Source organism: Bacillus sp. AR8-1 (assembly GCF_008042345.1).
GTDB lineage: Bacteria > Bacillota > Bacilli > Bacillales > Bacillaceae_G > Bacillus_A > Bacillus_A cereus.
This window is the reverse complement of sequence record NZ_QNUB01000015.1, coordinates 1-56420: the sequence shown is the minus strand read 5'-3', so window position 1 is coordinate 56420 and position 56420 is coordinate 1. Positions and strand designations below refer to the sequence as shown.

Below are 56420 nucleotides of genomic sequence, written 5' to 3'. Positions count from 1 at the left end.
CCTATAGGGGATAATACCAAATAGCCTCCTCTTTTTATTATGTCACTTTTTGTCGGTAAATCGATATTTCGTACAAAATCGTTGATATATTCTGAGTTATGATAGATATATTTGAAAAATCGTTGATATATTGCAAGTTATGATAGATATATTGAAAAAATCGTTAATATAATTTCACTCACCGAGAACGATGCATCATTTACTGAGCGAAAGTTACGATTTACCTCGCATCATAGTCAACCTCTTTCAATTGACATCGCTTATTAAAGAACGTTTTATATCCAAGCTGTAAAAAGATAATGACAGCAAAGGCAGTACTTCCTGAAATACCGAGTATGATAGCGATTTGATATTGAATGGCTGTGAATGGTGATACACCGGATAATATTTGACCAGTCATCATGCCTGGTAAGCTTATAATCCCCATTCCGACCATAGAATTAATTGTTGGTAAAATAGCAGAATCAAAAGCGTCTCGAATGAGCGGAGCAGCTGCTTCTTTCGGTGTTGCTCCGAGCATAAGTGCACCTTCAATTTGACCTCTTTGCGACTTCATATTGTTTAAGAACGTATTTGCGCCGAGAGAAACACCAGTCATGGCATTCCCAACTAACATTCCTGTAATAGGGACGATATATTGCGGAGCATACCAAGGGTCATGACCGATAATAACGAAGATAAATAGTAGAAGTGGCCCAATTGATCCGGCGACCATGGAAAGGGCGGCTACTCGTTTTAATTCTTTAGACATCGGGATGTTAACTCGTTTATAAATATTAAAAATTGCAAAGGTAGTAATAGAAGTAATAAGAGCAATTGTATAAAATGGATTACTGTTTTCAAATACGTATGTAAGGACATATGCAACAAGTACGAGCTGAATGGTCATACGGAATGTTGCGAGCGCGATTTGTTTTTCGCGAGGTATTCCTTTTAATTTTACAAGTCCAATTAAAATAAGAATAAAAATATAGGCAGCTGCAAGTTGCCAAATTTGGAGTTCAATAACGCCCTTCAACAGAGAGCACTTCCTTTCTAGTTGCACCGTTTGCTTTACTAATCTCAATAATGTCGTCTGCAATTTCTTGTGGAAGTTGTTGTGAGTGTGTGATGAAGATAATTGTTTTTTTCTTTTTTCGTGCTAGTTCAGTAAATTGTTTCATAACGCGGCGTTCTGTATCACTGTCTAATGCTGAAGTTGGTTCATCTAATAAATAGACAGGCGGATCCATAAGTACGATACGTGCAAAGGCAAGTCTTTGTTTTTCACCGCCGGATAATGAGGAGGCGCTATCTTCTAATTGCTTGTCTAAGCTAACGGTTTGTAGTGCGCTCCGCAGGGCATCATCATTTGGAAATGGTTTTTCAGAAAGACGAAGTCCCATTAATAGATTTTCTTTAACGGTTCCATCAAAAAGAGGTGGAGTTTGCCCAAGCATAACTACGTCACGACGTAATTGAATAGGCGGATAATCAGAAATTAACTTTCCGTTATATTCAATTGTGCCGGATGTTGGAGATTGTAAATCGTTTAACATGCGAAGCAATGTGCTTTTGCCGCTTCCGCTTTCACCGATAATGCAAGTGATCTTTTCTTTTTGAATCTGTAAATAAGGAATGTGTAGTATATCTTTATATATAACGTCTTTTAATATAAACATAAATCGCTCCTTTCTGATTCTAGTTATATCGTATCAAAAAAGAGGGGAAAATGGTTATAACGAACAACGTTTTTTCTGCGTCTTGAGTTTTATTAATAAGTTAAGTAAACGATCTAATTCTTGGCTGAAAGAAATCACTTTATCATGAGTGAATCCGTATCGTTCAACGAGATAGATTAACTCTTTCTTTTTCGCTTCTATTCGATTGTTTAGTTTCGATAAGTTCATAAGTGGAATGTAATGCCTCCTACAAAAGTATTTATAACATAAAAAATAAGACCGAATGAATTCGGTCTTCAAGGAAATAATAAAACAACTTACAAATAGCATACACTGTTTATCAATAGTTTTTAATATAAAAATGAAAAATAAATCATTATACATATTGAGAAAGATGTGTCTGATAATTTTTAAAAACTGATGCAAAGAAGCTGCCTACATAGTAGACAGCCTGTAAAGTATTAACCTTTATGATATTTGTACATCCAAAGAAGGCCGGATTTTAATAATCTTGGTACACGTCCCATTAACGGTTGATTTGCGAGTAAACCGAATCCATGCTTCTTACCAAGAGATCCTAGAACACCTTTTAATTTAATAACAGGTAGTTCATCAGGGAGTGGTTCATTATTCCAACGTTTTAATAATATTTGGACAATTTGTTCTCCTTGACCTTCAGCAAGTTGGGCAGATGGTGCATGTGGAAGTGCTGCGCAATCTCCTACAACGTAAACGTGCTCGTTGTTTGGAATATTGTGATATTTCGTTAAGACAACCCGTCCGCTACCATCTTGTTCAACTGGAAGGTTTCGAACAACTTCATTTGCTTGAATACCAGCTGTCCAGACAATTGCATCACATTCAAGTGGTTCATCGTGATTATACACAATATTTGGTTCCACTTTTGTAATGTTAGAGTTTCTTATAATATTAACTTTATGTTTTACGAACCATTCTTCTACGTATCTACTTAATTTCTCTGGATACGGGAATAAAATTCTATCTTTTCGATCAAATAAATAGATTTTTAAATCAGAACGGCTTTCGCGAAGTTCACTTGCAACTTCCACACCACTTAAGCCAGCACCAACGACAGCTACTGTGGCATTTGGTTCTAGACTATTTAATTGTTCATATGTTTTACGTGTTTGTTCAATTGATTGTAGACTATGTGTATATTCCTTCGCCCCAGGAACGTTATGATATTTATCTTCACAGCCAAGTCCGATAATTAAATCATCATATTGGATTGCTTCGCCGCCATCGAGATGAACCGCTTTTTCCTCGAGGTCAATATTTGTTATTGTGCCGTATTGAATATTGAGGCGTGGGTGCTCAGGAAACGGTATACGAATATGCGTTTCTGAAATAGTACCCGCAACTAATGCATAATATTCAGTTTTGAAGCAATGATATGGTACTTTGTCGATTAATGTCACTTGTACATCATCTGGAAGTTGGTTGCTTGGAAGTAGCCTTTGTAGAATTCTCATTCCACCGTAGCCGCCACCTAGTATTACGAGGTGTTTCATGATGGATTACCCCTTTTCTGTTGAAATATCCCCTAATCATAAAATTTTATATTAATAAAATATTTTGACTTTACTCAATCAAATTATATCGAATTTGTGAACAAATAACAATGCATGAATGAATACTCTGTTGTACAATAAGAAGAAAAGTAAAGTAAACTGTTTTGCCTTTTTAGTTACTATTTCATTGCAAGTAGCATGTTATATAAAATAAAATCATCTACTTTGAAGTGAAATAGTGAAGTAACTAAATAGTTTAGGATGTATAACGAAAACAACAAGAGACAGCTTAGTTTTCTTCTTATAGATGAAGTCAGAAGGTAATTTGTTTTGTAGTACAGGGGGGAGAATTTTGATTAAACCATTAATTGAATTTTGTGTAGGTAACCTTGCAAGTGGTTCACAAGCAGCTCTAGAAAAATTAGAAAAAGATCCAAATTTAGATGTAATGGAGTATGGTTGTCTAGGGTATTGTGGTATTTGTTTTGAAGGACCGTTTGCACTTGTAAATGGTGAAGTTGTACAAGGTGCAACAGTAGAAGAGCTTGTTAATAATGTATATGAGTATTTGGATGAAAATCCAATGTTTTAAGGTGTTGCGAATGAGCAACGCCTTTTTCATTTTATTTTAGATAAAACGTTATTTTGGAGGGTAGTTTAATACTATAGATAAATAAAAAAAGGCCCTTTTTAGAAGGGCTTTTTTCTTACACAATGTGTGTAAGAGTGGCTCATCGCCAAACGTTGTCAAATATGAGAAACGGGGGACATTCATATTGTGTTCTAAAAGCATGCATTCTATACTTAAAATAACAAATTATTTTTGGAGTGAATACAAATGAGCCAATTTTCTTTTACAAAAATGCATGGTCTTGGCAATAGTTATATATATGTAAATATGTTTGAAGAGCAAATTCCTGAAGAAGATTTAGCTCTTGTGGCGGAAAAGGTTTCAAATATTAATACTGGTATTGGAGCAGACGGAATGATTTTAATTTGTCCGTCTGATGTAGCTCCGGTGAAAATGCGTATGTTTAATAATGATGGATCAGAAGGAAAGAGCTGTGGTAATGGTTTGCGCTGCGTAGCGAAATATGCGTATGAGCATAAACTAGTAGAGGAAACAGTTTTCACAATTGAAACGTTAGCTGGCATTGTAACGGCAGAAGTAACGGTAGAAGATGGAAAAGTTATATTAGCGAAAATTGATATGGGTGCACCACGCTTAACACGCGAAGAGATACCGATGCTCGGTGAAGGTGAAACACCATTTATTCGTGAAAACTTCTTATACAATAATCATCGTTATGCATTTACGGCTGTTTCAATGGGGAACCCGCACGCGGTTATTTTTGTTGAGGATGTAGAGAAGGCACCTCTTACAACACTTGGTCCAGTTCTTGAGACACATGAAATGTTCCCAGAGCGAGTGAATGTTGAATTTATCGAGATTTTAAACGATGAAGAAATGAATTTCCGCGTTTGGGAACGTGGTTCTGGTGTAACGCAAGCTTGCGGAACAGGGGCATGTGCTGCCGTTGTAGCTGCTATTTTGAATGGCAAGATGGAACGTGGTAAAGAAATTACAGTCCATTTAGCTGGCGGCGATTTAATGATTGCGTGGACAGAAGAAGGAAACGTGTTAATGAAAGGACCTGCGGAAGTAATTTGCCGCGGAGTGTATGAGTACAAGATAGAAGCGTAAAGATGTATAATAGAATGAGAACAGAAAGGATGGTGTATTTCATGATTGAAGTAACAGAACAAGCAGCTTTTCAAATTAAAGATATGTTAAAAGATGCTGAAGATGGAGAGAAGTACGTGCGCCTTGCTGTACATGGCGGCGGATGTACTGGCCTTTCTTACGGCTTAGGATTTGAAGTAGAACCAAAAGAAGACGACACAGTTCTTGAGTTTTTCGGTGTTGAATTTGTTATCGATACAGAAAGTGCTCCAATTGTTAAAGGAGTAAAAATTGATTATAAACAATCTATGCTTGGCGGCGGATTCACAATCGACAATCCAAACGCAATCGCATCATGCGGATGCGGATCATCTTTCCGTACAGCGACGAATGCTGGTAAGCCAGAAGAGTGCTAAGTTTTTAGCCGAAATAGAAAAAGACCTTTTTAGCGATGGAATAAAATCGTTAAGGAGGTCTTTTCTTTTGCCGTAAAAGCCCGATTACCAAGGCTAATCAATATTTCACTTTATTTTTGCATAGATGCAAGTATCAGTTAGTTGTTTGCCGTCAGCTGAAAAATCTTCATTACGTAATATCCCTTCAAGTTCAAAGCCTAGTTTTTCAGGGAGTGCACGACTTTTCGTGTTATTACATTCACATCGTATTTCAATCCTTCTAAATTTGAATAACTGAAATCCAAGGTTTGTTAACGCACTTACTGTTTCTGTCATATATCCACTGCCACTAAATTGCGTGTTAATCCAGTATCCAATTTCACATTTAGAAACCTTCCAATCAATTCGATGAAGGCTAGCTGTTCCAACAAAATCATTCGTCTCTTTATGATAGATAAGATAGCGAAAGCTTTCTCTTTTCAAAAAATCTATATGTGCATTTCTCAGAAGAATTTCCGTTTCTTCAACAGTAGGAATGGACTGAAATAAAGACAACCATTGCTTTAATTCATTAATGGAATCTTTAATAGCTTGTTGTACTATATCCCCTTCACCAGCTTGAAGTGGTGCTCGAAGAATGAGTCTGTCTGTTTCTATTTGTAACGGAACATCTAATAAAATAGGGTTCATATCATTTCTCCTCTCGAAACCTTTAAATTAGGACAGAATGAAACTTATATCATAAAAAAACTTTCACCCAAAAGAAATAATTCTGGAGGACGAGAGTTGCAATTTATAATAAATGAATTGAAAAATACTTTATCTCACTAATAGAAAATCACGTCACAGCATCACTATTAGTTATTATAGAACTGTGCGAAGTACAGGAATATAGTAAAGCTTATATCCCATAAAGGAACCTCTCAAAAACGAGTAAACAATAAATATATATTCAATTCATCATTTAGAAATCCCTTTTCACATATTGAAAACTAAACTATCAGTTGGTACAGCAGCATTAGGTTGTTAAACTAATGCATATGTTAATTGAATAAGGAGTTATTATTTTTTAACCTGCTTTAAATTGAACGCATAATTCACGATTGATTATCTAAACGCAATCGCATCATGCAGATTTGGATCATTTTTCCGTACAGCGACGAATGCTGGTAAGCCAGAAGAGTGCTAAGTTTTTAGCCAAAATAGAAAAGACCTTTTTAGCGATAGAATAAAATCGTTAGAAAGGTCTTTTCTTTTGGCGTTAAAACAGAAAATGCATGTAAAGTTACTTTAGAATTTAATTTGAATGTTATTATATATAGAATATATGATAATTATTGTGAATTCGACTTTCATATTGTTAGTTTAAGACAAGATTATGCAACAGAAATGTAAATGAATAGCAGAAATATACTATTTATTAGTTATATTTAATGTTAATATTTGTAACGAAGATGATTGGTGAGGGCTGATTAAAGTTTCATTTTATATAAAAAAGGTGCATGAGGGAGAAGGCTATAGCAAATTGTATAGAACTGAATAGTTCCGTATTAATTTAAATACGTTGATTACTAAATATTAAAAAATACCGGGGGGATTAGAGTGAAGTCATTTAAGAAAGTACTTATAGTAGGGATGGCGTTGACCACAGTATCGATTTTGGGAGCTTGTTCTAGCGATACAGACGTATTAACAAAAGTAGGAGCAAAGCAACCAGCGAAGGCGGAAGGTGACGTACTAAAAGATCAGAAGAAAACACCTATGACTACGAGTAAACGTGAAAGTATTAAAAATGAGGACGCTTCATCATCACAGAAGCGTTATATTTCTCATGATGAATCTCAAAAAATTGAGGAAGGTATGACGTATACGGATATTCTTAATACGATTGACTACGGTGGTGAGAACATAAAATATTATAATAACAATGAAAAACGCGTATTTTATACTGAAAAAGATACGGATGGTACATATGAAATTATGGTTGAATTAAATACATATGGTTACGTTGTGAATATTGAACGTACTGCTATAAAGGATACAGATAAAGATAAAGGTAAGGAGAATCGGGTATCTACGAAACGTATTGAAGAGCCTGTAAAGGAATATGAAGAAAAAAACGATCGTGTACCGTGGTATAAAGATGTAAATAACAATTCGGCAGCAGTAAGTTACAATCACTATTTGAAAATCAAAAAAGGTATGCCTGCGAATCAAGTAAAAGCTGCAATTGGACAGCCACATGTGATTGAGAAATATAAATCTTATTCAGTATATGACTATACTGGTTATGGTGGAGAAGGATCATTACGTGTAATCTTTGAACCGAATGGAACTGTTACGGATGTAGTGGAAGACGGTTTACCACGATAATAAATTAGTTACGGGAAGAGTTGTAGTAAAGTTGTCTTTGATTTTATAAAGTTTTTGGAGCATCCCCGAATATAGGTGGAAAAATAATTCTATTAGCCATGTTGATTATAGTATTAGTATTTAACGAAGTTTCTTCCCAATTCAATAGCGTTATTGTGCATGTTGTTGTCGTATTATTCTTGTTGGTATATACCGCAGTATGGCAGCAATTGTAACTGGACGTAAAAGGAAGCGGAGGAGTAGCAGCTTCCTTTTAAAAGAAGGAGGAAAATATGATGGAGGATATTCTTGAATTCATAGGGAGATACGTAATTAAACCTATTATTAGTTTAGTGAGATATCTTGTAATAGAGATTATAATTGAGGGGATAATAGAAGGCGTAATAAACGGTATAAGGAAATTACGTGATAAGTGGCGAAATTGGCGTGAAAGACGTTATTGGCGGTAGTGTAGCTGATGAGAGTGCAAAACAAAAACGTTATACAGAAGTTATGAAGAAGTTTAATGAAATGATAGCAAACCACCCGCATTTAGAATCTGTACTCGTTCCAATTGGTGATGGAATGACAATTTCTAAAGTGAAGAAATAATTATTATCTTACAAAAGTGTAATGTTCATGTCATGTTTTTGAATTTCTTCTTTAAGCTCCGGGCTTTAAGATAAGAATATAAGAAAAAACATATGAGGTGAAGGAAATGAAAAGATACATTGCACTATTTAGTATTTTAGTTGTATTTGCAAGTTTGTTAGTTGGTTGTGATTTAAACCGTATGGGTAAAGATGAGTATTATGTTCAAATTACAGTAGATGGAAAAGAATTTGATAGTAAAGCTAGTGATGGGCAGAAATTTAAAGATTATGAATATAAGCTGACTGGCTTTGATAAAGACGGTAAAGAGAAAGAATTAGAATTCATAGCTCAAAAAAATCTTCGTAAAGAAGCATTCCTACGCGTATACCACTCAGATAAAAAAGGTGTAACAGCTTGGGAAGAAGTGAAGAAAGACGAGCTTCCAGCGAAAGTGAAAGAAAAATTAGGCGTGAAATAAGACAGATAGAAAAGGAATTGACGAACAGGGTCAATTCCTTTTTTTGCTTTCAAATTCTTCTTCTGAAATGACTTTAAATCCGTGTCTTTTAAATAAAGCAGTAGTTACCCCGTAACCAGTTTGCTTATTGCCATTAAATTCACCAGTGTAAATCGTAGAACTGCCACAAGATGGACTACGTTCCTTTAAAATAATATATTCTGGGTGTAAATTTTTAATTTGTTCTAATGCTTTATAAGCACCATTTACGAAAGCTTCTGTGACATCTTCACCATCTTTTGTCATCACTTTCGCTTTTCCGTCCAAAACGTCGTCGCCATTCCCGCCAATAATTTCAGCAGAAGGACGAGGTGTTGGCAGTCCTCCTAATACTTCAGGACAAATGAGGACTGTATCTTCTTTTTGTAGTAGCTTCTCTATTTTTGAAACGAGATTGTCATTTCCGTCATATCGACAAGCTATACCACCTAAACAAGCGCTAATTACGATCATATTTTCATCTCCATTAAAAAAATATTAAATTCCACGCCAAATTCTCTTCCTGCCTCTTACTTATAAATGAGGTGATATAAATGGGAAGCTTATATAATTTAATGAAACCATACAGTGAATTTCGAAGTAAAGAAGAGTTTAATGCATATCAAAAACAAGTTTTGAAGTGCTATCGATTTCAATTGAATAAAACGGATGCTACCATTATTCATTTTTTAGGAAAGTATGCGGTGAATGAGAAACAAAAAACAGTAGGAGTCGCCTGTCCGTTAATGGAGACGATTGCGAAGAATGTTGGAAAGAGTATTCGTACAGTACGCCGTTCAATTGCAAAGTTAGAGGAACTAGGAATTATAAAGCGTGTTGCAACAAAAGAAAGACATAAGCGCGGCGGGTATAGTGCGAACTTATATATTTTTCTTATATCTGCAATTGACCGCATGGATGACCGTATGAAAATGTCCGCATGTGAAAGTGAGGATTATACAGCTGGCTGTAGCGGAAAGGAGCAAAAAAGCGAGAGGGAAACAACTCTTTCTAAAAACATTCCACAAATAAAAGAGAAAAGAAAAATAACGTACGAGCTTGATGAGACGTATTGCCGTCATGATATACCGAAGCCTTTTATATACGCACTGGTACCGATGACGAGTAATCCGAAGAAAATTAATATATTTTGGAGTAAGGTCGAGCTTGCGTATAAAAAGAGCGGGTTACTAGAGCAAGGTGTTTTACTAGAGCAGATATTAGCTGATGAAGAAGTGTATGGAAATTTCATTTGGCGAGTGAAGAGTGTTGTGAGAGCTTATAAATATGGGGAAATCCGTAAAAATGTGAAGGCACTTTTATATAGTACAGTGCGAGATTTATTTTTAGAGGTTGGATTAGAATGGGGAGCAGCTGTGAGAAGAAGTAAGGGGATAGCGTTATTTGATCCATTTAAAAAGGAGCCATGCGTATAATACATGACTCCAAGTAGCTAGTCGAACTTTCTTACAACTGGAACACGAATCGCTACAAATAGTACGAAGACGATAACAGCAATTGCACCGCTTTTCATAACGGTTACGATTGGAATTCCCATTGCAAGTGCGATTGATGTGAATGCATAAGAGAGCGGGATAAAGCCCATTGATGATAGCATAAGTAAGCTCATTACGCGTCCCATCATTTCCTCTTTTACTGTCGATTGAATCATCGCCATAAGCGGAACGATAGCCATTGCAATTGTAATACCATAAAACATGCCGGCTAATAATGCTTGCCAAAGTACGGTGCTAAAGTTGATGGATAAGAAGAATACACCAGACAGTAGCATCATGATAATGCAAAATAGTCCGCGTCTACGATTAATATTTTTTAAACCGACAATGACAGCGCCTATTGCCATTCCGCCGCCTACAGATGCTTCTAAGTAACTGAAATGGAGCGAGTCACCGTGCAGAACATTTTTAACGAAAAGCGGGAAACCGACTTGCATCGGACCAATTAAAAATAAATTTAAAAAGGCGCTACAAAGAAGGAAAGTTGAAAGGAATGGCGATTCCTTTACATATAAGATTCCTTCTTTAATGGAAGTGAACATACCTTTATCTGTATCTTTTAGTTCTGGCATCGTAAATTGTATTTTTTGAACGAGTATGGCTGCGACAATCAGTAATAAAATTGTAATAGAAAATATTGTCTCGTAGTTTGTAAATTTGATCAGAATTCCGCCAAGTACAGGGCCTAAGATGACCGATGCTTGGTTCGTCATTTGTGTAAGTGAATTCGCTTGTGTTAACCGGCTTTTTTCTACCAATTCAGGTAAGATAGATCCATCTGCTGACCAGAAGAAAGCATCAGCAAGTCCAAAGAATAAAGCGAATAAAGCAAATGTATATAGTGTTACATCACCAACGATAAACCATGTGAGAATGGTTGCGACAAGAATCGCTCGAATAATATTGGAGTAAAACATAATGTTTTTTTTCGGGAATTTATCAGCTACAGCGCCGCCGATAATCATAAAAATAAGCCTTGGAACACTAAGAGCTACGAAAACAACACCGAGTGAAGCTTCAAGGTTTAATGTTTTTGCTATGTACCACGTTTGTGAAAAAGTAAAAAAGGCTAAAGCAAAGCTTGAAAAAAGAGTAGCTGCCCAAAGAAAAAGGAAATTCGTATTTTTTAATAACGGTTTTCCGCTTCCTTCTAAAGCAGTTTTATTTTGTTGTAGTTCCTCCATATTGCTTCCTTTCTATGTGACAAATTTAAACTAAAAAACCAGTAAACGCCCGATTGGTGAGGGCTAATACTCAATGGGAGATGCCCTCCGCTGAGTATAGTTTCACTTTATACAGTTTCTAATATTTCTATACTGCACTTTCTCATTGTAGACAATAATAATGGATTTGCCCAGTAGCTATTTAACGACAAAAAAAGATGCCGAATGGGCATCTTTTTTTAGGCTAACGCAATATAAATATCCAATTGTGCATGATTTGGGTCTAATGCTCTTTCGGCGTAAAGTTCAAAGTCTGTTGTGAAGGCACGTTTATTTTCTTTCGACCATTTCCAAATATATTCCCAAGCTTCGCAAACGACTTCAGCAACTGGTCCCTTTCTCGTTGTAAATACCGCATACGTAGCGGCAGGTATTGTTAAAGTTGTCATATTTTCAGGAACATCTTCTAATGAAGAAACGGGCATACCGATTGTAAATGTATATGTACCAGTTTCATCTGATTCGTATTTGGAGTAGAAAGCGAATGTTTCTTTCGTTTGTTGATTTGGGATGTGATGCATCATTTGTTCTTGAAAGTATTTGTTCCAAAGCCCGGGGATTTTTCCTTCAGGAGATGCCTCTATTTCATTAGTTGTCGTAACCGAAACGCCGATTGCTTGGAAAGCTTCTTTTTTTACGATAATGGGTTCGTTTATCATTACAAATTCCTCCTTTAAAATAAGAACATACGTTCTTTAATAATATAACATATTTTTACATGTAACGGTTATTATTTTTTGAAAATTTTAATCATAAACAACAAACTGAAATAACTAAAAAATGGTAAAAATTCTATTGTATGTATGAATAGGTTAGGGAGTATGTTAAGATTTTTATGTATCCTTTAACTGTTATATAAGCCTATGCAGTAGAACGTTTTTACTATATTAAAAATGGTAAAGGTTTGTATAAGTGTCCGATATATATGCTATTTTTGATAAATTAAAATAGTAATATTCTATGAGATTTATATTGTTGACATTGGGATTTCAACGATACATTTTCGTAGGACGGATTGTTGCGAGTGGATATATATTGCTATGTATACGGCTACGAAATTAAGTAGACGGATAGCAAGTATATAGAAAGGAGAAAGGTAGAAAATATGAAGCAAGTATTGAAGTGTTTTAATGTCGTAACGATGATCACACTTCTCCTATCCATCATATTGCCTTCACCCAGTGCTTTTGCTACAGAGATAAATAAAAAAAGCTGGGATGAGTTACAAGGAAATGATGTGAAAATTAAGGCAGAGCAAGTAAATGCTGAAATATATAAGGGAGAAGTAGCGGAGAGGGAGCACGTATTTCAATATACGATTGAAAATACGGGAGCTACACCAATTCAAGAATTGGTGCTTAAACAAAATAATGAAAATGAAATTACGTTCCCTTCGCAATCTGTGAAAGTAAACGGAGAGAAGTTACCTGAAAATAAGGTAGCGGATTTCTATGTAGAGGAAAAAGATAAGGGAGGAAAGGTTCTTTCTTCTAATCTTAAAATTAAAGATTTAAAATCACATGAAAAAATGACTGTGTTAATAAAAGCTCGTCGTGCACAACATTTTAATAAAGAGTATAAGCAAAAAATTAGTGTGCAAAAGGATCAACTACAAATAGGAAACATGTCTGTAGATGTTGAAGGGATTCCTTCTGAAGACAAGGTTGAAGCTAATACCGATGATGAGGCTGACAGTAGTAAGAAAGAAATCGGATCACCAGCTGATGCTAAATCAAAAGAAGTGGATGCTAAATCAAAAGAAGTGGATGGAAAATTAAAAGTATCTGCAGGAGATAAAAATAAACCTACAGCGAACACGGAACTAGTGAAGCAGCCAGTAGATAAAGATGAGAAGAAACTAGAAAAAGAAGCGGAAAATCAGAGCGATGCAAAAGTACAAGCTGCATCAGAGAATGCTTCGAAGGTTCAAATGCAAACAGGGGATAAGCAAGGATTTGGAGATCCACTGTATTCTACAATTACTGCTGGTAATTTAGTACAGACTGGTAATGTAACACTTGGTTTGACGACTGATCATTATGGCAGACAAAGTATGGGTTATAAAACGAATAAAATGACTGTGGACGTTGATAACGATGATAGTACTTTTAATTCGTCAACAGGTGCATTTCCTAATATTCCTGCCGGAAGTAAAGTGAAAAAGGCTTACTTATTCTGGACAGCAGCAATGGGGTTACCAGGAAATATTGCTGATAGAAAGGTTACCGAGGATCAAGTAAGGCAACCAGTCAAAATGAAAATGGGAAATAAAGAATATGCAGATGTAACTGCTGATAGCATACGAAAAGCGGATTACCTACCTTATATTTCTAATTACTCAGGTAGTGGCGCAGGATATGTTGCGTATGCAGATGTAACAAATGTAATTGCACAGCAAGGGATTTCACAAACGTTGACAGTTGCAAATGTGCCACAAATTAAAGATGTAACAGGTGGCGGCTATTACTGGGGTAACTGGAATCTTATATTAGTTTATGAAAACTATAAAGAAACAGTAAAAGACATGAAGATTTGGGAAGGGCTAGTCTCTCAAAAAAGTACAGCCTGGACAGATATTAGTGTTAATAAAATAAACACACCAAAAGAAGGTGCTTTTAAGGCGAAATTTAGTTATTTTTCATCGCAAGGTGACCCAGCTGAGAAAGATGGATATGCATATGATTATGGAGAATATGATTTTGGTGCTGGATATATAAAGATAAAAAATATTAACGGTAAAGACAATGATGCGAATGATTCGTCTATGACAGAAGTACAAGTAGATGGTACTAACGAGTTTGTTACAAAAAAATATCCAGGATATAACCCGGATTGGACAAATTCATTCAGTACTGACATTCATACGTATCATCTTGAAGGACCTACTCAAGTAAAAAATGATTTAAAAGAAGCAAAAATGCGTTTTAGAGCAAATGGTGGCGGTGGTGATATTTACGTATTAAATAACGCTACATTCGTTACAGAACATAATGCTCCAAACTTACAAGTTGATAAAAAGGCATTAGATAGTGCCGGTAAAGAAGTTAAGGAAATTAAAGCTGGTGAAGAGTTTACGTATCAAATTGAAGTGAAGAATGATACGAAAAATAACCAAGCACCTGTATCTAATGTAAAAGGTTTTGATAAATTAGATGATCGTTTAGAGTATGTTCCGGGATCTATACAATATATTTCTGGAAGTAATAAAGGAAATAAAACAGATAATGCAAGCGATGATGAAGCGGAGTTTGTAAATAATCAAATTGATTTCCGTGTTGGTGAAGGTGCTAATGCTAAAGACGGCGGTGTTTTAAAGCCTGGTGAAAGTGCCATTATTACATTCAAAGTAAAAGTGAAAGCTTCTGTACAATCAGATACAACAATAAAAAATATCGTTGCTGTAAAGGGAAAAGATAGTACCGAGGTAAATTATGAAACTACAGATGATGCAAATGTTACGGTTACGCTTCCGAAAGAAGTTCCGGGAGAAATAGAAGCAAGAAAAATAGCTTCTAATAAAACACCGAAGCTAGGTGACGAGGTAGAGTATCGTATTACATTTAAAAATAAGACAAAAGATGGACGTCTAGATGTATTGACAATTGAAGACGAATTACCAAGTAATCTTGAATACGTGAAAGATAGCTTGAAAGCAGAAGGTGCAAAACCAGAGCCAGTAGAGCTGAAGTTTGAAAATGGCAAAGTAATGGCAAAGTATCCAGAAATTATGGATATGGAAGAAAGAAGTATCGTCTTTAAAACAAAAGTAAAAGAAACTGCAAAAATTGGTGAAGAAATTGTTAATAAAGCAACCGTTAGTGATAAAACAAATCCACCAAAGGATTTAGAGGAGAAGATTACACCACAGCATAAGGCCGGTAAAATTACTGCAAAGAAAAAAGCAACAAATAAAAAGCCGAAGCTAGGAGAAGAAGTTGAATATCAAATTAGCTTCAAAAATACGGTGGAAAACGGAAAACTAGATGCAGTTACAATAGAAGATGAAATTCCAGCTAACTTAGAATTTGTTCAAGGTAGTGAGAGAGCTGAAGGTGCTGAACCAAATCCAGTAGAGTTAAAAGTAGAAAATGGTAAGGTAATCGCAAAATATCCAGAGATTACGGATACAAAAGAGCGAAGCATTTCCTTTAAAGTGAAAGTAAAAGAAGAGGCAAAAGCCGGAGAAACGATTGTTAATAAAGCGGTTGTGAGTGAGCCAAATGGACAGTCTGAGCATCCAGAAGAAAAGATTACGCCGGATTATAAATACGGTAAAGTGGATGTTGAAAAAAGCGTAACGAATCAAACACCAAAACTAGGAGAAGAAGTGGAATACCGAATTACATTTTATAATACGGTAGAAAACGGAAAACTAGAAAAGGTGCTAGTAGAAGATACACTACCTAAAGGTGTTGAATACGTGAAAGATAGTTTGAAAGCTGAAGGTATAAAACCAGAGCCAGTAGAACTAAAAGTGGAAGACGGCAAAGTAATGGCAAAGTATCCAGAAATTACGGATACAGAAAAAAGAAGTATTGTATTTAAAGTGAAAGTAAAAGATTCGGCAAAAGTAGGGGAGGCAATTGTAAATAAAGCAATTGCAAAAGATCCGAAAAATGAGCCTGCTGAATCGAAGGTTGTTATTACACCACAAAGTAAAAAAGGTGAAATTGCTGCTACAAAGGTAGTTAATAATAAGAAACCGAAGCTAGGCGAGGAAATCGAGTACCGCATTAGTTTTCATAATACGGTTGAGAACGGAAAACTAGAAGAGGTGCGAGTGGAAGATACAATTCCAAAAGGTCTTGAATATGTAGAAAATAGTATCAAGGCCGAAGGAGAAGCACCTGGACCAGTAGAATTAGCTGTTGAAAATGGAATAGTCAAAGCTAAGTATATCGATATTATGGATATGAAAGAAAGAAGTATCGTCTTTAAAGTAAAGGTGAAGGAAGAAGCAAAAGTAGATAAAGAGATTGTCAATAAAGCAATTGTTGATGATACGAAAAATCCACCGATTGAGCCGGAAGAAAGAATTACTCCGCAATATAAGGATGGAATAATTGATTCGAAGAAGACAGTAGATAATCCATCACCAAAACTAGGAGAAGAAGTAGAATACCGAATTAGCTTTAAAAATACGGTAGAAAACGGAAAACTAGAAAAGGTAACGATAGAGGATATAATTCCTAACGGTTTAGAGTATGTAAAAGGCAGTGAAAAGGCTGAAGGTGATAAACCAGCTCCATTAAAGTTAAGTGTGAAAGATGGAAAAGTCATTGCTGAATACGAAAATATTACGGATATGAAAGAAAGAAGTATTGCCTTTAAGGTAAAGGTGAAGGAAGAAGCGGAAGTAGGTAAGGAAATCATTAATAAGGCAATTGTTGATGATATGAAACATCCGAAAGAACCAGAAGCAAAAATCACACCATTACACAAAGATGGAAAAATTAAAGCGAAGAAAATCGTAAATAATGAAACACCGAAGTTAGGAGAAGAAGTAGAATACCGAATTAGTATGAAAAATACGGTTAAGTACGGAAAGCTAACAGACGTGATAATAGAGGATACTCTACCAGAAGGTTTAGAGTATGTAGAAAATAGTTTGAAAGCAGAAGGTGCCGGAACAGATTCAGTAGAGCTGAAATTTGAAAATGGTAAGGTAATGGCAAAATATCCAGAAATTATGGATACAGAAGAAAGAAGTATCGTTTTTAAAGTGAAAGTAAAAGAAGAAGTAACAGTCGGTAAAAAAATCATTAATAAAGCAACTATTGATGATTCGCAAAATAAGCCAGTTAATCCGACTGCGGAAATTATTCCTCAGTATAAAGATGGAAAACTTGAAGCGAAAAAGATGGTAAATAATGAAACGCCGAAGTTAGGAGAAGAAGTGGAATACCGAATCAGCTTTAAAAATACGGTAGAACATGGAAAGCTAACAGAGGTAAAGATAGAAGATGATTTACCAAATGGATTAGAGTATGTGAAAGATAGTGTAAAAGCAGTAGGTGCTAAGCCAGCTCCAGTGGAATTGAAATTTGAAAACGGTAAGGTAATGGCGAAGTATCCTGAGATTACAGATACAAAAGAGAGAAGTATTACCTTTAAAGTGAAAGTAAAAGGTAAAGTGAGCGATTGGATTGTTAATGAAGCCATTGTGAGCGATACGAAACATCCGCCAGAAACACCGACAGCAGAAATTATTCCGCAACATAAAGACGGAAAAGTGAAAGCGAAGAAGACGGTAAATAATGAAACGCCGAAGTTAGGAGAAGAAGTAGAATACCGAATTAGTTTTAAAAACACGGTAGAAGACGGAAAACTAGCAGAGGTGAAAATAGAAGATACTTTACCCGAAGGTTTAGAGTACGTAGAAAACAGTGTGAAAGCAGAAGGTTCTAAGCCGGATCCAGTAGAATTGAAAGTGGAAAATGGTAAGGTAATGGCGAAGTATCCAGAGATTACGGATACAGAAGAAAGAAGTATCACTTTTAAAGTGAAAGTAAAAGATGAAGTGAAAGTCGGTAAAAAAATCGTCAATAAAGCAATTATTGATGATACGAAAAATGAGCCAGAAACACCGACGGCAGAAATTACTCCACAGCATAAAGACGGAAAAGTGGAAGCGAAGAAGACGGTAAATAATGAAACGCCGAAGTTAGGAGAAGAAGTGGAATACCGAATTAGCTTTAAAAATACGGTAGAAAACGGAAAGCTAGCAGAGTTAAAAATAGAAGACGATTTACCAAATGGATTAGAGTATGTGAAAGATAGTTTACGAGCAGAAGGTTCTAAGCCAGATCCGGTAGAACTGAAAGTGAAAGATGGAAAAGTAATCGCAAAATATCCAGAAATTACGGATACAGAAGAAAGAAGTATCGTCTTTAAAGCGAAAGTAAAAGAAGAATTTAAGGTTGGTGAAGGCATTGTCAATAAAGTAGTTGTTGATGATACAAAAGATCCAACAACTTCAGAAATAACAATTACGCCAGAATATAAAGACGGTAAGCTTAAAGCAGAGAAATTTGTAACCAATAAAAAACCGAAATTAGGAGAAGAAGTAGAATACCGAATTAGTTTTAAAAACACGGTAGAAAACGGAAAACTAGTAGAGGTTAAAGTAGAAGATGAAATTCCAGCTGGATTAGAGTTTGTAGAGAACAGTTTACAAGCAGAAGGATTTAAGCCTAGTCCGGTAGAATTAAAATTTGAAAACGGCAAGGTAATGGCAAAGTATCTAGAAATTGCGGATACAAAAGAAAGAAGTATTATTTTTAAAGTGAAAGTAAAAGAAGAGGCAGAAATAGGCAAGGAGATTGTTAATAAAGCAATCGTAGTAGATACAAAAAATGAGCCAGAAGAGCCTCGTGTGGAAATTACTCCGCAATATAAAGATGGTAAAATTGCTGCGCAGAAAGTAGCCAATAATCATAAACCGAAACTAGGAGAAGAAGTAGAATATCGAATTAGTTTTAAAAATACGATAGAAAACGGGAAACTAGCAGAGGTAAATATAAAGGATACATTACCAAATGGTTTAGAGTATGTAGAAGGCAGCATCACAGCAGAAGGTTCTAAACCGAAACCAGTAGAGCTACAGGTGAAAAATAATAAAGTAATGGCAAAGTATCCAGAAATTACAGATACAGAGGAAAGAAGTATTGTCTTTAAAGCGAAGGTAAAAGAAAGCGCAAAAGTGGGAGAAGAAATCGTAAATGAGGCAATTGTAGATGATACAAAGAATCTACCAGAAGAGCCTTATGTACCGATTACACCACAATATAAAGATGGAAAAATTGAGGCAAGAAAAGAAGTAAGTAATCGTGAACCGAAGTTAGGTGAGGAAATCGAATATCGAATTATTTTTAATAATACGGTGAAAGATGGAAAACTAGTAGAGGTAAAGATAGAAGATAAAATTCCAGCTGGATTAGAGTTTGTAGAAGGAAGCGAAAAGGCTGAAGGTGAAGAGCCAAAACCAGTGGAGTTGAAAGTAGAAAATGGTAAGGTAATGGCAAAGTATTCAGAGATTATGGATACGAAAGAAAGAAGTATCGTCTTTAAAGTGAAGGTGAAAGATTCGGTTACAATAGGTAAGGACATTACAAATAAAGCGATTATCCATGTTGATGATCCGAACCATCCAGTAATTGATCCAACAGCAAAAATTACACCGCAATATAAAGACGGTAAAATTGCTGCTCATAAAAAGGTGAATAATCATAAACCGAAGCTAGGTGAAGAAATCGAATATCGAATTTCATTTAATAATACGGTGAAAGATGGAAAACTGGCAGAGGTCAAAATTGAGGATGAAATTCCGTTTGGTTTAGAGTATGTGAAAGATAGTCTAAAAGCAGAAGGTGATAAGCCGGCCCCAGTAGAGTTGAAAGAAGAAGCTGGTAAGGTTAGTGCGAAGTATGAAAATATCACTGACATGAAAGAAAGAAGCATTATCTTTAAAGTGAAGGTGAAAGATTCCGTTGAAGTGGACAAGGCAATTGTAAATAAAGCAATTGTTGATGATACAAAAAATCCACCAGAGCGACCGGAAGTAGATATTACACCGCAGCATAAAGATGGTAAATTTAAAGCTAATAAAAAGGTAAGTAAAAAAGATCCAAAGCTAGGAGAAGAAGTAGAGTACCGAATTAGTTTTAATAATACGGTAGAAAACGGAAAACTAGCAGAAGTGAAAATTGAGGATCAACTACCAAATGGATTAGAGTATGTGAAGGATAGTTTAAAAGCAGAAGGTAATGAACCAAATCCAGTAGAGCTAAAAGAAGAAGCTGGAAAAATCACAGCGAAGTATGAAAATATTACTGATACAGCTGAGCGTAGCATTATCTTTAAGGTAAAAGTAACAGAAGCAGTAAAAGTCGGGAAGAAAATCGTGAATACGGCAATTGTGGATGATGATAATCCGAAGAATCCTCCGCAAAAACCAGAAGCGATTATTACACCGGAGTATAAGAATGGAAAAATAAAAGCTGAGAAAACAGTAAATAACCCAGCTCCAAAATTAGGAGAAGAAGTAGAGTATCGAATTACGTTCCGTAACGTAGTTGAGCACGGAAAAGTAGCGAAGGTGAAATTACCAAACAGTTTAGAGTTTGTAGAAGGTAGCGAAAGAGCTGAGGGGGATAGTCCAAAACCGTTGCATGTGAAAGTGAAAAACGGCACAGTACTCGCAGAATATCCAGAAATTACGGATACGAAAGAAAGAAGCATCGTCTTTAAAGGAAAAGTGAAAGAAAAAGCTAAAATTGGCGAAGCGATTGTGAATACGGCGGTTGTGGAAGATACTATAAATCCACCAGAGAAACCAAATGTCGCTATACAGCCTCAACATAAAGATGGTGCATTACAAGCAGAAAAAACAGTAAGCAATCATGAACCGAAGTTAGGAGAAGAAGTAGAATATCGAATTAGCTTTGAAAATACGGTAGAAAACGGAAAACTAACTGAGGTAAAAGTAGAAGATAAAATTCCAGCCGGTTTAGAATACGTACAGGATAGTATAAAGTCTGATGGGCCGGAACCAAATCCAGTAGAACTTAAAGTTGAGAATGGAAAAGTAACAGCAAAGTATCCAGAAATTACGGATACGAAAAAAAGAAGTATCATCTTTAAAGCGAAAGTACAAGAAACGGTACAAGTAGGAAGAGAAATTATAAACAAGGCGGTTGTGGATGATAATAATCCGACAAATCCACCGGTTGAGTCACTTGTACCAATTACACCGCAATATAAAGATGGGAAACTAGAGGCAAGGAAAGAAGTAAGTAATCATGAACCAAAGCTAGGGGAAGAAATCGAATATCGAATTACTTTTAACGGCATAGTAGATGGCGGGAAGTTAGTTGATGTAAAGATTGAAGATGAAATTCCGTCTGTTTTAGAGTATGTGAAAGATAGTCTGAAGGCCGTAGGTGATAAGCCTGTACCAACAGAACTTAAAGTTGAGAATGGAAAAGTAACAGTGAAGTATCCAGAAATTACGGATACGAAAGAAAGAAGTATCATCTTTAAAGTAAAGGTAAAAGAATCAGTAAAAGTTGGAGAGGAAATAACAAATAAAGCGATTATTCACGTAGATGATCCAAATCATCCAGTTATGGAACCGACAGCGACAATAAAGCCAGAATATAAAGATGGTAAGGTAAAAGCAACGAAGACAGTAAGTAATAAAGAACCGAAGCTAGGAGAAGAAATCGAATACCGAATTAGCTTTGAAAACACGGTAGAAAATGGAAAAATAGCAGAGGTAAAGATAGAAGATGAAATTCCAGCCGGTTTAGAGTACGTGCAAGATAGTATTCGATTTGAAGGGGCTGAACCAAATCCAGTAGAGTTAAAAATGGAGTTTGGAAAAGTAATAGCGAAGTATTTAGAAATTACAGATACAAAAGAACGTAGTATTATTTTTAAAGCGAAGGTAAAAGCAGCACCAAGTAAAGGGATAACAAATAGAGCGATAGTGGACGATAGAATAAATCCACCACTTGAGCCTACAGTTACAATTTTACCGAAAACAAAAGAAGATTTTAAGATACCGGAAGATCCGAAAGAACCAGAAGTGAAACCGGAAGATCCGAAAGAACCGAAGGAGCCAGAAGTGAAACCGGAAGACCCGAAAGATCTGAAGAAACCGGAAGTAAGACTGGAAAAGTTAAATAAAGACCCGCAAGTAAAAGTAGAAAAAGAATTACCGAAAACAGGGGCAGCACATCCATGGATGATGTCAGTTGGTGCGGGAATTTCATTCTTAGTTGGCGGAGTATTATTCGTATTAGGTAGAAGAAGAAAATAATAATTTTTGTAGACGAAAAGCACACTGAGTTCGATAGTTTATCGAATTCAGTGTGCTTTCGTGGTATATAAAATAAAAGCTCCTTCCGCGTATGGAAGGAGCTTTTATTTTTACATATTAAAACATGCTTGAGCTATGCATTGGTTGAAGTTTTGCATTTGGATCGAAGTAAGCTTTTGCATTGTTTACTGCTGTCGGTGCTTCGCCAAATCCACAAGCGATAAGTTTTACTTTTCCTTCATATGTACAAATGTCACCAGCAGCGTAAATGCCAGGAATATTTGTTTCCATTTTTGAATTCACAAGGATGCTATTTTTTTGTATATCTAAGCCCCAGTTTTTAATTGGGCCAAGAGAGGAAACGAAGCCGTAGTTTACAATTACATCATCAACATCGATGATAACTTTTTCTTCAGTTTTTACGTGCTGAAGAACGACTTGTTCAATTTTGTCATCACCAATGAGTTCAACTGGAACATACGGTGTACTTACTTCTGCACGAGAATTCATTAAGTTTTCGACGCTATGTTCATGTGCGCGGAATTTATCACGGCGATGAACGATTGTAACTTTGTCAGCAATCGGTTCTAACATCATCGTCCAGTCTACTGCTGAGTCGCCACCGCCAAATACTACGACGCGCTTGCCAGCAAATTTATTCATATCATCAACGAAATAATGTAAGTTTTTCTTTTCGTATTTTGCTGTACCTTCTAATTCTAAGCGGCGTGGTTGGAAAGCACCATTGCCGGCAGTAATAATGACTGATTTAGAATAGTGAGTTTGTTTATTCGTAACAAGTTTAAATATACCATCAGCTTGTTTTTCAAGCGTATCAACAGCTTCTTCTAAGCAAATGGTTGGATCAAATTTCTTCATTTGCTCTTTTAAGTTATCAACTAATTCTTGTGCGCGCACTTTTGGAAATCCAGCTACATCATAAATGTATTTTTCAGGGTAGAGTGCGGATAATTGTCCTCCAAGTTGAGGTAAGCTTTCAATGATTTTTACACTTGCTTGTCTCATCCCGCCATAAAATGCTGTGAATAGTCCTGTTGGACCACCACCAATAATTGTTATGTCGTAAACTTTTTGATTTTCTGCCACTTTCATTCCCCCTATAGATGGAATTTTGATATTGATTTCATATATTGTTCATATGTACACGAAAATCCTGCAAATGATGACACTTTCAAATAAATGATAGCATATTTGAGTTCATAATACTTCTGAAAACGACTGAATTGTGTGTAAGTTTTCGCATAGATGCTTTTTGTATTGTATAAAATATACAGAAAGGAAAATACATGAAAAAAAGGTTGAAAAACCCTTGAAAACGCTATGTTATTTTAAAATATTGATAATTCTCCAGAAGCTTGAATTCTGGAATAAAACCGACTAATATAGGGAAGTATTATGTTAAATTTCTATGACAAAATTCGTACGATTTTTTGACTGCGTTTTGTTATGATATAGAATGTGATAAATTCCACATTCTTGACAAATAGAGTTTTTAGTACTTGGTATTATTTCTCATTACTATTATATAAAGAAAAGGGTTGTGATTTGGTGAAGACTCCAAAAATCGTAGTTTTAGGTGCAGGTTATGGCGGGATGATTACGACTGTTCGTCTGCAAAAAGCATTATCTGTAAATGAAGCTGAAATTACGTTAGTAAACAACAACAGCTATCACTACCAAGCGACTTGGTTACACGAGAGCGCAGCTGGTACATTACAAGATGAAAAAATCTGTCTAGATATTCAAGACGTTATTGATACAAATAAAGTGAACTTTGTACAAGACACAGTAGTAGAAATTAAAGCTGCTGAAAAACGTATTATCTTAAAAGACGGCGAGTTAGAGTATGACTACTTAGTAATCGGTCTTGGTTTCGAATCAGAAACATTCGGAATTACAGGATTAAAAGAGCATGCATTCTCAATCGCTAACATTAATGCAACTCGTGAAATTCGTGAGCATATGGAAGCTAGTTTCGCTAAATATGCAGATGAAAAGCGCGATGAGTTAGTAACAATCGTTGTTGGTGGTGCTGGATTTACTGGTATCGAGTACGTAGGTGAGCTTGCAAACCGTGTTCCTGAACTTTGCAAACAGTACAATGTACCACGTGAAAAAGCACGTATCATCTGTGTAGAAGCTGCTCCAACAGCACTTCCAGGTTTCGATCCAGCATTAGTAGAATATGCTGTAAAACAACTTGAGAAAAAAGGCGTAGAATTCCGCATCGGTACAGCAATTAAAGAAGCAACTGAAGAAGGTATTATTGTTGCAAATGGTGATGATACTGAATTAATTAAGTCTGAAACAGTAGTTTGGGCTGCAGGTGTTCGTGGTAATGGTATTGTGGAAGAGTCTGGCTTTGAAGCAATGCGCGGACGTGTAAAAGTTGATGAGTACATGCACGCTCCAGGATACGAAGAGGTATTCATGGTTGGTGATGCAGCGTTAATCATTAACGAAGAAATTAACCGTCCTTACCCACCAACAGCACAAATTGCAATTCAACAAGGTTACAATATTGCACACAACTTAACTGTATTAGTTCGTGGCAAGGGCGAAATGAAAAAATTCGCATTCGATAATAAAGGATCTGTATGTTCTTTAGGTCATGACGATGCAATGGGCGTTGTTATGGGTAAAAAGTTAACAGGTTGGAAAGCTTCCTTCATGAAGAAAGTAATCGATAACCGCTACTTATTCTTATTAGGTGGACCTTTATTAGTTCTTAAAAAAGGTAAATTAAAGTTCTTTTAATATATAGTAGAAAAAGCAGAAACGGCTAAGCGCCGTTTCTGCTTTTTTTTCATATAATACATGTTTTCGATATAACAATAGAAAGATGGGAGAAATGTTTTATTTGAACATTGCCTTATCATGAAATGGATGAATCCAATGTTTTATTTTCTGCATAATTACATTTCTGCATCTTGATATTTTTTGTTAACAGTATATCGACAAAATGGGTTTTTTCACTTTTTGAAAAAAGGAAATTTCACAGCGAATTAAAAAGTATAGTATAATATATAGAAAAGAAAGAATATTCTGTCCGTTCGGATGGAGGAGGATGCATCATGGGGAAGCGCGGGAAAGTATGGTTAGCTGTTAGTGGCTTAGTAGCTACAAAAGATGGCAGGTGGCTATTCGTTAAGAAGAAATACAGTGGATTAAAAGGGAAATGGTCTTTACCGGCTGGTTTTGTAAATGAAGGTGAGACAGTTGATGAAGCTGTGAAACGCGAAGTGTTAGAAGAGACAGGCATTGTCGCTCATGTGAAGGGGATCATTGGTGTTCGATCGGGTGTTATTCGTGATGAAATTAGTGATAATATGATTATTTTCCTTTTGGAGCCTGAAGGAGAAAATATTATTGTACAGGAGAAAGAATTGTCTGAAGTGGCGTTCTTACATCCAGATAAGATTGCGGACGATCCGAATACGTCTGTACTTATTAAATATTTGTTAGAAGGAAGATCAGAACTACATCTTGAAGTGGACAAAACATTAAATCCAGGAGAACCATTTGGTTATACAGCCTATCACGTATTTACGGCACGTGCGAAGGAGAGGGAGAAAGAGTGAGTATACCGGTACTACTTATTTCAATGATGTTATTTTTTATTTTGTTCTTTGGAATTGGATTTTTACTCAACATGATTTTGCGAGCTACTTGGGTAATGGTTATTGTGTATCCGATTGTTTGTATGCTTATTATTAATAAAGCGAGTATGTGGGATTATTTTTCAAAACCGAAAGAAACATTTTCTTCATTTGGGACAAGTGTATCGCACTTAGGACAAGCAGACGTGTTTATTCTATCTACTGGATTAGTAGGGGCTGCTTTAGCAGGAGTCGTAATCAAGAAACTTCGGAAAAGCGGATATCAAATGTTTTAATCTCCAACTAAGTTGGAGATTATTTTTTGCATATTCCTTCATCGTATAGGGAATGATTAACGATGAAGGAGTGTGGAATATAAAAATGTTAAAACGATATTGTATTCGCATTATGATGACTTGTTTACTTGCATTTGCATTATGCGTAACATGGAAGGCTTTCACTGGAGTTTCTTTATTAGAGATTGTAAAGACATATGAAGGAATGAGTGCAAAAGAAGTACATGCAGCAGAAGTTAAGAGAAATGTTGCTCCGAGTAAAGAAGTGATAAATGCTTTAGAGCAGGCAAACGACTGGTCTAAATATCGTTCAATTGAAATGACTGCAACAGGTTATACATCGGGGATTGAGTCAACAGGTAAGAGGCCAGGGCATCCAGAGTATGGTATTACATATTCAGGTGTTAAAGTGAAAAGGGATTTATATTCCACAATTGCTGCGGACTTACGCGTATTCCCGATTGGAACGATTCTCTTCGTGCCAGGTTACGGGTATGGTGTAGTAGCTGATAAGGGCGGAGCAATAAAAGGAAACCGTCTTGATTTATATTATGATACGGTGAAAGATGTTTATAGCCAATGGGGTAAGAAAAAAGTAAATGTGTATGTAGTAAAAGTAGGAAAAGGTAAGTTTACAGAAGAAGAGTTAACGATGTTAAATCAAGACGAAACGATGCAAGTGTTTCGTGGTCAATATTTAAAGCAAAGATAGTCTAGTCGTAATTACGCTAGACTTTTTTTCTTGGCTTATTTCATAATAGAGGAGATTTTACACGTCATATAACTGTAGTTAGAATTATCGCATTTTATCGAAAATAAAGTTATAATGGTGGTAGAGAAATTTAGGGGGTCTGAACATGTTTCAAGTACAAAAAGAATTAGCAGGTCATGAAGCGGTAATTGTTGCTTTATTTGAAGAAGAGAAAATGAGTAGTTTTGTACAAGAACTGGACAAAGCGTTTGAAGGGCAATTACAAGTTTTACTAGAAGAGAAAGAATTATCTACGAAGAAAAAGGCCATTTCAAAAGTACATAGCTTAGGGAAAACAAATGTGAAACGTTATTACTTTGTTGGTTTAGGAAAGAAAGAATCTTACACGACAGAAACGTTACGCGCGGCTCTTGGTAAGGCGTTTAAAACACTGCAAGCAGCAAAAGTACAAGATGCAGCAATCTTACTTGATTCTTTCGTAACAGAGAAATTAGACGCGATTGATGTCGCTCATATTGCGGCAGAGGTACAAGGCCTTGGTACATATGAGTTACAAACGTATAAATCAGATAAAAAGGATCGTGTAGAGTTAGAGAAGTTCACGGCTATTACAGCGGAAGATGCACAAGAAATTGAAGCAGCATTAACAGTTGGCTACGTACATGGACGTGCAACAAATTCAGCTCGTACACTTGTAAATATGCCGCCAAACGTATTAACAGCGACAAAGCTTGCTGAGTATGCTGTTGAATTAGCGGAGAAATATGATATGGACTATAAAGTTCTTGAGAAAGAAGAGATGGAAGACCTTGGTATGGGTGCGTTACTTGCAGTAAACCAAGGTAGTGTAGAGCCACCAAAAATGATCGCTCTTATTTATAAAGGAAAAGAAGAGTGGACAGATGTCATTGGATTCGTTGGAAAAGGTATTACATACGATACAGGTGGTTATTCTTTAAAGCCACGTGAAGGCATGGTTGGTATGAAAGGTGATATGGGCGGTGCAGCTGCTGTATTAGGTGCGATGGAAATTATCGGTGAACTTCGCCCAGAACAAAATGTGATCGCTGTTATTCCTTCAACTGATAACGTTGTAAGTGGTACGGCATTTAAGCCAGACGATGTAATCACATCTATGAGCGGAAAAACAATTGAAGTATTAAATACGGATGCAGAAGGTCGTCTAGCTTTAGCTGACGGTATTACGTATGCGAAAAAACTTGGTGCAAACTACCTTGTTGATGTTGCCACATTAACAGGCGGTGTAATTGTTGCACTTGGAAACTATACGACAGGCGCAATGACAAATAATGAAGAGTTATTTGAGCAAGTGCTAGAGGCTTCTATGGAAACAGATGAGCCAATTTGGCAACTACCGATTTTTGATCGTGATAAAGAACGTGTGAGAAACAGTAAGTTTGCTGATTTAAATAACTCACCAGGCCGTGAAGGACATGCGGTTATGGCAGGTACATTCCTAGGCGAATTCGCTGAAGATACACCATGGGTACACTTAGATATCGCTGGAACATCAGAAACAAAAGGCGCGCACGACTTAGGTCCAGCTGGAGCAACTGGTGCAATGGTACGTACACTTGCAACACTTGTAGAGCGTTTTGGAGAAGAATAATTTTTTTGAAGAAAAGGCTGTCTCGAATTTTTGAGGCAGCCTTTTTATTGGTATAGTAGACCTGTTTATTGGTAATTCGATATAACTTTGTTTGCTACTACGCTGTTGAAAAAAATGTTTATAAAGAAATCGTGTATAAAATTCCATTTGAAAAAGGAAGTACGGTCTGTTTCTTTACAGAACCAAGTGCATCACTTTTTTCGGGTAAGCCAATTGTAACTTTGAGGCGTGTCCCGAGCTCAAGATTAACTTCTGTAATTGTGTTAATGAAAGAATATTAGCAATGGAGACGATACGATTATTTTAACGAGAATGCATCATCATGAAGATGATTACTTTTAGAAAATGTTGATTCCATTAATGAGCGTGTAATGCTGTTGTAGCTTTGTCTATTAGAACTACCAATATGGATGAGAGACCTCTTTATTGGTATTTAATAGCTGATTTTCAATGTTATACTTATGTGATATAATCTTTCCTGTATTAGAAGTAAATAACAATTTAATAGGGAGGGAATGAAGAGAGTGAAAAAAATAGAAGCACTCTTATTATTATGAGGGAAGGAACTTTATCTCAACAAAATATAGTTGTATTGTTTTTTAAACAGTTACGCCCGAAACAATGGACTAAAAACTTGCTTGTATTTGCAGCGTTAGTCTTTTCGATAAAACAAGTATCTTTAACTATGGTGGCACAAGCTGCAATTTGTTTTGCCCTATTTTGTGCAATATCTGGCTGTGTCTATATTTTAAATGATTTTATGGATATTGAGGCAGATCGACAACACCCTGTTAAGCGATATCGACCGATGGCATCGGGTGCATTAAATCCGTACTTTGCTATTACGGCAGGTTGTGTTATTTTAGTAGCGTCTTTAGTAGTTTCATATATACTAAATCCGTTATTGTGCTTAGTATTAGCAGTCTATTTTATTTTAAATGTAGCGTATTCAATTCGTTTAAAGCACGTTGTAATCATTGATATTTTAATTATTGCATCTGGATTTGTTTTACGAGCATTGGCCGGTGGATTAGTTATTCAAGTGCCATTTACACCGTGGTTTTTATTATGTACATTATTACTGTCACTATTCTTGGCCATTAATAAAAGACGACATGAATTAGTATTGTTACAGAATAATAAAGGTTCTCATAGAAAAGTATTAGAAAGTTATTCTTCTGCTTTGTTAGACCAATTAAGTACAATTGTTACATCGGCAACTATTGTAACTTATGCTATCTTTACTTTTAATGCAGGGAAAAGTATCTATTTAATGTGGACAATCCCATTTGTAATTTACGGGATTTTTCGTTATTTATATTTAGTTCACATGGAAGATAAAGGTGGAGAACCAGATAAAGTTTTATTAGAGGATCAGCATATTTTAATAACAGTGTTGTTATATGCGATAACAGTTATTATTATACTATTGAACTTTTAATTACTCTATTCGGGTTTGTTAAAACGTTTAAGAGGAGTGTCTTAAACGTTTTTTATTTGGAATAAAACATTTTTTGAATATAAACAGTTAAGGAGTATAGAGATGCAACAATTTTTAATGATTATTTTATCAGTTGGTATGGGAGTTGTAGGGCAAATTTTATTAAAGTTTGGCGCAATGAAATCACAAAGTTCAGCGGCTGTAGGTATTATGAATTTCATTAACGTACCGAACTTTTTCGGACTAGCTTTTTACGGTTTAAGTGCATTATTATGGATGATTGTGCTGAGAAAGGTTGATTTAAGTTATGCATACCCAATGGTGAGTTTCGGATATGTATTTGTTATTATTGCGTCAGCATTATTATTTGGTGAAACAATCAATTTCATGAAAATTGCTGGAATGGTATGTATAGTAGCTGGCATTTTATTTATTGCAAAATCATAGGAGGTAAAGCAATGGGAACATATTTATATTGTGTACTTCCATTTATAGCTTGGGTAGCTTCGGGAGTATTAAAATTTTTAGTGAATTATCTTCGTTCTGGAAAAGATGCTTTTCGTTTAGTAGGAAATGGTGGATTTCCTAGTACGCATACAACGATTTTATCAAGTATGGTCATGACAATAGGGTTTCATGAAGGGTTTAATACACCGATGTTTGGAATCGGGATGGCAATTTTAACAATTGTTATCATTGATGCCACAGGACTTCGCCGTACAGTTGGTAAACATGCAAAAATGTTGAATAAACATATAAGTTCGGAAGAAGAAAAATTAAGAGAGCGTCAAGGACATCATTGGCATGAGATTTTTGGTGGACTTGTGTTAGGAACAGTTATTGGGTACGTGGCACATCTAATTATGTTATTTCTACCGTAGAGAGGAGAAGAAGTATTGAATATTTGGAATGATTATAAAGGAAAGGGTATGTTAGCCCTTGTCCTTTTCATTTTTTATTGGTCATTTTATTTTTTTATCGGTTGGAAAATGGATACTCACTCTAAGCTTTTTATTGAAGCGTGGGTGGTTGATACCTATTTTTCTTTTGATCAAGGATATTATATCATCTCCTTTTTCCTTGAAAAAGTAGATGTAGCAGCGGCGACCTGGTTCCGACATCCATTCCTTTATTATTTTATTCAACAATTCATGTGGATGCTGGAGACAGTAAAAGTAGGGAATATTGTACATGGTATTATATTCATTCAAACGTTTTTAAGCGCGCTCAGTGTAGTGATGATTTATACATTATGTTGTAAAATTTGTAAGAATACGATTGTTTCTTTTTTACTAGCGGTCATGTATGGATTTTCAGCTACTATGTTAGTTATTACGTGGACACCAGAATCTTTTAGCTATGCAAATTTCACATTGGTACTTATGTGCTTTGTATGCTATCCATTTATTACAGGGGAAAAAGAAGCGAAAATAGGATTTAGTATTGCGAATGTATTGTTGGCAATAGGAATAACAGGGGTTACATTAACCAATTCGTTTATGTGGTTTTTAGGTAGTGTGATGAGTTATAAGAAACTACGGAAAAAAATTATTTGGACTGGTATTTCGATTGTTATTGTCGTGGTCCTGTTTGTATTAGCAATGAACGCAAATAATGTAGTTCTTATCGAAGGATTAAAGGGTAGTATGGACTTTGCTGCGCAAGGACAGAATTTTTCACCAGAATACGTTAAGCCATCAGGTATATTAGTATTTCATCTATTATTAGGATCTTCATTCATCTTTGGGCCATTCTCGGAAGTTACTTTAAGACAAGGTGAGCAATTCGCACAATTAAATATGCTTCCATCGCATACTATGATCGGATGGATTGTGATTGTATCTGTGTATGCTTTTATAATAGTAGCTGTATGGAAAAACTTTAGAAAAGAACCTTTTGTAAGGTTTTTAAGTTTCTGTTTACTATTTAATATTGTTTTACATGGAATTATTGGTTTTGGGGCATCTGAAGCATTTATTTATGGCGCACATATGCTGTTTACAATACCGTTATTATTGGCATATGGTTTTAAAGTGATGAGACGTGTAAAAGTAGTGGCTTTATGTTTAATATTAATATTAATAATTATAAATAATTTTGAAAGTATGCTATATTTTTACCATTTTGCAGTCTCCAATTATTCTTTATAATAAAATAGATTTTTAATAAAAGGGTACTTTAGATAGGATGTCTAAAGTACCCTTTTTCCTATTTCTTAAAAATAGATACAAAATAATAGCCGGAAGTGTAGCATTTTAGAAAAAATATAGTTGTTATGAAAGAACTCTAAACATGTTTTGAGTACAAAAAGAGTTAGCAAGACATGAAGTGATAATTATTGTACTTAGATATCGCTGTGTGCACATAATTTATGGGGCAGTTCCAGCAATGGGTAGGTAATTCGTATACTTTTCGAGCATTTTGTAGAAGAATAATTTTTTGAATAAAAGGTTGGCTCAAATTTTGGAGATAGCCTTTTTTATTAATATTGTAGGCGTATTTGTTGGTAATTCGATATAACTTCATTTACTACTGTGCTGTTCAAAACGGTGCTAAAAAGTATTTATAAAGAAATCGTATACAAAATCCCATTTAAAGCAAAAGAAGTACGGCCCGTTTCTTCAGAGACAACTAATATAAGTGCATCACTCTTTTCTGATAAGCCAATTGCAGCTCTGTGACGTGTTCCTAGCTCAGGATCAACTTCTGTACTTTTCGTTAAAGGAAGAATATTAGCAGCTGAGACAATATGATTATTTTTTACGAGAACGGCACCGTCATGAAGGGGGTTACCTGGATAAAATATTGATTCGAGTAATGGCGCAGTTAAATGAGCGTTTAATGTCGTTCCAGTTTGAATGAGAGCTTCAAGCGTCTCGTTTCGTTCCACGACGATAAGAGCACCATGTTTTCTGGCGCTTAAATGTTGGATAGCTGTCGTAATAAAAGATGAACTTTCCGTATAAGGTGATAAATATGCCTGAATATAGTATGTAGCTGCTAATGTTTGTACATTTGCTAACATATGATGAATATCTTCCATTTTGCATAAAATACATTCGTCTTCTTTATCGATTGCGTTCCTCATAATCGATAGTTCTTTTTCAGCAATTTCAATCATTTGCTTTGTTTGTATTTTGAGCTCTTCTGACAAGCCCCATTCGTGCATAATCCTCATTCCCTTTAGTGGAGTATTTAATAATAGTGTATACAAATATTCCTAGTAAAATCCTGTTAGATTTTATAAAATATTGAGATACAGCATGTTTTTTTCATATAATAAAGGTATGACGAGCGAGAGGAGAGAGAAGAATGAATTGGAAACAAGAATTTAGTCGCTGGCTTTCTTACGCACAATTAGATGCAGAATTAAAAGAACAGCTAGAAAATATGAAGCAAGATGAGAAGAAAATCGAGGATAGCTTTTATAAAAATCTAGAGTTTGGCACAGGTGGTATGCGTGGTGAACTTGGTGCTGGTACGAACCGTTTAAATGTATATACAGTTCGTAAAGCAACAAAAGGATTAGCAAGCTTTATCGAAAAGTTAGGTGAGGAAGCGAAAAAACGCGGTGTTGTTGTAGCCTATGATTCTCGTCATAAATCACCTGAGTTTGCAATGGAAGTTGCTGCTACACTTGGTGCACGTGGTATCACAACATATGTGTTTGAAAGCTTACGTCCAACGCCAGTACTTTCTTTCGCAGTTCGTCATTTACATACAGTAAGTGGAATCGTTCTTACGGCAAGCCATAATCCGCCTGAATATAACGGATACAAAGTATACGGTGAAGATGGTGGACAGTTACCTCCAAAAGAGGCAGATGAGTTAATTAGCTACGTAAATGCAGTAGAAGATGAATTAACAGTTGAAGTCGCTGATGTAGAGCAATTAAAAACTGACGGTTTATTATATATTATTGGACAAGAAGTAGATGATGCATATGCTGCAGAATTGAACAATGTCATCATTAATAAAGAAATGGTGGAAAAGGTCGGTAAAGACTTAAAAATCGTCTTTACACCATTACACGGAACATCAAATATTTCTGTACGCCGTGGTTTAAAAGAAGTTGGATTTACAGATGTAACAGTTGTAAAAGAACAAGAGTTACCAGATCCAAACTTCTCTACAGTAAAATCACCGAACCCAGAGGAGCACGCAGCGTTTGAGTATGCAATTCGTGACGGTGAAAAGGTAGGCGCAGATGTATTAATCGCAACTGATCCTGACGCAGACCGCCTTGGTGTAGCAGTGCGCAATCATAATGGTGAGTTCCAAGTATTAACAGGAAACCAAACAGGTGCATTAATGCTTGATTACTTACTATCTCAAAAGAAAGAAAACGGAACGCTTCCAGAGAACGGTGTCGTATTAAAAACAATCGTAACGTCTGAAATTGGTCGTACAATTGCAAAAGCATACGGTTTAGATACAGTTGATACGCTAACTGGATTTAAATTTATCGGTGAGAAAATTAGACAGTATGAAGAAAGCGGACAATATGAATTCCAATTCGGTTATGAGGAAAGCTATGGTTATTTAATCCGCCCATTCTGCCGTGATAAAGATGCAGTACAATCTGCTCTATTTGCATGTGAAGTAGCTGCATACTACAAATCACAAGGGAAAACGTTATATGACGGTCTATTAGAAGTATTTGAGAAGTACGGCTTCTTCCGGGAAGACCTTGTATCGTTAACGTTAAAAGGAAAAGATGGAGCGGAAAAAATCCAAGAGATGATGGCAACGTTCCGTGAGAATCCTCCGAAAGAAGTGGCGGGCTTAAAAGTCGTAGCAGTTGAAGACTATAAAGCGAGCGTTGTTACATCTTTACAAGATGGACATAAAGAAGAGATTCACTTACCGAAATCAAATGTGTTAAAATATCAATTAGAGGATGGTTCATGGTTCTGCCTACGCCCATCTGGAACTGAGCCGAAGATTAAGTTTTACTTTGGTGTAAAAGATAGTTCTTTACAAAATAGTGAACAAAAGTTACTTACTATTAAAGAAGACATTATGAATCGTTTATAATACAAAGTAATTTTAAGTAGTAAGGAACAAAAGGGAGCGAAATCTCCCTTTTGTTTTATGTAGGAAATGCTTGCTATTGATTCCGACAGGAGAGAGGGTATTTTGTGATGAAAAAAGTAAGAAAAGCGATAATCCCAGCAGCTGGATTAGGAACACGTTTTTTACCAGCAACGAAAGCAATGCCGAAAGAAATGTTACCGATAGTAGATAAACCAACGATTCAATACATTGTAGAAGAAGCAGTGAAATCGGGAATCGAAGATATTATTATTGTTACTGGTAAAACAAAGCGCTCTATCGAAGATCATTTTGATAACGCATTTGAACTAGAACAAAACTTATTAGAGAAGAAAAAATATGAGTTGCTTGAAAAAGTACAAGCTTCTTCAAAAATGGTAGATATTCATTACATCCGTCAAAAAGAGCCGAAGGGACTAGGACATGCTGTTTGGTGTGCACGTAAATTCATTGGTGATGAGCCATTTGCAGTGTTACTAGGTGATGATATTGTCCAAGCTGAGAAACCGTGTTTACGTCAATTAATGGATGAGTATGAAAAAACACTTTCTTCTGTTATTGGTGTACAAACTGTTCCAGAGTCGGAAACACATCGCTATGGAATTATCGATCCATTAGAACAAGAAGGTCGTCGTTACCAAGTTCGCAATTTCGTTGAGAAACCAGCACAAGGTACAGCTCCTTCAAACTTAGCAATTATGGGCCGTTACATTTTAACGCCTGAAATCTTTATGTTCTTAGAACAGCAACATGTCGGTGCTGGTGGTGAAATTCAATTAACAGATGCAATCCAAAGCTTAAATGAAATCCAACGTGTATTTGCTTACGATTTCGAAGGAAAGCGCTACGACGTAGGTGAAAAGCTAGGATTCGTTCAAACGACAATTGAAATGGCCCTGCAACACCCAGAATTACGTGATGACATGGTTGTAATGATGAAGAAAATTTTAGAAGAACAAGTGAATCAAGAGTCTTAATTTATAGGTAAAGTCCCTTTTGGATGTACAGTAGAGATATGTAATTTACTGTGCAATCTAAAGGGGACTTTTTATGAAAAAAAGACACTCTAGAGAGAGTGTCTTTAATTAGAACTTAAGTTTTTATCGGTCGGCTTCAATTCATTAGCTTTTGATTTAATTTCATTAGAAATAGCGATATTAATATTTCCGGCAGATTTTTTGTATTCTTGAATTAATGTATTAACATTTTGATTAAATGTAATTAAACTACCGCTTGGAGATTGAGATTGTTCATTAAGTGCAGTCACAATACCATACATTTTTTTATATTCTTCATAGGTTTCTTTGTACTTACTTGGCTGTTCTTTTGCAGCCTCAGAGACCAACCTTAAATCTCTTCCCATGCCGTTATAAAATACATCTACAGCTACAACCATATGATCAATTTCTTTTTTCTTAGATCTAAGAGCAGTATTGAAATCACTTCGGTTATTTATTGCGTTTGACCATGTAGTTGAATACTCGGACAATACATATGATGCAGAGTATTCGAAAGTTTCTATGGTGTTATAAAAAGATGCTGCAGCCTTTAAGTAATCAGCTTCTTTTTTCTTTTGAACTTGAATAGCCTGATATTCTTCCTCTATATTCGTTACTTTTGATATAGTGAAAAGGAAAATAAGGATTGATATAACTGATGTAAGAAATAGTATTATAGATGTTATAAAAACTTTTTTTGCTGCTACTTTTCGTATTTTCTTAATTAATCCGATGATAATAAAGATTACAGCCGCGCATAAACTAATTATAGTAAGAAATAGCAAGAAGAATGCTATACCGTTTCCAAGCATATAGTTCATTCCTAACTCGCCGTTTCCATATAATGTATAACTTCTGTATATACATAGCATGAAAAGTAAAGATAGTACGCCTACACCTATTTTAATAAGTGTGTTTTTTGATAGTTTCACTGACTTTCCTCCAGAACATTGTTTTAATTAAATGTACAAAATATAAGATTTTCTGGACTATCATAACAAAATTTATTTTTAATATGTGTCGTATATTGTCGAAAATAAAAAATGAGTTATTTCAGTATACTGAAATAACTCATTTTTTTTATTATGAAATCGTCGAATGAGAATGCTGATAAGCAGAACGACGCACAGCATAGTATATGCGAGGGGCGATAATAGCACCGATAATTGTAAATACAATATCTTTTACTGCAAACCACATCATAATCATCCAAGCAGCTTTATAGCTCATATTACCGCCCATAAAGAGATTGACTGCCCCGTACATGTAAGTAGTACCGATTATATAAGTTAAAATAATTCCTGTGAAAGAGGCAATCGCAAATGTAATGAATGTTGGTCTTTCTTTTTGTTCTACTAGTTTCCCCGATACGTAAGCAACGATAATAAATGCGATAATAAAACCACCAGTAGGATCTAAAAGTGCTCCAAATCCAGCCTTGAAGTTAGCGAAAATTGGTGCGCCGGCTACGCCAACGAGCATATAAACAGTCATGGATAAAGCACCAAGTCTACTTCCAAGAAGAAGACCTGCTAAAATTGCGAAAAATGGTTGCATAGATAATGGGATACCTGCTACTTGAAGGAATGGTGCCCAAGATACAATATTTGCACCGATGGCCATAAGAGCAACGAACATGGCAGCTAATGCTAAATCTAAAACATGTAATCTTCTCATAATGTTAACCTCCTGTTGTTTTTAGGTTAACATTATCGTAGCTAAAATATTTACTTGTTGTCAATCAAAATATTTTGATAAGAAGGCTTTAAATAGTCTCTTAACAACGTATATGGAATACGAAATTGCGGAATTCCACTTGAATACGGAGCAATCTCATATAAAGGGAAATAAATGACGAGATTGTCTGGCTCTAAAAAGAAGTGAAACTTTTTCATACTTATTACCTTTTCAGTTGCATCAGGAAAATAAATACTTTCATTTTGTTTAATTTGTCTTACAATCTCTGCACGGATTACATCTTTATATTTATCTTTTTGTTGAAATAAATCGTCTAAGTGCAGTAGCTTTTTTTCTTTTAAATCAAATGTATTTGCCTTCCACGTATAAAGACCGTGTGCTCCGCCAGTATATTGATAGTAATTCACATATAGGCTAAGAAAAGGTGGTTTGTTTAAAGAGACTTTATAATCAACATTTGCTACGTACGGATGAAATGGTGTACTAGATCCTTCTGTCTCTTTATAGTATTTTTTTGCTTCTTTTTCTAATTTGTTTTTAAATTTGTCAGTGGATTTTTTGTAGTATAAATTGAGCTTATTTTGAAATGTAGAGTCAGAAAAGTTGTGAAAAGAAGGCCTATTTATTTGATATTCTATATAAGGTTTCTTACCTTTTTGCGTTACAGTCTTAACATCGATTGTCAGGTTAGATGCTTTGGCTGTTATTGCACAATTTGGTACAATAGTCAGCAAGGAGAACATAAGCAGTAATATACAAAATTTCTGTTTCATTTAGGTGAAGCCTCCTTATATAAGTGTTATAAGTAGTTTGAAAATAAATAGGTAAAATTATACATTTAATTAAAGCAAGAGAAGGAGGAAGCGATATGGCAAAAACTTTAATGGATTCACTTGGAATTGAGTTGTTAGAGATGACAGAAGATAAGGTGGTTGCTACGATGCCTGTTGATGAGCGTACGCATCAGCCATTTGGATTTTTACATGGCGGTGCATCGGTTGCATTAGCAGAAACAGTGGCAAGTGTTGGTTCATACAATTTAATTGATCAAGAAAAATGTATTTGTTTCGGATTAGAAATTAATGCAAACCACATTCGCTCAAAGAAAGATGGAATTGTAACAGCGATCGGAACACCGATACATAGAGGACAATCGACAATGGTTTGGGATGTTCGTATTATTGATGAAAATGATGATTTACTATGTATATCAAGATGTACAGTAGCAATTAAAGAAAAACGTGAAAAGTAAAAAAGAGGCGCTCTTATGAGCAGCCTCTTTTTCTTATAATTAGAACTGGATTTTCTTCTCTAAGAAACCTTTTAGTTCGCTAATTGGCATACGAACTTGTTCCATTGTATCACGGTCACGTACTGTAACAGCTTTGTCTTCAACTGAGTCGAAGTCGTATGTGATACAGAATGGTGTACCGATTTCGTCTTGACGACGGTAACGTTTACCGATAGAACCAGTTTCATCAAAGTCTACCATGAAGTCTTTAGCTAATTCTGCGAATACTTCAGTAGCACCTTCAGATAGCTTTTTAGATAATGGTAAGATAGCTGCTTTGTATGGTGCTAAAGCAGGGTGGAAACGAAGAACTGTACGAGAATCGTTTTCTAATTGCTCTTCTTCATATGCATCACATAAGAATGCTAATGTTACACGGTCTGCGCCTAAAGATGGCTCGATGCAGTATGGTACGTAACGCTCATTCGTTTGTGGATCGATATAGTTAAAGTCTTCGTTTGAGTGTTCCATGTGACGTTTTAAGTCGAAGTCTGTACGAGATGCAACGCCCCAAAGTTCGCCCCAACCGAATGGGAATTTGAATTCAATGTCAGTTGTTGCATTACTATAGTGAGATAACTCTTCTTCACCGTGGTCACGAAGACGCATGCTCTCTTCAGTCATACCAAGTGAAAGTAACCAGTTTTTACAAGTTTCACGCCAGAATGCGAACCACTCTAAATCTTCACCAGGCTTACAGAAGAATTCAAGTTCCATTTGTTCGAATTCACGTGTACGGAATGTGAAGTTACCAGGTGTGATTTCGTTACGGAAACTCTTACCGATTTGGCCAATACCAAATGGAAGCTTTTTACGCATAGAGCGTTGAACGTTTTTGAAGTTTACGAAAATACCTTGTGCTGTTTCAGGACGAAGGAAGATTTCGTTTGTGCTAGACTCTGTAACACCTTGGAATGTTTTGAACATTAAGTTGAACTGACGGATTTCAGTGAATTCTTCACTACCGCAATCAGGACATTTTACTTCATGTTCTTTCATTAAGTCAGCCATTTGGTCGAAAGTAAGACCATCAACAACCATTTCGATGCCTTTTGCATCTAAAGCATCCTCAATTAATTTGTCAGCACGGTGACGAGCTTTACATTTTTTACAGTCGATCATTGGATCGTTGAAGTTACCAACGTGACCAGAAGCGATCCAAGTTTTAGGGTTCATTAAAATAGCTGCGTCTAAACCAACGTTGTATGGAGATTCTTGAATGAATTTTTTCCACCAAGCTTTTTTAACATTATTTTTTAATTCGATTCCAAGTGGACCGTAATCCCAAGTGTTTGCAAGACCACCGTAAATTTCAGAACCAGGGAAAACAAAACCGCGATGTTTCGCTAAGTTTACAACTTGTTCCATTGAATACATAAGAAAATCCTCCTTTTGAAAGTTAACGTATTGGCGATGACATACTCTGATACTTTGGAAACGAGCAGTATAGCTAAAAAGAACATAAAAAAACGCTCATCCCAAGGCTTATTTGCCTAGGGACGAGCGTTTGCCCGCGGTTCCACCCTAGTTGATACACAAAAGGTGCATCCACTTTATCATGTATTGCTCGGGACTGCCGTTTCCTTGCGGCTTCAGGCTTTCACTATCCCTGAATCGCTTTTTATGCAAGTACTTATAAGTCCGTCATCGCTACTTATATTAGTAATAATGAACATATTCTAACACGTTCTTTTTTAAATCTCAATAGAGGAACGCGTCTATCTATGATAGAGTCTCGCCTATTTTTTCATTATTTATTCCGTAATTTTCTTTAATATGCTTAATTGCTTCACGCTTACTTAATGGAGCGAGCTCGTTGTTTTGCACGTATTCCCAAACTACATCCGGATTTGTTTTTGCATATTCACGAAGGACCCAGCCAATCGCTTTTTGAATGAAAAATTCTTTTGAAGAATGTAGTTGTCCAATAATCCAGAAAAGAAGTTCTTCATCCATCTTTTGTTTATATTTCAGTTGGAATAAAATAGCGGCGCGTTGTAACCATATGTTATCTGATGCAATCCATTTTGGAATATAAGCAGAAATCAATTCTGGGTGTTTTAAAAAGATAGTACCTAAGAATGTAGGGACGATGCTATCGACAGAGTCCCACCAAGATTTTGTGACAATAAGTTCTTCTAAGAAGGGGATATGAGTTTCGTTTATATGTTTTTTATATTTTTGCATAATATCAAGTGCGGCCGCTTGGAATTCACGTTCTGGTAAGTCCCAAAGCTCACGTACGATAATTTGGAAGTCTTTTTTATCTGGGAGAGTATGTATTTGAATGATGTCTTTTAATAATTGGCGTCTTTCCGGTGTTTGAATACCTAGAAATGGGAAGTGATTTTTCATATAACGAGCCATAGGTTCTGCTTTTTCAGGATTTTTATGAGCTGTGAAATGCTCTTGTAATGCTTTTACAAATGGATGCATAAGTGTTTCTCCTCTCTTATTCTCTATCTTCTCTTATTATACAAAGAGTTTGGATAAATTTTAAAACATAACTTGCAATGTAATGAAATATGTTGAAAGTAGAGAGGAGAGGATAAGATGGAGGATCAAGGCGTACTAGCAGGTTTCTTTGCTCTTAGTTTTGCGTTTATTCTTGTTATATTGATTTGGGCAATTATTTCATATTTGTTAACGGCTTTTGCACTTTATTCGATGGCGAAAAATGATGGTGCAACGGACGGGGTGCTTGCGTTTATTCCGTTTTTGAATAGTAAGACGTGGGGTGACTTAGCGAAAGATAAATTACCAGATTTTTTGAAAGAAGAAGCAGGGTGGAAAGTGTTCGGTATATATGTTGCATGTTTCATTTTTAATTTCGTACCAATTATAAGTTTACTAGCAACAGCTGTATCGATTGTATTGTCTATTTATCTTATCTACGCTATTTTAGACAGATATGGAACGAACTCTATATTATTTACGATTATTCATGTAATCACATTTTCGGTGTTCTTACCGATTCATTTATTTATTATTCGAAATGAACCGGTGAGATATAAAGAGTAGATTTTTCGTTTTTGTTGATAAGTCGATATATTTTAGATATAAGTAAAAAAGCGCCCTGATTATCAGAGCGCTCTTTTTACTACATAAGGTAGCGTAAATAAATATAAATGTGAGAAATGATTAATGAAACGATCATAATTGGGAAACCGACTTTTAGGAATTCCATGTAACTAAATTTATGTCCTTCGCGGCTCGCAATACCTGCAACGATTACGTTAGCAGAAGCTCCGATTAATGTTCCGTTTCCACCGAGACAAGCACCTAGTGCTAATGCCCACCATAATACATCGATTTGTGCGTCAGATGGTGATAAGCCTAGCCCAACTGCCATATCGTTAATAAGTGGAATCATTGTTGCGACGAATGGGATGTTATCAATTGTTGCAGAGGCGATACCAGATACCCATAAAATAAGGATGGATGCGTAAGAAATATCTCCGCCTGTTATACCAATTACTTTTTGAGCTAACATTTTGATAAGACCGATATCGATAAGTCCTCCAACAAGTACGAATAGCCCTGCGAAGAAGAAGATTGTTACCCACTCTACGCTTGCAAATACTTCTTCAATTTCATGCTCTTTCACACCAATTAACATAAGTACAGTAGCACCAGTTAAGGCAATGATAGCCGCATCAATATGGAAAATAGAATGAGTCATGAAACCTACAATCGTAAGTCCAAGCACCGTTAAAGATTTTTTCATTAATACTGGATCTTTAATGTATTGTTTTTCATCTAAGCTCATTAATTTTTTAACTTGTACAGGATCGGCAATTAATTGTTTACGGTACATGAAGTAAAGTATTGTTGCTGTAACTCCAATAATAATAATTACGATTGGTGCTAGATTCAATAGGAAAGCATTGAAGTCTAAATGCTTATTGGCAGAACCAATCATAATGTTAGGTGGATCACCAATTAATGTTGCCGTTCCCCCAATGTTTGAAAAAATAATTTCAGAAAGTAAATATGGAACAGGATTTACTTGCAGTATGCGCGTAATAGATAAAGTAACTGGAACAACAAGAAGTACAGTTGTAACGTTATCTAAAAATGCGGAGCCAAGCGCGGTAAGTAGGGAAAGGGAAATTAAAATTTTAATTGGATTTCCTTGTGCCCCTTTTGCTGCTTTAATGGCAACGTATTGGAAAACACCTGATTTACTCGTAATGTTCACCAAAATCATCATACCGATGAGTAGCGTAATCGTTCCCCATTCAATATGTTTCGTAAAGGCATTATGTAAATCGACGACCCCCACAATTACCATGAATGCTGCACCAAGAAGTGCGATGACAGCGCGATTAATTTTTTCAGAAATAATAATGGCATATGTAATTAAAAAGACTGCGATAGCAAAATAATACTGCCAGTTAGCGAGTTCTTGCGTTGTTTCGTGCAAAAATCTCATCTCCTTTCATTCATTTTTCTTAGTGTGTCAAATATTAACTAGATGAAACACACATAACGTCATTATAAAGTAGAAAAACTGCGGATGTAAATGAAAGGAGGGATTTTGTCATATTTTCTGCATAGGTCATTTTTTCTTATTTTTTAAAATATTTGTGGGCATTTGACATATATATAAGATACATCCAATCTGAATATTTAAAATGGAATTAGCATTCGAGCTTGTTCGTGTAGGAGTGTCAAATAGAAAGGAATGATAAAAATGATAAGGAAGGGATCGTATGGATGAACAACGATTTTTATTTTTAGACTTTGAGTTTACGATGCCCCAGCATAGAAAGAAACCGAAAGGATTTTTTCCGGAAATTATTGAGGTAGGACTCGTTTCAGTTGCTGGCTGTAAGGTGGAAGATACGTATTCATCACATGTCAGGCCGAAAACATTTCCCTCTTTAACGGATCGATGTAAGAAGTTTTTAGGAATAAAACAAGAAGTCGTGGATAAAGGGATTTCATTTCCTGAACTCGTTAAGAAGCTTGCGGAATACGAAACGAAATGTAAACCGACAATTGTAACGTGGGGAAATATGGATATGAAAGTGCTGAAGCATAATTGTGAAATGGCAGGGATAGCTTTTCCATTCTTCGGACAGTGTCGTGATTTATCGCTTGAGTATAAGAAGTTTTTTGGAGAAAGAAATCAAACAGGATTATGGAAAGCAATTGAGGCGTACGGAAAAGTAGGGACAGGGAAGCATCATTGTGCGCTTGATGATGCGATGACGACGTACAATATTTTTAAACTAGTAGAAAAAGATAAAGAGTATTTAGTAAAACCAGCACCTCCAACATTAGGAGAACTCGTTGATTTTTCAAAAGTGTTAAAGAAAGTGAGCACACAGTAACGACCAAATTGCACATTATGTAATTTGGTCGTTTTGTTTTTTAAAGTTTGTAGTCTTTCTTTAACTGTTCTAATGTTTCTAGACTACGCTCTGCAAAAGGTGAATCATCTTCAGAAAATGAATTCATTTGGGTTTCTAATGCTAATTTTAGTGACTCGGTATAATCCGGAATTTCTCCTTCATATTTTTTCACCATTTGCTCTGGAATGTTCGTCTGTTCACGGAAAGCTAAAGCGCGTCTTTCATGGAAAAATGGTACGTCAGCTTGTTTTACGTTATGTAAGTCACCTTGCACCGGATGTTTTAAAACAGCTAATACTTTTACGACGTAACTGCCAGGGCGGCTATTTGTAACTTCGCCGATGTATTTGCCAGTTTTATAAATACCAGTAACGATTTCACCAATTTCAAATGTTTCTCTCATATTTTTCACCTCAAGTTTATAGTAAGGAAAGTAGGAGAAGGAGTCAAAGAAATCATTCACTTTCGGAACGCCCCCTTGAGAATATGGATAGGTTCCACTATAATTTAAAGTTATATAACAGAAAATTCTGATGTTTTACAAATCCTATAATAAGGAGTGTTCTATATGATGCCTTTATATTTTCCGGAAGATAAAACAGAATATATTATTCCAGGGATTGTTTGCGTGCTATTTATAATTGGTGCCGTTGCTACGTGGCGTATGTTCATTCGTGTATCAAAACGCGAAGCGGAGCGATTACAGAAAGTTGAAGAAAAACTATTAGCTGAAAAGAAACAGTAACGCATTTTTGTATGTTTCCCTCTATGCTCGGACAATCTAAGGGCAGAATATATTTTGGAGGGAATGGAATGAAGAAACGGCTTTTTTTCAGTTGTTGTTTATTATTTCTGATGGCAGGTTGTGACCAAGGAAAGCCGAAAGAAATTGAAGTGAAATTACATAATGCTTCAGGAGATGAAGTAGGGACTGCGAAAGTAGTGCAGCAAACAAGTGGCGTGAAAATTACGATTAAAGGAGAAGGTTTCACGCCAGGACCACACGGACTACATGTACATGAAATCGGAGAGTGTAAGGCACCTCGTTTTGAATCATCCGGGAATCATTTTAATCCTGATGATAAAAAACATGGTCTTCTTAATCCGAAGGGTGCAGAAAACGGTGATTTACCGAACGTAGTTGCAGATGGTTCTGGGAAGATTAAAGCGGAAATCGATGCACCTCACATCACACTTGAAGAAGGAAAAACGACGATTCATAGAAAAGATGGAGCGTCTATTATTATTACAGAAAACCCTGATGATGGTATGACACAACCGACAGGTAAATCAGGCGATCGAATTGCTTGTGGTGTAATTGTAAAAAAAGCAGCGGATATGAAGAAAAAGTAAAAGCTACCGTGCTGGTAGCTTTTTTTGTGTAGTATAAGTGAAAATATATCAGCGATTATTGGAATATATCGAATGTAACTCAAATTATATCGGCGATTATTAGAATATATCGACCGTAACTTGAAATATATCAGCGATTATTGAAATATATCGACTTACCGATAAAATAGGACAAAGGAGTCTGTCCAAGAATGATTAGGGGACAGACTCCTCTATTATTATGAAAATGTATGACGCAGTCTGTTCAAAATTTCTTCTAAAACAGATCGTGGACAGCCGATGTTAATTCGAATATGTTCTTCGCCACCTAACCCATATTTCTCACCAGGTTCAACGATGAGTTTTCCTTTTTCCTCAAGTAATGCAGTACGCTCGTTTTGAGAAAGCTTTAGACGAGAACAATCAATCCATAATAAAAAGCTACCTTCTGGCTTTGTTACGGAAAGAGCAGGTATGTGAGTTTTAATATATTCACAAGCAAATTGAGCATTATCTTCTATATATAATCGAATTTCGTTTAACCAATCATTACATTCTGTATAGGCACTTTGCATCGCTGTGTAGGCAAAGATATTTAACCCGTGGAAGCCTTGTCTATATTGGATAGCTGTAAAGGCGTGACGGAGTTTTTCGTTTGGAATGATAATAATCGAAGCTTGTAATCCAGCGATATTAAATGTTTTACTTGGAGCCATACAAGTGATAGTGCGCTCTGCTAATTCTTCAGATAAGGAAGCGAACGGCGTATGTGTATGTTCTGCATAAATGATATCGGAATGAATTTCATCCGCGACAACGATAACGTCATATTTAGTACATAACGATCCGAGCTGCACAAGTTCCTCTTTCGTCCAAACGCGTCCGATTGGGTTATGAGGGCTACAAAGAAGCATGAGTTTGACACCTTGCTGAAACTGCTTTTCTAAATGCTCGAAGTCTATCACATATGTATCATTTTGTTTCTGTAATGGACTCACGCATAACTGCCTGTTGTTTGTTGTGACCATTTCGAAAAATGGAGGATAAATAGGTGGTTGTACGAGAACGGATTCGTTTTCTTTTGTGAAAGCCTGTATGCTCGTACTAAGAGCTGGAACGATCCCCGCGCTAAAAACAATCCATTCTTTTTGAATGTCCCAGTTATATTGTTTTTTTGTCCAGTTACAAATAATATCTCCAATATTTTCGGGAGGAAGTGTATAGCCGAAAATAGGATGCTCAATACGTTTCTTTAAAGCAGTTTGAATTTGTGTTGGTACTTCAAAATCCATATCAGCAATCCAAGCATGGATAAGTTCTTCGTTTTTATATGTATCCCATTTTATACTATGCGTTCCACGTCGATTGATTGCTTTATGAAATAGTTGCATACGTTTGCCCCCTTCTTCTGTAAAACCAATAAGTTATGAAAGTTCTCTCTCTTCTTATAGAATAGCTGATGTGATAGGATAAAGAAAAGTATTAAAAAGTGAAAAGGCGGGAAGCGAATGGGTACATATGAAAAGATGATAGAGGTTGTGAAGAATTGGGATCCGTTTCAAATGGGACCGGAGTTTTATGAAACAGAAGCGAGCGATGTTGTGAACGTCATAAGTGTGTTTGATGATCCAAAATACATCGCAAAGAAGATTCAACATATATACTTTATGTCTTTTGAGGAAGTACCTGCGCTTGAAAAATGTGAGAAATTAGCTGTGGAATTACTTGTAATAAAAGAAGACGGAAGCTGTTCATTATAGGCTGTCGGAATTTCCGACGGCCTTTTTTATATTATCCCGCTATTTGCCGGGCAGTAAGACCCCCACCTCAAAATTCAGCAGAAGCAAAGAAGTTAGGTGGGGGCTAATTAAAGTTTCACTTTATTGCGCAGAAAAAGCGATAATTTCTTCATAAACATGTTCAGGCTTTTCTTCAGGTAGTAAATGTCCTGTATTTTCGTAAGAAATAAATTTTGAATTCGGTAAATCTTTGTGTAGACGATGACCTACATGTACAGGGACGACGCGGTCTTTTTCACCCCAAATGAGTAGTGTAGGTGTTTCGATTTTTTGTAATTCAGTTGAAGATAAGTCACCTTCACGGTCTCGTATCATGCGAGTTAAAGCGGGAAATATACGGTCGTCATAAAAAGGAGCGGAGTAACCTTTTTTCATTTCATCGTCAATTAATGAGTGATCATGAACGACATTCATTAAGTTATGAACAATACCGCGTCTAATAATCCAGTTCTTTACGTATAAATGAAAGAACGGTAAATAAGAAGAGTATAGTAAAGGTAAGGTTGCGCGTGCTAAATAGCTAGAGCTGCATAGTAAAATCGTTTTTGAAATGAGTTCAGGACGTATACGGTTTACATAGAGAGAAATTTGCCCACCCATAGAGTGCCCAACTAATACAATGTTTGAGAGAGATAAATGTTCAATTAAATCAATAATAATCGTTGCTAAATTGTGATAAGAATACTTAAACAGATGAGACTTATCACTTTTTCCGAACGGTGGTAAATCAAGAGCAATCACTGTTCCTGCTTTCGATAGTAAGGGAATGAGACGACGGTAACTGAATGAGGAAGATAAAAAGCCGTGAACGAGTACGAAAGTAGGACGTTCTGTTTTGTTATCGTGTTCATACAATTCGTAATGAATAGTAGTGCCGCGAGTGGAAAAAGTGAAATAAGGACAAGTATATTCGTGATTCATTTTTTGTCACTCCATTGATTTTTGTTCATATCATCTCCAAGGAAGGAGAAAATATGTTAACAAAAAAAGGCAAGATGACGATGTCATCTTGCCTTTCGTTTATTCAGTATTACCCGCGAACAATATTAGGCGGTGTTTTTCCTTGTAATCCTGCAACTAAATTTTCAGCGGCGGTCATAGCCATTTGCTGCCTAGTTTTTAATGTTGCAGATCCGATGTGTGGTAAAGTCACAACATTTTGTAATGATAAGAGTGAATTATCTTTTTGAATCGGCTCTTGTGTAAATGTATCAATACCTGCTGCAAAGATTTTCTTTTCTGTTAAAGCATGGATTAACGCTTCTTCATCTACTGTTTTCCCGCGAGAAGCATTAATGAAGATTGCTGTTTCTTTCATTAATGAAAATTCCTTTTCTCCGATAAGGTGATATGTTTCATCTGTTAATGGAGTAAGAAGAACAATAAAGTCAGACTGCTTCAGTAGCGTCTGTAAATCACAATATGTAGCATCGAATTTTTGCTCAGCTTCTTCTTTACGACGGCGGTTATAGTAAAGAACATTCATATCAAATCCGAATTTTGCTCGTTTTGCAACGGCTTCTCCAATTCGGCCCATACCGATAATACCAATTGTGCTATGGTGTACATCGAGTCCGAAGTGTTCTTTTCCGATTTCAGCGTTCCATTCACCATTTTTCACGTAAGAATCGAGTTCGCAAACGCGGCGCCCAGCTGATAGCATAAGGGCGAAAACGAGATCAGCTACTGTATCATCTAATACATATGGTGTATTCGTTCCGATAACATTTCGGTTTTTCATCGCTTGTAAATCAAAATTATCGTAACCGACAGAAATGTTGCTCACTACTTTTAAGTTAGGAGCCACTGTCAGTAATTCTTCATTAATAGCAGATCCGAAATTTAATAACCCATCTTTATCTTGTATTTTCTCTAATAGAACATCACGAGGTACTTTCTCATTTTGATCCCATTTTTCATAATCACAGTGTTCTGATAAATAGTTTTCTACAAATGTTGGAACTGGTTCAGCAATATAAACTTTTGGTTTCACGGTTCCATCCCCTTTCGCTTTATCACGCATTTTTCCGCTGATTAAAGTTTCACTTTATTTTGACATAATTCAATAGAAAAATCTTCTTTTCAAACTGGAAAGGGTATTTGTATAATTTAAACACAAACGAAAAGGAAGGATGATTTATATGGTGACAGAAAAAGAATTAGAATTATTAGCTTGTCTTGAAAAGAGTAGTCGATTATCTGTAGATACATTAGCGAAGCTGTTAAATATAGAGGTAGAAGAAGTAAAGAAGATGGTTGCGAGGTTAGAAAATGAAAAGATTATTGTGGATTATGTAACACATATTGATTGGACGAAGGTGAAAGAACATACAGGTTTAACGGCAATGATCGATGTGAAAGTTACGCCAAAGCATGGCGTTGGGTTTGATGCGGTTGCTGAACAAATTTATCGTTATTCAGAAGTGAAATCCGTTTATTTAATGTCAGGGACATATGATCTTTCTATTACATTAGAAGGGAAAACGATGGGAGAAGTAGCGATGTTTGTTTCTGAGAAATTAGCAACAATTGAATCTGTTGTTTCTACAACTACTCATTTCATTTTGAAGAAGTATAAACATGAGGGCGTTATTTATGAAAAAGACGATGATGATAAGCGAATTGTGGTGACACCATGAAGCAATTTGAACTATCTAGATCAGCAGAATCTTTAAAACCATCGGGTATTCGAAAATTTTTTGATTTAGCAGCAAATATGAAAGGTGTTATTTCCCTCGGGGTAGGAGAGCCGGATTTTGTTACACCTTGGAATGTAAGGCAAGCATGTATTCGTTCTTTGGAACAAGGGTATACGTCATATACAGCAAATGCAGGATTATTGGAGCTCCGTCAAGAAATAGCAAAGTATCTAAAAAAACACTTTGCAGTATCTTATGATCCAAGTGATGAAATCATTGTTACAGTTGGAGCGAGCCAGGCGTTAGATGTAGCGATGCGCGCCATTATAAATCCTGATGATGAAGTGCTCATTATTGAACCGAGCTTCGTTTCTTATGCACCACTTGTGACATTAGCTGGAGGAGTTCCGGTTCCTGTGGCGACTACGTTAGAAAACGAGTTTAAAGTACAACCAGAACAAATTGAAGCAGCTATTACAGCGAAAACAAAGGCAATTTTGCTTTGTTCACCAAATAACCCGACAGGTGCAATGCTAAATAAATCCGAGCTTGATGAAATAGCAGTGATTGTTGAGAAGTACAATTTAATCGTATTATCTGATGAAATTTATGCAGAACTTGTATACGACGAAGTATATACAAGTTTCGCGAGTATTAAAAATATGCGTGAGCATACGATTTTAATTTCAGGATTTTCAAAAGGATTTGCGATGACAGGATGGCGCCTCGGTATGATTGTAGCTCCTGTTCAATTTTCAGAATTAATGCTCAAAATCCATCAGTATTCAATGATGTGTGCACCGACGATGTCTCAGTTTGCAGCACTTGAGGCGTTACGCGCAGGGAACGATGAAGTAATTCGAATGAGAGATAGCTATAAGAAGCGTCGTAACTTCATGACGACATCTTTCAATGAAATGGGCTTAACGTGTCATGTGCCGGGCGGAGCATTTTATGTTTTTCCTTCTATATCTTCAACCGGATTATCTTCAGCGGAATTTGCAGAACAGTTATTGTTGGAAGAAAAAGTGGCCGTTGTCCCTGGTAGCGTATTTGGCGAAAGTGGTGAAGGATTTATTCGTTGTTCATATGCGACGTCGCTTGAACAACTTATGGAAGCGATGAAGAGAATGGAACGATTTGTAGAAAATAAAAAAAGGACAAAACGTAATACGTTTTGTCCATAAAAGGGGGGGAATACTAGAAAGCCATGTGTTAGTAGTCTATCCCAATATTGGAGAATTATACTTCTTTAAGGGAAATTTTTCATGAATTTTGAATGAGTTCTGTCATAGTGGTATAATTTACTAATATAAGGTATACGCATTCTAGATATAATTATCTAGAATGCGTACTAACCAATCGGATATTTAAAATAAATATATCTGCTTTGCTCTCTATAATTGTAGAGAGAATGGTAAACGTATGGGAGTGTTTCATATGTCAGAACAATATACAACAGGAGTGGTTGTAACAGGGAAAGTGACTGGAATTCAAGATTACGGTGCATTTGTAGCGTTAGATGCAGAAACACAAGGACTTGTGCATATATCTGAAATTACAAATGGATATGTAAAGGATATTCATGACTTTTTAAAAGTCGGCGATACAGTAGAAGTAAAGGTACTTTCAATTGATGAAGAGCACAGAAAAATGAGTTTATCGTTAAAAGCGGCGAAAAGAAAACAAGGAAGGATTCTTATACCGAACCCATCTGAAAACGGGTTTAATACGCTGCGAGAAAAGTTGGCAGAATGGATTGAAGAGTCCGAGTTAACAAAGTAAAAGAGGAACGCATATGAGCGTTCCTCTTTTACTTTATCTTATGATATATATTTGCAAATATGATTGCATGCAATCATATTCGTATGTCGGAGGTGAAAGGACATACTGATTATCGAATTTCGTTTGTTTCTGGGTGCGTACCAAGATTTTCAGATGGTTTAAACAGTAAACCAAGGTTGATAAGCCCAGATATACCAACGATGCCGTAAATAATACGTGCAAGAGCTGAATTTTGTCCGCCGAAAATGGCTGCTACTAAGTCAAACTGGAAAAATCCGATTAGTCCCCAGTTCACAGCGCCAATTACAGTAAAGACTAATGCGATACGTTGCAAAGTACTCATGAAAAAGCCCCCCTTAATTGTGAAGCATGAGCAAGCGATGAGTTAATTAACTCTTTTATAGAATGGGGTAGTTATGTTGTTTTTATACATAAAAAATGTTCGAAAGAGGATGTATATACATCTATACCGAAAAATGCGAATTTTTATGCAAAAAATGAACTTTTTCTAAAAAATATATATTGGTTACGTTTACAATGGTTGAATCGCTTGATTTACAACTTCAGTTTCGCTAAAGTGAATACAGAAATACATATCCATAATTGGAGGGAAAAAGATGAGTACACATGTAACGTTCGACTATTCTAAAGCGTTATCCTTCATCGGTGAACATGAAATCACTTATTTACGTGATGCAGTGAAAGTAACACATCACGCAATCCACGAAAAAACTGGAGCTGGGAACGATTTCCTTGGGTGGGTAGACCTTCCGCTTCAATATGACAAAGAAGAATTCGCTCGCATTCAAAAATGCGCAGAAAAAATTAAAAACGACTCTGACATTTTACTTGTTGTAGGTATTGGTGGTTCTTACCTAGGAGCACGCGCAGCAATCGAAATGTTAAGCCATTCTTTCTACAACACGCTATCTAAAGAACAACGTAAAACTCCACAAGTGCTATTTGTTGGACAAAACATTAGCTCCACTTACATGAAAGATTTAATGGACGTATTAGAAGGTAAAGACTTCTCTATTAACGTTATTTCCAAATCAGGTACAACAACAGAGCCAGCACTAGCATTCCGTATTTTCCGTAAGTTATTAGAAGAGAAGTATGGAAAAGAAGAAGCTCGCAAACGTATTTATGCAACTACAGATAAAGCACGTGGTGCATTAAAAACATTAGCTGATAACGAAGGTTACGAAACATTCGTTATTCCAGATGATGTTGGAGGACGTTTCTCTGTATTAACGCCAGTTGGTTTATTACCAATCGCAGTAAGTGGCTTAAATATTGAAGAGATGATGAAAGGTGCAGCTGCTGGTCATGATGACTTCGGAACATCAGAACTAGAAGAAAACCCAGCTTACCAATACGCAGTAGTTCGTAACGCTTTATACAATAAAGGAAAAACAATTGAAATGCTTGTTAACTATGAGCCAGCACTTCAATACTTCGCTGAGTGGTGGAAACAGTTATTTGGTGAAAGTGAAGGAAAAGATCAAAAAGGTATTTTCCCATCTTCAGCAAACTTCTCAACTGACTTACACTCATTAGGTCAATACGTTCAAGAAGGTCGTCGTGACTTATTTGAAACAGTTCTTAAAGTAGGTAAATCTACACATGAACTAACAATCGAATTAGAAGACAACGATTTAGACGGATTAAACTACCTTGCTGGTGAAACTGTAGACTTCGTAAACACAAAAGCATACGAAGGTACATTACTTGCACATAGCGACGGGGGAGTACCAAATTTAATCGTAAATATTCCTGAATTAAATGAGTACACATTCGGTTACCTTGTATACTTCTTCGAAAAAGCATGTGCGATGAGCGGCTACTTATTAGGCGTAAATCCATTTGACCAACCTGGCGTAGAAGCATACAAGAAAAACATGTTTGCTTTACTTGGTAAACCAGGATTTGAAGAATTAAAAGCAGAATTAGAAGAGCGTTTAAAATAATAAAAAGCGACCGGATTCCGGTCGCTTTTTATTATTTTATCGAAAAGTCCATCAGTATATTCAAACTAGAGTGGGTATGCTAAAGGAAAAGTCTTGGAGGGATGGGCTTGATTCCGATTCAATCAAATTTAGAAGGACGTACATATGCGTTATATAAATTAGAAGAGGTTATGAAACCACTTGGATATAGTATTGGTGGTAATTGGGATTATGATAAAGGATGCTTCGATTACAAAATCGATGAAGAAGATGGGTATCAATTTTTACGAGTGCCGTTTACAGCAGTAGATGGTGAACTAGATGTACCTGGTGTAGTAGTCCGTCTTGAAACGCCGTATATTCTTTCGCACGTATATCAAGACGAACTAGATGATAATGTGAATACTTTAACCGCGGGAACGAGTGGGATGGATCAATTTGCTGAACCGAAAGATCCAGATGCAGAAGTGAAAAGAAAATATATCAATATTGGAAAAGTGCTCATGCGGGAACTAGAAAAACATTTTCTTAATGGTGAATAACAATGAGTACGTCGCTTTCGATAAGAATGAAGGTATGGACTGGGTTAATCATATATTGATCGTCGCGCTTTATACCTAGTAAGAGAATGTTTTGTTTTAAAAGGGTATAGCTACAATTTGCAAAGGTTTGTCCGGTGCAGGACGGAGAAAGCTCCATCAGTTGTAATTTATTATCAGAGATTTCATCGTAAAGTGAGAATAGTACACCTGAAATAGAAGGGAATAAAAGAGAAGCGGTAAATACATAACTCGTTAATTTATTTCCTTCTATAATTTCTGACGCGCCAGCTCTCGTTGCATTTTGAATTTGTTCAGTAGTAAGTAGTTCTGCGATGCAGTGAATGTTTGGATTGAGTCCTTTTGCAGTTAAAATATTTAAAATGGATTGTGTATCTGCTAAGCTTTCGTTCTTTTCTTTATCCGCTGTTATTAATATGGTGTGTGCCGTTTTAATATTAGCTTTTAATAAAGTTTGATCGTGGTGCGGACAACCTTTTATAAATTCTAAATGATGAAATGGTTTTGGGAGTAAAGAAAGTGTTTCATCAATTAAAACGATATCAAGGTTTGGTTGTAATACATGCATTTGCTTTACAACATGTTTTGCACGCTCATTCCAGCCAACGATAATCATATGACCGTTAGAGGTAGCGGCTTCTTCACCTTTAATTTTCATATATTGTTTACTGATCATCTCAGTAGCGAATAGAACCATATAATAAGAACAAAAGCCAGTTCCTAATAAAATAATACTTATACCTATTAGTTTTCCTATCGTTGTATGAGGAGCAAAGTCTCCATATCCAACTGTAAAAATGGTAACGATTGACCACCAAATTCCGTCAAACCATGTAGTGAAATGAGAGGGTTCTAATCTATGTATAAGAAAACCAGAAAAAGCAGTGAATACAATAATAAAACAAATTAAACGAAAAATAATGGAATCACGAAATGTATCTACTAAATTCGGACGGGATTTCAATAGTAAATTCCTCCTTGTTTTGCAGGACTACATTCATTGTTACCATTATAGAAAAAAGAAAAACTCTCTAATTAAAGAGAGTTTGTTTTATGCTACATACTTTCCACTTCAGTTTGTTGGACACTTTCAAGATGTTGAAGAGCATAGTAAACATCAGCAGTAGGTCTTTTTTGATCAATGGACAGTTTAAGATGTAAATAGTGAGAACCGTTTTCTAATGTTTTAAGCTTCATATTCTTAACTTTTATATCCATTTCCTTTATTTCTTCAATTACAATTGGGATATTGTCCATATTTCGTACAACAAGTTTCACAGCGATATCACGTTGACGAAATGACCTAGGGCCTACATATTTCATCGCGAGTGGTATAAGTTCGACACTAATCATAAGGAAACACATTCCGAAAATCGCCTCGATATAGAAACCAGCTCCAACGGCAATACCAATACCAGAAGCACCCCAGATCATAGCGGCAGTCGTGAGCCCTGCAATGCTATCGTTGCCTCTTCTTAAAATTACGCCAGCACCTAAAAAACCAATTCCTGATACAATTTGAGCGGCAAGTCGAAGTGGATCCATATTCATATGATCGGTATGTGGTAAGTTATAAGCTGCTTTAATAGAAACAATCGTTAGGAGGCAACTAATAATAGAAATAACTAAACACGTTTTTAAACCAAGTGGTTTCCGTTTTAATTCGCGTTCTAAACCAATGGCAAACCCTAAAATAGCCGAGAGACCTAGTTTGATTAATAAATCGGTATAGTCCATATATATTCCTCCTTGTATGATATGGTATATGAATAAAACGCTTAGTATAGAAAGAAACGTTTTTTGATAGAGTAACTTTATATAAAATATATGTAGGAATTACTCATACATGAAAGAGATATTTCGTTTAAGTATATGATATTAAAAAAGAAATGTGGGCAGTTTTAAAAAAAGTTTATAAAAGGTGTTGCATTTCATTTTTCACCATGATATATTAATAACCGTCGCTGATGCGGAAACGC

General features: G+C 35.9%; 53 protein-coding genes and 1 pseudogene. 31 read left to right on the top strand and 23 right to left on the bottom strand.

What is annotated here, in order from left to right; all coding sequences use genetic code 11:
- Positions 1 to 220 precede the first annotated feature (220 nt).
- From DN400_RS09365 to DN400_RS09350, 4 genes are all read right to left on the bottom strand, one after another.
- On the bottom strand, positions 221 to 1018 hold the full coding sequence (locus DN400_RS09365; protein WP_000679260.1) for an ABC transporter permease: 798 nt from the start codon (positions 1016 to 1018) through the stop codon (positions 221 to 223).
- The gene (locus tag DN400_RS09360) at positions 1002 to 1661 is read right to left on the bottom strand and encodes an ABC transporter ATP-binding protein (protein WP_065229507.1); all 660 of its coding nucleotides are present in this window, start codon (positions 1659 to 1661) and stop codon (positions 1002 to 1004) included. The genes DN400_RS09365 and DN400_RS09360 overlap by 17 nt, the downstream gene beginning before the upstream one ends.
- Before the next feature lie 54 nt (positions 1662 to 1715).
- The gene (locus tag DN400_RS09355) at positions 1716 to 1889 is read right to left on the bottom strand and encodes an aspartyl-phosphate phosphatase Spo0E family protein (protein WP_001054090.1); all 174 of its coding nucleotides are present in this window, start codon (positions 1887 to 1889) and stop codon (positions 1716 to 1718) included.
- Positions 1890 to 2122: 233 nt separating this feature from the next.
- Positions 2123 to 3193 carry an NAD(P)/FAD-dependent oxidoreductase gene (locus DN400_RS09350; RefSeq protein WP_000682065.1) on the bottom strand — a complete coding sequence of 357 codons (1071 nt, stop codon included), beginning with the start codon at positions 3191 to 3193 and terminating at the stop codon, positions 2123 to 2125.
- Positions 3194 to 3545: 352 nt separating this feature from the next.
- On the opposite strand from DN400_RS09350, the gene DN400_RS09345 reads away from it, so the two are divergent.
- The 3 genes from DN400_RS09345 (at position 3546) to DN400_RS09335 (ending at position 5293) form a co-directional block, all read left to right on the top strand.
- A complete protein-coding gene (locus tag DN400_RS09345; RefSeq protein WP_000595026.1) occupies positions 3546 to 3785 on the top strand; it encodes a YuzB family protein in 240 nt (79 codons plus the stop codon).
- A gap of 246 nt (positions 3786 to 4031) precedes the next feature.
- A complete protein-coding gene (dapF, locus tag DN400_RS09340) occupies positions 4032 to 4898 on the top strand; it encodes a diaminopimelate epimerase (protein WP_000077394.1) in 867 nt (288 codons plus the stop codon).
- 41 nt (positions 4899 to 4939) lie between these two features.
- Complete coding sequence (locus DN400_RS09335) at positions 4940 to 5293, top strand: HesB/IscA family protein (protein WP_000573830.1); 354 nt, start codon at positions 4940 to 4942, stop codon at positions 5291 to 5293.
- 105 nt (positions 5294 to 5398) lie between these two features.
- On the opposite strand, the gene DN400_RS09330 is transcribed toward DN400_RS09335, so the two are convergent.
- The gene (locus DN400_RS09330; RefSeq protein WP_001068190.1) at positions 5399 to 5962 is read right to left on the bottom strand and encodes a GNAT family N-acetyltransferase; all 564 of its coding nucleotides are present in this window, start codon (positions 5960 to 5962) and stop codon (positions 5399 to 5401) included.
- Positions 5963 to 6368: 406 nt separating this feature from the next.
- Here DN400_RS09330 and DN400_RS09325 point away from each other — a divergent pair.
- The 4 genes and pseudogenes from DN400_RS09325 to DN400_RS09305 form a co-directional block, all read left to right on the top strand.
- Positions 6369 to 6461, top strand: a pseudogene (locus DN400_RS09325) (iron-sulfur cluster assembly accessory protein); the annotation flags it as partial.
- A gap of 413 nt (positions 6462 to 6874) precedes the next feature.
- Positions 6875 to 7645 (top strand): hypothetical protein, encoded by a 771-nt coding sequence (locus DN400_RS09320; RefSeq protein ID WP_016513190.1) that lies wholly within the window; start codon positions 6875 to 6877, stop codon positions 7643 to 7645.
- 405 nt (positions 7646 to 8050) lie between these two features.
- Positions 8051 to 8236, top strand: coding sequence for an O-methyltransferase (locus DN400_RS09310; RefSeq protein WP_002094183.1), 186 nt, complete (start codon positions 8051 to 8053; stop codon positions 8234 to 8236).
- 106 nt (positions 8237 to 8342) lie between these two features.
- Positions 8343 to 8696: a YxeA family protein gene (locus DN400_RS09305; RefSeq protein WP_000833143.1), complete on the top strand. Its 354-nt coding sequence runs from the start codon at positions 8343 to 8345 to the stop codon at positions 8694 to 8696.
- A 30-nt stretch (positions 8697 to 8726) separates the two neighbouring features.
- Here the strand turns inward: DN400_RS09305 and DN400_RS09300 are convergent, their stop codons facing one another.
- Positions 8727 to 9188, bottom strand: a complete 462-nt coding sequence (locus DN400_RS09300) for a 2-thiouracil desulfurase family protein (RefSeq protein ID WP_000635511.1) — start codon at positions 9186 to 9188, stop codon at positions 8727 to 8729.
- Between the two features lie 80 nt (positions 9189 to 9268).
- Between DN400_RS09300 and DN400_RS09295 the strand changes: the two genes are divergently transcribed.
- Positions 9269 to 10150, top strand: coding sequence for a helix-turn-helix domain-containing protein (locus DN400_RS09295; RefSeq protein ID WP_000535237.1), 882 nt, complete (start codon positions 9269 to 9271; stop codon positions 10148 to 10150).
- 17 nt (positions 10151 to 10167) lie between these two features.
- Here DN400_RS09295 and DN400_RS09290 read toward each other — a convergent pair whose 3' ends face one another.
- Both DN400_RS09290 and DN400_RS09285 read right to left on the bottom strand, forming a co-directional pair.
- The gene (locus DN400_RS09290; protein WP_000391931.1) at positions 10168 to 11415 is read right to left on the bottom strand and encodes an MFS transporter; all 1248 of its coding nucleotides are present in this window, start codon (positions 11413 to 11415) and stop codon (positions 10168 to 10170) included.
- Positions 11416 to 11633: 218 nt separating this feature from the next.
- Positions 11634 to 12113 (bottom strand): GyrI-like domain-containing protein, encoded by a 480-nt coding sequence (locus tag DN400_RS09285; RefSeq protein ID WP_098312685.1) that lies wholly within the window; start codon positions 12111 to 12113, stop codon positions 11634 to 11636.
- 446 nt (positions 12114 to 12559) lie between these two features.
- Here DN400_RS09285 and DN400_RS09280 point away from each other — a divergent pair, with 446 nt between their 5' ends.
- Positions 12560 to 22276 (top strand): isopeptide-forming domain-containing fimbrial protein, encoded by a 9717-nt coding sequence (locus DN400_RS09280; RefSeq protein ID WP_147801646.1) that lies wholly within the window; start codon positions 12560 to 12562, stop codon positions 22274 to 22276.
- Between the two features lie 117 nt (positions 22277 to 22393).
- Here DN400_RS09280 and DN400_RS09275 read toward each other — a convergent pair whose 3' ends face one another.
- Positions 22394 to 23383, bottom strand: a complete 990-nt coding sequence (locus DN400_RS09275) for an NAD(P)/FAD-dependent oxidoreductase (protein ID WP_000829772.1) — start codon at positions 23381 to 23383, stop codon at positions 22394 to 22396.
- 462 nt (positions 23384 to 23845) lie between these two features.
- On the opposite strand from DN400_RS09275, the gene DN400_RS09270 reads away from it, so the two are divergent.
- The 9 genes from DN400_RS09270 to DN400_RS09230 all read left to right on the top strand — a co-directional run bounded on the left by DN400_RS09270 (position 23846) and on the right by DN400_RS09230 (position 32125).
- Positions 23846 to 25054: an NAD(P)/FAD-dependent oxidoreductase gene (locus DN400_RS09270; RefSeq protein ID WP_000856602.1), complete on the top strand. Its 1209-nt coding sequence runs from the start codon at positions 23846 to 23848 to the stop codon at positions 25052 to 25054.
- 317 nt (positions 25055 to 25371) lie between these two features.
- Entirely contained in the window at positions 25372 to 25878 is a 507-nt protein-coding gene (locus DN400_RS09265) for an NUDIX hydrolase (protein WP_000517993.1), read from the top strand.
- Complete coding sequence (locus DN400_RS09260; protein WP_000027016.1) at positions 25875 to 26192, top strand: YuiB family protein; 318 nt, start codon at positions 25875 to 25877, stop codon at positions 26190 to 26192. Before DN400_RS09265 ends, DN400_RS09260 begins: the two co-directional genes overlap by 4 nt.
- Positions 26193 to 26277: 85 nt before the next feature.
- The gene (locus DN400_RS09255; protein ID WP_002094181.1) at positions 26278 to 26904 is read left to right on the top strand and encodes a 3D domain-containing protein; all 627 of its coding nucleotides are present in this window, start codon (positions 26278 to 26280) and stop codon (positions 26902 to 26904) included.
- Between the two features lie 145 nt (positions 26905 to 27049).
- Entirely contained in the window at positions 27050 to 28534 is a 1485-nt protein-coding gene (pepA, locus tag DN400_RS09250) for a cytosol aminopeptidase (protein ID WP_000487944.1), read from the top strand.
- A gap of 553 nt (positions 28535 to 29087) precedes the next feature.
- On the top strand, positions 29088 to 29975 hold the full coding sequence (locus tag DN400_RS09245; protein ID WP_001206695.1) for a decaprenyl-phosphate phosphoribosyltransferase: 888 nt from the start codon (positions 29088 to 29090) through the stop codon (positions 29973 to 29975).
- Positions 29976 to 30077: 102 nt separating this feature from the next.
- Positions 30078 to 30422 (top strand): EamA family transporter, encoded by a 345-nt coding sequence (locus DN400_RS09240; protein ID WP_001183889.1) that lies wholly within the window; start codon positions 30078 to 30080, stop codon positions 30420 to 30422.
- Between the two features lie 11 nt (positions 30423 to 30433).
- Positions 30434 to 30856 carry a divergent PAP2 family protein gene (locus DN400_RS09235; protein WP_000537662.1) on the top strand — a complete coding sequence of 141 codons (423 nt, stop codon included), beginning with the start codon at positions 30434 to 30436 and terminating at the stop codon, positions 30854 to 30856.
- Between the two features lie 15 nt (positions 30857 to 30871).
- A complete protein-coding gene (locus tag DN400_RS09230) occupies positions 30872 to 32125 on the top strand; it encodes a DUF6080 domain-containing protein (protein ID WP_016118809.1) in 1254 nt (417 codons plus the stop codon).
- Between the two features lie 413 nt (positions 32126 to 32538).
- Here the strand turns inward: DN400_RS09230 and cdaS are convergent, their stop codons facing one another.
- A complete protein-coding gene (cdaS, locus tag DN400_RS09225; RefSeq protein ID WP_000545252.1) occupies positions 32539 to 33144 on the bottom strand; it encodes a sporulation-specific diadenylate cyclase CdaS in 606 nt (201 codons plus the stop codon).
- A 143-nt stretch (positions 33145 to 33287) separates the two neighbouring features.
- Between cdaS and DN400_RS09220 the strand changes: the two genes are divergently transcribed.
- Both DN400_RS09220 and galU read left to right on the top strand, forming a co-directional pair.
- A complete protein-coding gene (locus DN400_RS09220; RefSeq protein WP_147801645.1) occupies positions 33288 to 35012 on the top strand; it encodes a phospho-sugar mutase in 1725 nt (574 codons plus the stop codon).
- A 107-nt stretch (positions 35013 to 35119) separates the two neighbouring features.
- Positions 35120 to 36007: a UTP--glucose-1-phosphate uridylyltransferase GalU gene (gene galU / locus DN400_RS09215; protein ID WP_000757822.1), complete on the top strand. Its 888-nt coding sequence runs from the start codon at positions 35120 to 35122 to the stop codon at positions 36005 to 36007.
- 104 nt (positions 36008 to 36111) lie between these two features.
- Here galU and DN400_RS09210 read toward each other — a convergent pair whose 3' ends face one another.
- The 3 genes from DN400_RS09210 to DN400_RS09200 all read right to left on the bottom strand — a co-directional run bounded on the left by DN400_RS09210 (position 36112) and on the right by DN400_RS09200 (position 38499).
- Entirely contained in the window at positions 36112 to 36960 is an 849-nt protein-coding gene (locus tag DN400_RS09210) for a hypothetical protein (protein WP_048538404.1), read from the bottom strand.
- Between the two features lie 151 nt (positions 36961 to 37111).
- Entirely contained in the window at positions 37112 to 37705 is a 594-nt protein-coding gene (locus tag DN400_RS09205) for a biotin transporter BioY (protein ID WP_001253381.1), read from the bottom strand.
- Positions 37706 to 37755: 50 nt separating this feature from the next.
- Entirely contained in the window at positions 37756 to 38499 is a 744-nt protein-coding gene (locus tag DN400_RS09200; RefSeq protein ID WP_097997641.1) for a DUF3298 and DUF4163 domain-containing protein, read from the bottom strand.
- Positions 38500 to 38594: 95 nt separating this feature from the next.
- Between DN400_RS09200 and DN400_RS09195 the strand changes: the two genes are divergently transcribed.
- Entirely contained in the window at positions 38595 to 38978 is a 384-nt protein-coding gene (locus tag DN400_RS09195; RefSeq protein WP_001140612.1) for a hotdog fold thioesterase, read from the top strand.
- Positions 38979 to 39017: 39 nt separating this feature from the next.
- Here the strand turns inward: DN400_RS09195 and DN400_RS09190 are convergent, their stop codons facing one another.
- On the bottom strand, positions 39018 to 40394 hold the full coding sequence (locus DN400_RS09190; RefSeq protein WP_000287154.1) for a glycine--tRNA ligase: 1377 nt from the start codon (positions 40392 to 40394) through the stop codon (positions 39018 to 39020).
- A gap of 345 nt (positions 40395 to 40739) precedes the next feature.
- Positions 40740 to 41453, bottom strand: coding sequence for a DNA alkylation repair protein (locus tag DN400_RS09185; protein ID WP_000553298.1), 714 nt, complete (start codon positions 41451 to 41453; stop codon positions 40740 to 40742).
- 117 nt (positions 41454 to 41570) lie between these two features.
- On the opposite strand from DN400_RS09185, the gene DN400_RS09180 reads away from it, so the two are divergent.
- On the top strand, positions 41571 to 42038 hold the full coding sequence (locus tag DN400_RS09180; RefSeq protein WP_000390061.1) for a hypothetical protein: 468 nt from the start codon (positions 41571 to 41573) through the stop codon (positions 42036 to 42038).
- Positions 42039 to 42117: 79 nt separating this feature from the next.
- Here the strand turns inward: DN400_RS09180 and DN400_RS09175 are convergent, their stop codons facing one another.
- Entirely contained in the window at positions 42118 to 43443 is a 1326-nt protein-coding gene (locus DN400_RS09175) for an ArsB/NhaD family transporter (protein ID WP_000545210.1), read from the bottom strand.
- Positions 43444 to 43732: 289 nt separating this feature from the next.
- Here DN400_RS09175 and kapD point away from each other — a divergent pair, with 289 nt between their 5' ends.
- Positions 43733 to 44356 carry a 3'-5' exonuclease KapD gene (kapD, locus tag DN400_RS09170; protein ID WP_000344356.1) on the top strand — a complete coding sequence of 208 codons (624 nt, stop codon included), beginning with the start codon at positions 43733 to 43735 and terminating at the stop codon, positions 44354 to 44356.
- A 40-nt stretch (positions 44357 to 44396) separates the two neighbouring features.
- Here kapD and kapB read toward each other — a convergent pair whose 3' ends face one another.
- Positions 44397 to 44780, bottom strand: coding sequence for a kinase-associated lipoprotein KapB (gene kapB, locus DN400_RS09165; RefSeq protein WP_001209343.1), 384 nt, complete (start codon positions 44778 to 44780; stop codon positions 44397 to 44399).
- A gap of 165 nt (positions 44781 to 44945) precedes the next feature.
- Here kapB and DN400_RS29365 point away from each other — a divergent pair, with 165 nt between their 5' ends.
- A complete protein-coding gene (locus tag DN400_RS29365; protein WP_000982763.1) occupies positions 44946 to 45122 on the top strand; it encodes a hypothetical protein in 177 nt (58 codons plus the stop codon).
- A gap of 68 nt (positions 45123 to 45190) precedes the next feature.
- Positions 45191 to 45730 carry a superoxide dismutase [Cu-Zn] gene (gene sodC / locus DN400_RS09160; protein WP_023523265.1) on the top strand — a complete coding sequence of 180 codons (540 nt, stop codon included), beginning with the start codon at positions 45191 to 45193 and terminating at the stop codon, positions 45728 to 45730.
- A 218-nt stretch (positions 45731 to 45948) separates the two neighbouring features.
- Here the strand turns inward: sodC and DN400_RS09155 are convergent, their stop codons facing one another.
- Entirely contained in the window at positions 45949 to 47100 is a 1152-nt protein-coding gene (locus tag DN400_RS09155) for a MalY/PatB family protein (protein WP_097997642.1), read from the bottom strand.
- A gap of 117 nt (positions 47101 to 47217) precedes the next feature.
- Here DN400_RS09155 and DN400_RS09150 point away from each other — a divergent pair, with 117 nt between their 5' ends.
- Positions 47218 to 47469 (top strand): YugE family protein, encoded by a 252-nt coding sequence (locus DN400_RS09150; RefSeq protein WP_098312985.1) that lies wholly within the window; start codon positions 47218 to 47220, stop codon positions 47467 to 47469.
- Between the two features lie 120 nt (positions 47470 to 47589).
- Here the strand turns inward: DN400_RS09150 and DN400_RS09145 are convergent, their stop codons facing one another.
- Together DN400_RS09145 and DN400_RS09140 are read right to left on the bottom strand one after the other, a co-directional pair.
- Entirely contained in the window at positions 47590 to 48429 is an 840-nt protein-coding gene (locus DN400_RS09145; protein ID WP_001015204.1) for an alpha/beta fold hydrolase, read from the bottom strand.
- A 109-nt stretch (positions 48430 to 48538) separates the two neighbouring features.
- Entirely contained in the window at positions 48539 to 49531 is a 993-nt protein-coding gene (locus DN400_RS09140) for a 2-hydroxyacid dehydrogenase (RefSeq protein WP_086422454.1), read from the bottom strand.
- 118 nt (positions 49532 to 49649) lie between these two features.
- On the opposite strand from DN400_RS09140, the gene DN400_RS09135 reads away from it, so the two are divergent.
- The 3 genes from DN400_RS09135 to yugI all read left to right on the top strand — a co-directional run bounded on the left by DN400_RS09135 (position 49650) and on the right by yugI (position 51932).
- Positions 49650 to 50147: an Lrp/AsnC family transcriptional regulator gene (locus DN400_RS09135; protein WP_000255696.1), complete on the top strand. Its 498-nt coding sequence runs from the start codon at positions 49650 to 49652 to the stop codon at positions 50145 to 50147.
- The gene (locus DN400_RS09130; RefSeq protein ID WP_098312986.1) at positions 50144 to 51334 is read left to right on the top strand and encodes an aminotransferase; all 1191 of its coding nucleotides are present in this window, start codon (positions 50144 to 50146) and stop codon (positions 51332 to 51334) included. Before DN400_RS09135 ends, DN400_RS09130 begins: the two co-directional genes overlap by 4 nt.
- A gap of 253 nt (positions 51335 to 51587) precedes the next feature.
- The gene (yugI, locus tag DN400_RS09125) at positions 51588 to 51932 is read left to right on the top strand and encodes a S1 domain-containing post-transcriptional regulator GSP13 (protein ID WP_000003764.1); all 345 of its coding nucleotides are present in this window, start codon (positions 51588 to 51590) and stop codon (positions 51930 to 51932) included.
- 109 nt (positions 51933 to 52041) lie between these two features.
- Here yugI and DN400_RS09120 read toward each other — a convergent pair whose 3' ends face one another.
- Positions 52042 to 52275 carry a DUF378 domain-containing protein gene (locus tag DN400_RS09120; protein WP_000105788.1) on the bottom strand — a complete coding sequence of 78 codons (234 nt, stop codon included), beginning with the start codon at positions 52273 to 52275 and terminating at the stop codon, positions 52042 to 52044.
- 274 nt (positions 52276 to 52549) lie between these two features.
- Between DN400_RS09120 and DN400_RS09110 the strand changes: the two genes are divergently transcribed.
- Together DN400_RS09110 and DN400_RS09105 are read left to right on the top strand one after the other, a co-directional pair.
- Positions 52550 to 53902 carry a glucose-6-phosphate isomerase gene (locus DN400_RS09110; protein ID WP_000103664.1) on the top strand — a complete coding sequence of 451 codons (1353 nt, stop codon included), beginning with the start codon at positions 52550 to 52552 and terminating at the stop codon, positions 53900 to 53902.
- A 107-nt stretch (positions 53903 to 54009) separates the two neighbouring features.
- Positions 54010 to 54423, top strand: coding sequence for a YugN-like family protein (locus DN400_RS09105; protein ID WP_000612347.1), 414 nt, complete (start codon positions 54010 to 54012; stop codon positions 54421 to 54423).
- Here the strand turns inward: DN400_RS09105 and DN400_RS09100 are convergent.
- Together DN400_RS09100 and DN400_RS09095 are read right to left on the bottom strand one after the other, a co-directional pair.
- On the bottom strand, positions 54410 to 55405 hold the full coding sequence (locus DN400_RS09100; RefSeq protein WP_000842316.1) for a potassium channel family protein: 996 nt from the start codon (positions 55403 to 55405) through the stop codon (positions 54410 to 54412). The two genes, DN400_RS09105 and DN400_RS09100, sit on opposite strands and share 14 nt — an antisense overlap.
- 92 nt (positions 55406 to 55497) lie before the next feature.
- Complete coding sequence (locus DN400_RS09095; protein ID WP_000386677.1) at positions 55498 to 56178, bottom strand: MgtC/SapB family protein; 681 nt, start codon at positions 56176 to 56178, stop codon at positions 55498 to 55500.
- Positions 56179 to 56420: the final 242 nt, after the last annotated feature.

Excerpts from the sequence above, each read along its gene's own strand:
- DN400_RS09185 (WP_000553298.1), bottom strand. The coding sequence starts at position 41,453 with ATGCATCCATTTGTAAAAGCATTACAAGAGCATTTCACAGCTCATAAA.
- DN400_RS09330 (WP_001068190.1), bottom strand. The coding sequence starts at position 5,962 with ATGAACCCTATTTTATTAGATGTTCCGTTACAAATAGAAACAGACAGA.
- DN400_RS09145 (WP_001015204.1), bottom strand. The coding sequence starts at position 48,429 with ATGAATCACGAATATACTTGTCCTTATTTCACTTTTTCCACTCGCGGC.
- DN400_RS09350 (WP_000682065.1), bottom strand. The coding sequence starts at position 3,193 with ATGAAACACCTCGTAATACTAGGTGGCGGCTACGGTGGAATGAGAATT.
- DN400_RS09130 (WP_098312986.1), top strand. The coding sequence starts at position 50,144 with ATGAAGCAATTTGAACTATCTAGATCAGCAGAATCTTTAAAACCATCG.
- DN400_RS09190 (WP_000287154.1), bottom strand. The coding sequence starts at position 40,394 with ATGTATTCAATGGAACAAGTTGTAAACTTAGCGAAACATCGCGGTTTT.
- DN400_RS09140 (WP_086422454.1), bottom strand. The coding sequence starts at position 49,531 with ATGCGTGATAAAGCGAAAGGGGATGGAACCGTGAAACCAAAAGTTTAT.
- DN400_RS29365 (WP_000982763.1), top strand. The coding sequence starts at position 44,946 with ATGATGCCTTTATATTTTCCGGAAGATAAAACAGAATATATTATTCCA.
- DN400_RS09220 (WP_147801645.1), top strand. The coding sequence starts at position 33,288 with ATGAATTGGAAACAAGAATTTAGTCGCTGGCTTTCTTACGCACAATTA.
- galU (WP_000757822.1), top strand. The coding sequence starts at position 35,120 with ATGAAAAAAGTAAGAAAAGCGATAATCCCAGCAGCTGGATTAGGAACA.
- DN400_RS09180 (WP_000390061.1), top strand. The coding sequence starts at position 41,571 with ATGGAGGATCAAGGCGTACTAGCAGGTTTCTTTGCTCTTAGTTTTGCG.
- DN400_RS09135 (WP_000255696.1), top strand. The coding sequence starts at position 49,650 with ATGGTGACAGAAAAAGAATTAGAATTATTAGCTTGTCTTGAAAAGAGT.
- DN400_RS09095 (WP_000386677.1), bottom strand. The coding sequence starts at position 56,178 with ATGGACTATACCGATTTATTAATCAAACTAGGTCTCTCGGCTATTTTA.
- DN400_RS09300 (WP_000635511.1), bottom strand. The coding sequence starts at position 9,188 with ATGATCGTAATTAGCGCTTGTTTAGGTGGTATAGCTTGTCGATATGAC.
- kapD (WP_000344356.1), top strand. The coding sequence starts at position 43,733 with ATGGATGAACAACGATTTTTATTTTTAGACTTTGAGTTTACGATGCCC.
- DN400_RS09245 (WP_001206695.1), top strand. The coding sequence starts at position 29,088 with ATGAGGGAAGGAACTTTATCTCAACAAAATATAGTTGTATTGTTTTTT.
- DN400_RS09195 (WP_001140612.1), top strand. The coding sequence starts at position 38,595 with ATGGCAAAAACTTTAATGGATTCACTTGGAATTGAGTTGTTAGAGATG.
- DN400_RS09110 (WP_000103664.1), top strand. The coding sequence starts at position 52,550 with ATGAGTACACATGTAACGTTCGACTATTCTAAAGCGTTATCCTTCATC.
- DN400_RS09200 (WP_097997641.1), bottom strand. The coding sequence starts at position 38,499 with ATGAAACAGAAATTTTGTATATTACTGCTTATGTTCTCCTTGCTGACT.
- DN400_RS09205 (WP_001253381.1), bottom strand. The coding sequence starts at position 37,705 with ATGAGAAGATTACATGTTTTAGATTTAGCATTAGCTGCCATGTTCGTT.
- DN400_RS09265 (WP_000517993.1), top strand. The coding sequence starts at position 25,372 with ATGGGGAAGCGCGGGAAAGTATGGTTAGCTGTTAGTGGCTTAGTAGCT.
- sodC (WP_023523265.1), top strand. The coding sequence starts at position 45,191 with ATGAAGAAACGGCTTTTTTTCAGTTGTTGTTTATTATTTCTGATGGCA.
- DN400_RS09290 (WP_000391931.1), bottom strand. The coding sequence starts at position 11,415 with ATGGAGGAACTACAACAAAATAAAACTGCTTTAGAAGGAAGCGGAAAA.
- DN400_RS09240 (WP_001183889.1), top strand. The coding sequence starts at position 30,078 with ATGCAACAATTTTTAATGATTATTTTATCAGTTGGTATGGGAGTTGTA.
- yugI (WP_000003764.1), top strand. The coding sequence starts at position 51,588 with ATGTCAGAACAATATACAACAGGAGTGGTTGTAACAGGGAAAGTGACT.
- kapB (WP_001209343.1), bottom strand. The coding sequence starts at position 44,780 with ATGAGAGAAACATTTGAAATTGGTGAAATCGTTACTGGTATTTATAAA.
- DN400_RS09120 (WP_000105788.1), bottom strand. The coding sequence starts at position 52,275 with ATGAGTACTTTGCAACGTATCGCATTAGTCTTTACTGTAATTGGCGCT.
- DN400_RS09295 (WP_000535237.1), top strand. The coding sequence starts at position 9,269 with ATGGGAAGCTTATATAATTTAATGAAACCATACAGTGAATTTCGAAGT.
- DN400_RS09335 (WP_000573830.1), top strand. The coding sequence starts at position 4,940 with ATGATTGAAGTAACAGAACAAGCAGCTTTTCAAATTAAAGATATGTTA.
- DN400_RS09285 (WP_098312685.1), bottom strand. The coding sequence starts at position 12,113 with ATGATAAACGAACCCATTATCGTAAAAAAAGAAGCTTTCCAAGCAATC.
- pepA (WP_000487944.1), top strand. The coding sequence starts at position 27,050 with ATGTTTCAAGTACAAAAAGAATTAGCAGGTCATGAAGCGGTAATTGTT.
- DN400_RS09155 (WP_097997642.1), bottom strand. The coding sequence starts at position 47,100 with ATGCAACTATTTCATAAAGCAATCAATCGACGTGGAACGCATAGTATA.
- cdaS (WP_000545252.1), bottom strand. The coding sequence starts at position 33,144 with ATGCACGAATGGGGCTTGTCAGAAGAGCTCAAAATACAAACAAAGCAA.
- DN400_RS09280 (WP_147801646.1), top strand. The coding sequence starts at position 12,560 with ATGAAGCAAGTATTGAAGTGTTTTAATGTCGTAACGATGATCACACTT.
- dapF (WP_000077394.1), top strand. The coding sequence starts at position 4,032 with ATGAGCCAATTTTCTTTTACAAAAATGCATGGTCTTGGCAATAGTTAT.
- DN400_RS09305 (WP_000833143.1), top strand. The coding sequence starts at position 8,343 with ATGAAAAGATACATTGCACTATTTAGTATTTTAGTTGTATTTGCAAGT.
- DN400_RS09235 (WP_000537662.1), top strand. The coding sequence starts at position 30,434 with ATGGGAACATATTTATATTGTGTACTTCCATTTATAGCTTGGGTAGCT.
- DN400_RS09255 (WP_002094181.1), top strand. The coding sequence starts at position 26,278 with ATGTTAAAACGATATTGTATTCGCATTATGATGACTTGTTTACTTGCA.
- DN400_RS09355 (WP_001054090.1), bottom strand. The coding sequence starts at position 1,889 with ATGAACTTATCGAAACTAAACAATCGAATAGAAGCGAAAAAGAAAGAG.
- DN400_RS09150 (WP_098312985.1), top strand. The coding sequence starts at position 47,218 with ATGGGTACATATGAAAAGATGATAGAGGTTGTGAAGAATTGGGATCCG.
- DN400_RS09360 (WP_065229507.1), bottom strand. The coding sequence starts at position 1,661 with ATGTTTATATTAAAAGACGTTATATATAAAGATATACTACACATTCCT.